53 protein-coding genes and 2 rRNA genes (1 of these 55 running past the window's edge) are annotated in these 57140 nt (G+C 60.9%); 39 read left to right on the forward strand and 16 right to left on the reverse strand.

Annotated elements, in window-relative coordinates:
• The 5 genes from EPO61_13080 to EPO61_13100 form a co-directional block, all read left to right on the forward strand.
• A 23S ribosomal RNA gene (locus tag EPO61_13080) occupies window positions 1-1160 on the forward strand; the annotation flags it as partial.
• 128 nt (window positions 1161-1288) lie between these two features.
• Window positions 1289-1405 (forward strand): 5S ribosomal RNA (rrf, locus tag EPO61_13085).
• Window positions 1406-1563: 158 nt separating this feature from the next.
• Window positions 1564-2250, forward strand: coding sequence for a nucleoside deaminase (locus EPO61_13090; GenBank protein ID TAJ06916.1), 687 nt, complete (start codon window positions 1564-1566; stop codon window positions 2248-2250).
• Between the two features lie 175 nt (window positions 2251-2425).
• Entirely contained in the window at window positions 2426-2821 is a 396-nt protein-coding gene (locus EPO61_13095) for a hypothetical protein (protein ID TAJ06917.1), read from the forward strand.
• Between the two features lie 53 nt (window positions 2822-2874).
• Entirely contained in the window at window positions 2875-3921 is a 1047-nt protein-coding gene (locus tag EPO61_13100) for a hypothetical protein (GenBank protein ID TAJ06918.1), read from the forward strand.
• A 29-nt stretch (window positions 3922-3950) separates the two neighbouring features.
• Here the strand turns inward: EPO61_13100 and EPO61_13105 are convergent, their stop codons facing one another.
• From EPO61_13105 to EPO61_13120, 4 genes are all read right to left on the reverse strand, one after another.
• Window positions 3951-4220, reverse strand: coding sequence for a hypothetical protein (locus EPO61_13105; protein TAJ06919.1), 270 nt, complete (start codon window positions 4218-4220; stop codon window positions 3951-3953).
• 66 nt (window positions 4221-4286) lie between these two features.
• Window positions 4287-4946 carry a protein-L-isoaspartate(D-aspartate) O-methyltransferase gene (locus tag EPO61_13110; protein ID TAJ06920.1) on the reverse strand — a complete coding sequence of 220 codons (660 nt, stop codon included), beginning with the start codon at window positions 4944-4946 and terminating at the stop codon, window positions 4287-4289.
• Between the two features lie 206 nt (window positions 4947-5152).
• A complete protein-coding gene (locus EPO61_13115) occupies window positions 5153-6439 on the reverse strand; it encodes a nicotinate phosphoribosyltransferase (GenBank protein TAJ07424.1) in 1287 nt (428 codons plus the stop codon).
• 56 nt (window positions 6440-6495) lie between these two features.
• On the reverse strand, window positions 6496-7074 hold the full coding sequence (locus tag EPO61_13120) for an isochorismatase family protein (GenBank protein TAJ06921.1): 579 nt from the start codon (window positions 7072-7074) through the stop codon (window positions 6496-6498).
• Window positions 7075-7352: 278 nt separating this feature from the next.
• Between EPO61_13120 and EPO61_13125 the strand changes: the two genes are divergently transcribed.
• Both EPO61_13125 and EPO61_13130 read left to right on the forward strand, forming a co-directional pair.
• Window positions 7353-7931 carry a hypothetical protein gene (locus tag EPO61_13125; GenBank protein TAJ06922.1) on the forward strand — a complete coding sequence of 193 codons (579 nt, stop codon included), beginning with the start codon at window positions 7353-7355 and terminating at the stop codon, window positions 7929-7931.
• Between the two features lie 17 nt (window positions 7932-7948).
• On the forward strand, window positions 7949-8326 hold the full coding sequence (locus tag EPO61_13130; protein ID TAJ06923.1) for a hypothetical protein: 378 nt from the start codon (window positions 7949-7951) through the stop codon (window positions 8324-8326).
• A gap of 37 nt (window positions 8327-8363) precedes the next feature.
• On the opposite strand, the gene EPO61_13135 is transcribed toward EPO61_13130, so the two are convergent.
• Window positions 8364-8750 (reverse strand): hypothetical protein, encoded by a 387-nt coding sequence (locus EPO61_13135; protein TAJ06924.1) that lies wholly within the window; start codon window positions 8748-8750, stop codon window positions 8364-8366.
• A 335-nt stretch (window positions 8751-9085) separates the two neighbouring features.
• On the opposite strand from EPO61_13135, the gene EPO61_13140 reads away from it, so the two are divergent.
• From EPO61_13140 to EPO61_13235, 20 genes are all read left to right on the forward strand, one after another.
• Window positions 9086-10531, forward strand: a complete 1446-nt coding sequence (locus EPO61_13140) for a sodium:solute symporter (GenBank protein ID TAJ06925.1) — start codon at window positions 9086-9088, stop codon at window positions 10529-10531.
• An 88-nt stretch (window positions 10532-10619) separates the two neighbouring features.
• Window positions 10620-10988, forward strand: a complete 369-nt coding sequence (locus tag EPO61_13145; GenBank protein TAJ06926.1) for an antibiotic biosynthesis monooxygenase — start codon at window positions 10620-10622, stop codon at window positions 10986-10988.
• Between the two features lie 266 nt (window positions 10989-11254).
• Window positions 11255-11593, forward strand: a complete 339-nt coding sequence (locus EPO61_13150; protein TAJ06927.1) for a hypothetical protein — start codon at window positions 11255-11257, stop codon at window positions 11591-11593.
• A 48-nt stretch (window positions 11594-11641) separates the two neighbouring features.
• On the forward strand, window positions 11642-11986 hold the full coding sequence (locus tag EPO61_13155; GenBank protein TAJ06928.1) for a hypothetical protein: 345 nt from the start codon (window positions 11642-11644) through the stop codon (window positions 11984-11986).
• Window positions 11987-12132: 146 nt separating this feature from the next.
• Complete coding sequence (locus EPO61_13160; GenBank protein ID TAJ06929.1) at window positions 12133-12993, forward strand: ABC transporter permease; 861 nt, start codon at window positions 12133-12135, stop codon at window positions 12991-12993.
• 2 nt (window positions 12994-12995) lie between these two features.
• The gene (locus EPO61_13165) at window positions 12996-13718 is read left to right on the forward strand and encodes an ATP-binding cassette domain-containing protein (GenBank protein ID TAJ06930.1); all 723 of its coding nucleotides are present in this window, start codon (window positions 12996-12998) and stop codon (window positions 13716-13718) included.
• A gap of 43 nt (window positions 13719-13761) precedes the next feature.
• Entirely contained in the window at window positions 13762-14763 is a 1002-nt protein-coding gene (locus tag EPO61_13170) for an MCE family protein (GenBank protein TAJ06931.1), read from the forward strand.
• A 2-nt stretch (window positions 14764-14765) separates the two neighbouring features.
• Window positions 14766-15719 carry a tetratricopeptide repeat protein gene (locus EPO61_13175; GenBank protein ID TAJ06932.1) on the forward strand — a complete coding sequence of 318 codons (954 nt, stop codon included), beginning with the start codon at window positions 14766-14768 and terminating at the stop codon, window positions 15717-15719.
• 173 nt (window positions 15720-15892) lie between these two features.
• Window positions 15893-16747: a DUF4384 domain-containing protein gene (locus EPO61_13180; protein TAJ06933.1), complete on the forward strand. Its 855-nt coding sequence runs from the start codon at window positions 15893-15895 to the stop codon at window positions 16745-16747.
• Entirely contained in the window at window positions 16731-17951 is a 1221-nt protein-coding gene (locus EPO61_13185; protein ID TAJ06934.1) for a DUF3393 domain-containing protein, read from the forward strand. The genes EPO61_13180 and EPO61_13185 overlap by 17 nt, the downstream gene beginning before the upstream one ends.
• Window positions 17952-17988: 37 nt before the next feature.
• Window positions 17989-18855 carry a hypothetical protein gene (locus EPO61_13190; GenBank protein ID TAJ06935.1) on the forward strand — a complete coding sequence of 289 codons (867 nt, stop codon included), beginning with the start codon at window positions 17989-17991 and terminating at the stop codon, window positions 18853-18855.
• A 30-nt stretch (window positions 18856-18885) separates the two neighbouring features.
• Complete coding sequence (locus EPO61_13195) at window positions 18886-20055, forward strand: hypothetical protein (GenBank protein TAJ06936.1); 1170 nt, start codon at window positions 18886-18888, stop codon at window positions 20053-20055.
• An 18-nt stretch (window positions 20056-20073) separates the two neighbouring features.
• Window positions 20074-21075 carry a hypothetical protein gene (locus tag EPO61_13200; GenBank protein ID TAJ06937.1) on the forward strand — a complete coding sequence of 334 codons (1002 nt, stop codon included), beginning with the start codon at window positions 20074-20076 and terminating at the stop codon, window positions 21073-21075.
• Window positions 21076-21088: 13 nt separating this feature from the next.
• Window positions 21089-21994, forward strand: coding sequence for a hypothetical protein (locus EPO61_13205; GenBank protein TAJ06938.1), 906 nt, complete (start codon window positions 21089-21091; stop codon window positions 21992-21994).
• Window positions 21987-24758, forward strand: a complete 2772-nt coding sequence (locus EPO61_13210) for a hypothetical protein (protein TAJ06939.1) — start codon at window positions 21987-21989, stop codon at window positions 24756-24758. The genes EPO61_13205 and EPO61_13210 overlap by 8 nt, the downstream gene beginning before the upstream one ends.
• Window positions 24759-24780: 22 nt before the next feature.
• On the forward strand, window positions 24781-26703 hold the full coding sequence (locus EPO61_13215; GenBank protein TAJ06940.1) for an adenylate/guanylate cyclase domain-containing protein: 1923 nt from the start codon (window positions 24781-24783) through the stop codon (window positions 26701-26703).
• On the forward strand, window positions 26531-27961 hold the full coding sequence (locus EPO61_13220; protein TAJ06941.1) for a hypothetical protein: 1431 nt from the start codon (window positions 26531-26533) through the stop codon (window positions 27959-27961). Before EPO61_13215 ends, EPO61_13220 begins: the two co-directional genes overlap by 173 nt.
• Window positions 27958-28815 (forward strand): hypothetical protein, encoded by an 858-nt coding sequence (locus tag EPO61_13225; GenBank protein TAJ06942.1) that lies wholly within the window; start codon window positions 27958-27960, stop codon window positions 28813-28815. The genes EPO61_13220 and EPO61_13225 overlap by 4 nt, the downstream gene beginning before the upstream one ends.
• Window positions 28812-29693 (forward strand): hypothetical protein, encoded by an 882-nt coding sequence (locus tag EPO61_13230; GenBank protein ID TAJ06943.1) that lies wholly within the window; start codon window positions 28812-28814, stop codon window positions 29691-29693. Before EPO61_13225 ends, EPO61_13230 begins: the two co-directional genes overlap by 4 nt.
• Window positions 29641-30690: a hypothetical protein gene (locus tag EPO61_13235; protein TAJ06944.1), complete on the forward strand. Its 1050-nt coding sequence runs from the start codon at window positions 29641-29643 to the stop codon at window positions 30688-30690. The genes EPO61_13230 and EPO61_13235 overlap by 53 nt, the downstream gene beginning before the upstream one ends.
• Before the next feature lie 79 nt (window positions 30691-30769).
• Here the strand turns inward: EPO61_13235 and EPO61_13240 are convergent, their stop codons facing one another.
• The 6 genes from EPO61_13240 to EPO61_13265 all read right to left on the reverse strand — a co-directional run bounded on the left by EPO61_13240 (window position 30770) and on the right by EPO61_13265 (window position 39416).
• Window positions 30770-33100, reverse strand: a complete 2331-nt coding sequence (locus EPO61_13240) for a GspE/PulE family protein (GenBank protein ID TAJ06945.1) — start codon at window positions 33098-33100, stop codon at window positions 30770-30772.
• Between the two features lie 171 nt (window positions 33101-33271).
• Window positions 33272-34993 carry a proline--tRNA ligase gene (locus EPO61_13245; protein TAJ06946.1) on the reverse strand — a complete coding sequence of 574 codons (1722 nt, stop codon included), beginning with the start codon at window positions 34991-34993 and terminating at the stop codon, window positions 33272-33274.
• Between the two features lie 100 nt (window positions 34994-35093).
• Entirely contained in the window at window positions 35094-36491 is a 1398-nt protein-coding gene (gene rseP, locus EPO61_13250) for an RIP metalloprotease RseP (protein TAJ06947.1), read from the reverse strand.
• Window positions 36492-36504: 13 nt separating this feature from the next.
• Complete coding sequence (locus EPO61_13255) at window positions 36505-37671, reverse strand: 1-deoxy-D-xylulose-5-phosphate reductoisomerase (protein ID TAJ06948.1); 1167 nt, start codon at window positions 37669-37671, stop codon at window positions 36505-36507.
• Window positions 37672-37748: 77 nt separating this feature from the next.
• The gene (locus tag EPO61_13260; protein ID TAJ06949.1) at window positions 37749-38609 is read right to left on the reverse strand and encodes a phosphatidate cytidylyltransferase; all 861 of its coding nucleotides are present in this window, start codon (window positions 38607-38609) and stop codon (window positions 37749-37751) included.
• Between the two features lie 12 nt (window positions 38610-38621).
• Window positions 38622-39416 (reverse strand): isoprenyl transferase, encoded by a 795-nt coding sequence (locus EPO61_13265; GenBank protein ID TAJ06950.1) that lies wholly within the window; start codon window positions 39414-39416, stop codon window positions 38622-38624.
• 162 nt (window positions 39417-39578) lie between these two features.
• Here EPO61_13265 and tldD point away from each other — a divergent pair, with 162 nt between their 5' ends.
• From tldD to EPO61_13290, 5 genes are all read left to right on the forward strand, one after another.
• Window positions 39579-41012 carry a metalloprotease TldD gene (gene tldD, locus EPO61_13270; GenBank protein TAJ06951.1) on the forward strand — a complete coding sequence of 478 codons (1434 nt, stop codon included), beginning with the start codon at window positions 39579-39581 and terminating at the stop codon, window positions 41010-41012.
• Window positions 41013-41038: 26 nt separating this feature from the next.
• On the forward strand, window positions 41039-42406 hold the full coding sequence (locus tag EPO61_13275; GenBank protein TAJ06952.1) for a TldD/PmbA family protein: 1368 nt from the start codon (window positions 41039-41041) through the stop codon (window positions 42404-42406).
• Between the two features lie 109 nt (window positions 42407-42515).
• Window positions 42516-42980, forward strand: coding sequence for a YbhB/YbcL family Raf kinase inhibitor-like protein (locus EPO61_13280; GenBank protein TAJ06953.1), 465 nt, complete (start codon window positions 42516-42518; stop codon window positions 42978-42980).
• A gap of 64 nt (window positions 42981-43044) precedes the next feature.
• Window positions 43045-43599: a YbhB/YbcL family Raf kinase inhibitor-like protein gene (locus EPO61_13285; protein TAJ06954.1), complete on the forward strand. Its 555-nt coding sequence runs from the start codon at window positions 43045-43047 to the stop codon at window positions 43597-43599.
• 27 nt (window positions 43600-43626) lie between these two features.
• Entirely contained in the window at window positions 43627-44109 is a 483-nt protein-coding gene (locus tag EPO61_13290) for a hypothetical protein (GenBank protein ID TAJ06955.1), read from the forward strand.
• A 36-nt stretch (window positions 44110-44145) separates the two neighbouring features.
• Here EPO61_13290 and EPO61_13295 read toward each other — a convergent pair whose 3' ends face one another.
• From EPO61_13295 to EPO61_13315, 5 genes are all read right to left on the reverse strand, one after another.
• A complete protein-coding gene (locus tag EPO61_13295; protein ID TAJ06956.1) occupies window positions 44146-45657 on the reverse strand; it encodes a hypothetical protein in 1512 nt (503 codons plus the stop codon).
• Window positions 45658-45678: 21 nt separating this feature from the next.
• Window positions 45679-46059, reverse strand: coding sequence for a hypothetical protein (locus tag EPO61_13300; protein TAJ06957.1), 381 nt, complete (start codon window positions 46057-46059; stop codon window positions 45679-45681).
• Window positions 46056-46415 (reverse strand): hypothetical protein, encoded by a 360-nt coding sequence (locus EPO61_13305; GenBank protein TAJ06958.1) that lies wholly within the window; start codon window positions 46413-46415, stop codon window positions 46056-46058. The genes EPO61_13300 and EPO61_13305 overlap by 4 nt, the downstream gene beginning before the upstream one ends.
• A 103-nt stretch (window positions 46416-46518) precedes the next feature.
• Window positions 46519-47148, reverse strand: coding sequence for a uracil-DNA glycosylase (locus EPO61_13310; GenBank protein TAJ06959.1), 630 nt, complete (start codon window positions 47146-47148; stop codon window positions 46519-46521).
• A 143-nt stretch (window positions 47149-47291) separates the two neighbouring features.
• Window positions 47292-48488, reverse strand: a complete 1197-nt coding sequence (locus EPO61_13315) for a PDZ domain-containing protein (GenBank protein ID TAJ06960.1) — start codon at window positions 48486-48488, stop codon at window positions 47292-47294.
• Window positions 48489-48705: 217 nt separating this feature from the next.
• Here EPO61_13315 and EPO61_13320 point away from each other — a divergent pair, with 217 nt between their 5' ends.
• The 7 genes from EPO61_13320 to EPO61_13350 form a co-directional block, all read left to right on the forward strand.
• Window positions 48706-49149, forward strand: coding sequence for a hypothetical protein (locus EPO61_13320; protein ID TAJ06961.1), 444 nt, complete (start codon window positions 48706-48708; stop codon window positions 49147-49149).
• Window positions 49150-49200: 51 nt separating this feature from the next.
• Window positions 49201-49962, forward strand: a complete 762-nt coding sequence (locus EPO61_13325; GenBank protein ID TAJ06962.1) for a tetratricopeptide repeat protein — start codon at window positions 49201-49203, stop codon at window positions 49960-49962.
• 150 nt (window positions 49963-50112) lie between these two features.
• On the forward strand, window positions 50113-50811 hold the full coding sequence (locus tag EPO61_13330) for a hypothetical protein (protein TAJ06963.1): 699 nt from the start codon (window positions 50113-50115) through the stop codon (window positions 50809-50811).
• A gap of 251 nt (window positions 50812-51062) precedes the next feature.
• Window positions 51063-51338, forward strand: a complete 276-nt coding sequence (locus EPO61_13335; GenBank protein ID TAJ06964.1) for a TMEM165/GDT1 family protein — start codon at window positions 51063-51065, stop codon at window positions 51336-51338.
• Between the two features lie 60 nt (window positions 51339-51398).
• Window positions 51399-52070, forward strand: a complete 672-nt coding sequence (locus EPO61_13340; protein TAJ06965.1) for an SOS response-associated peptidase — start codon at window positions 51399-51401, stop codon at window positions 52068-52070.
• Between the two features lie 288 nt (window positions 52071-52358).
• A complete protein-coding gene (locus EPO61_13345) occupies window positions 52359-53708 on the forward strand; it encodes a hypothetical protein (GenBank protein ID TAJ06966.1) in 1350 nt (449 codons plus the stop codon).
• Between the two features lie 20 nt (window positions 53709-53728).
• A protein-coding gene (locus EPO61_13350; protein ID TAJ06967.1) for a hypothetical protein crosses the window boundary here: on the forward strand, window positions 53729-57140 show its 5' portion. The gene runs 3275 nt beyond the window's last position; only the first 3412 of its 6687 coding nucleotides appear in the window; it begins with the start codon at window positions 53729-53731; its stop codon lies off the right edge, out of view.

A 57140-nucleotide genomic window follows, 5' to 3' on the forward strand; every position in this document is an offset into this window, starting at 1 on the left:
GAGGTTGCAATAAAGTGGCTCTAGCGACTGTTTACCAAAAACACAGGACTCTGCGAACACGCAAGTGGACGTATAGGGTCTGACGCCTGCCCGGTGCTGGAAGGTTAAATAGAGGGGTTAGCCGCAAGGCGAAGCTCTGAAATGAAGCCCCAGTAAACGGCGGCCGTAACTATAACGGTCCTAAGGTAGCGAAATTCCTTGTCGGGTAAGTTCCGACCTGCATGAATGGCGTAACGACTGGAGCGCTGTCTCGGGGAGTGACTCAGCGAATTTGTTGTTCCGGTGAAGAAGCCGGGTACCCGCAACTAGACGGAAAGACCCTGTGCACCTTTACTACACCTTGACATTGGGTGTTGGACGGGTATGTGTAGGATAGGTGGGAGGCTGTGAGGCGGGGGCGCTAGTTCCCGCGGAGCCAACGTTGAAATACCACCCTTACTTTTCTGATATTCTAACCCGGTCCTGTCATCCAGGACGGGGACAGTGTCTGGCGGGTAGTTTGACTGGGGCGGTCGCCTCCCAAAAAGTAACGGAGGCGCCCAAAGGTTCCCTCAGGCTGGTCGGTAATCAGCCGTCGAGTGCAAAGGCATAAGGGAGCTTGACTGCGAGACTGACAGGTCGAGCAGAGACGAAAGTCGGGCTTAGTGATCCGGTGGTTCTGTGTGGAAGGGCCATCGCTCAACGGATAAAAGGTACGCCGGGGATAACAGGCTGATCTCCCCCAAGAGTTCACATCGACGGGGAGGTTTGGCACCTCGATGTCGACTCATCGCATCCTGGGGCTGAAGCTGGTCCCAAGGGTTGGGCTGTTCGCCCATTAAAGCGGTACGAGAGTTGGGTTCAGAACGTCGTGAGACAGTTCGGTCCCTATCTGTTGTGGGCGGAGGAGATTTGAGAGGGGCTCTCACTAGTACGAGAGGACTGTGAGGGACGGACCTCTAGTGTGCCGGTTGTCGCGCCAGCGGCATTGCCGGGTAGCTATGTCCGGTAGGGATAACCGCTGAAAGCATCTAAGCGGGAAGCCTGCCTCAAGATGAGATCTCCCGGGGCGCAAGCCCCCTGAAGACCACTCGTAGACCACGAGTTTGATAGGCTGGGTGTGGAAGGGCTGTAAGGCCCGTAGCTAACCAGTACTAATCGGTCGTGCGGCTTAACGTTACGGTGCTCCTGACAGACGTGGTCTTAAAAGAATTGACGATTGAATCATTGTCGATTGTTGGATTGGGAAGGCCGAGACGGCAATTCTCATCAATCGACAATCACGCAATCATTCAATTTCTGAGAAGTTCCCGGTGGCCATGCCGGAGGGGTCACACCCGTTCCCATCCCGAACACGGAAGTTAAGCCCTCCAAGGCCGATGATACTGCTGCCGTGAGGCAGTGGGAAAGTAGGACGCTGCCGGGATTTTTACGAAAGCCCGCTGATCGAAAGGTCAGCGGGCTTTTTGTTTTTCGGCGGTAGGAGACTGCGGTGCGCCAGGGCTCACTCCCGAACCTCTCGGAGGACCCTTCCGCAAGCGGTGTCTTGTCGCCTCACCCTATCACCAGAGGAGCACTGCTGAAATGAACGATCTGGGTGAAGGTTTTTCTTCGGAACAGTCTGCGTCGTCGTCGACTCCCAACCCCTATGATATTCGTATAGTTTCTCGTCGTGATTTCCTACTGACGGGACTTGTGGCGAGCGCCGGGATCTATTTGGGTGCCGGCGAAGCGATCGCCAAGTCTGCGCCTGGTAGGACTCCTGCCGGAAGGTCGTCCGCGCCGGCTCAAGGCATGACCGAGCAGGATCGCGAGTACATGCGGCTTGCGATTCGTCAGATGCGTCAGGCCGGTGTGGTCGACAAAACCGGCGGCCCCTTTGGCGCCGTCATCGTTTGTGACGGCAAAGTCCTTGCCGTAGCCGGCAACAGTGTTGTGCGGGATCATGATCCGTCCGCCCATGCGGAAGTCAACGCGATCCGGGAGGCTTGCCGCCGACTGGGAACGATTGATCTCTCCGGATCGGTTCTCTACAGCAGTTGCGAATGTTGCCCGATGTGCTATGCGACCGCCTATTGGGCTCGAATCAGCAAGATCTACTATGCCGCTGCCTGGACCGACTTCGATGATCTCTTCGACGATGCGAATATCAGCCAGGACATGGCCAAGCCGTATCCTGAGCGTGCGCTCGCTCCGCAGCAAATTCTCCAAGGCGATGCGCAGAAAGTATGGCGGGAATTCAGAAAGATCCCCGATGGGGTGCGCTACTAACTGCGAGGGAAGTTTCGGGGGCGAGAGGGTTTTTGCCTTGTGAAGAGGCGACGGCGCAGGCTGTTAGGGGCGGGGAATCTAAGGCTGCCCAGTCATGAGTCGGCCGTGAGCGTCTTGACAAGAACGGAAGAGGAAGCTGATTCTAGGCACCCAAGGAAAGTCCTAACGCCAATCCATGCACCATCCAGGCTTGCACAAGTCCCACCATTCGTCGCAGGACGGCAAAACGGACTTCATGAAACGCTGCCACCCGATTCTCCGCCCGGGCGGCGTCTTTGTTGTCTTTGATCCCTATCCCGGCGATGGCGAAACTCGCGAAGCGTTTGTCCGACGCTGGTGGACCCACATCCAAGAGACCTGGAAGGACTTGTCTCCCGAGGAACTCACGCTCGTCCATGACCACATCATGGGTTGCGATTTTCCGGAAAGTCCCTCGACCCTGGATGACTTCGCGCACAAGGCTGGTTTGCGAGGGCGGAAACCTTCTGGGCATCGCCGGATGGTTTTTATGCCCTGCGCGCATTCCTTGCGTGATGATGGGGCCCCTGTCTGCGTTAGGCGTGCCGGCTGAAGTCATTGGGGGGAGCTTCTTGGCTGCCACAGATGAAACAGGGAGGTGAGCGTATGCGCCAACTAGCATTGAGTGTGTTGCTGTTTGTCTTGTGGGCGCCATCCGCGTTCGCCGGGCTGTGCAAGGCCGGCAATATCGAGAGTCGGCACAACCGGGAGGCGGAAAACCTCGAACTGGAAAACTTTGCGACCGCTGTGTCGCCGCTGGACGGCACGTCCGACTATATCGGGAGTCGGACCTATAACGCTCACGTCCTCGCCTGCAATCGCAAGCGCGACACCATGGGCAACGAGATTGAGAAAGGCATCAGTGTCGATCATGTCTTTGAGGCTAATCTTGCGCCACGATTGATCAAGGGTCACTACAATTATTTTGGCAATATCGTGACGCAGCAGCGGTATATGTATCGGCTCGAGCGGACGAACGGCAACTGGATCGTTACGATTCCCGCCGAGTTTCACTTTCCGGAGTTGAAGCTGACCAAGTTCCTCGACATTACAATGCCCTTGGCGGAACGTCTGGGAATTGCCGCCACCATTTGTGCGACCACGGTCAAGAGCGGCGGCAAAACGACGCGCGGCCTGGTCCCGAAAAGCGTGAGTAACGGCGTGTGGACTGATGACACATGCCGGGTCGGTCGCGGCGAGAGTTTTACTGCCAACGGCCAAACCAAAGACATCAAAGACTGGTACATGGACTTTTGGAAGGAACTGATTCAAGGCTACTGGAGCCGGCCCGGATTCGAGTTGCGCTTCCAGATCATCAACCGTGATGAGGTCGCCTCGGAAGACCTGGCCGCATATAAAAAAGAGGACGTCATCTGGCATGTGCGCTTGAACATGAACGCCAATGTCGCGCCGCGCTACAAATCCAATCCGCTCTTTTTGCATCCGATCTATTCCGGGATCGATCAGTCCGGCGTGGTCCACGAGTTTGGACATGTGTTGGGGCTCGACGACGAGTATCCCTCCACGGAGTGTGCCCCTCTGGGCGGCACGGACTACATCATGTGCGGTGCGTTCACGTTGGGCGGAGACAATCAGAAGGCGGTCTATCCCTGGATCGTGACCCGGCGATATGTGGCTGGGAAAGCTCTGTAAGGATTTCTGGGTGTGGCATCGGGGTGAGTCTACTTGTTCTGCTTGGCGGATTTGTCGTCCGACTGTTTGTCTGAGCCTTTGCCAGTGATCTTTTTGAACGTCTCTCCGATGGCCGGGCCGATTTTGGGGATCTCTTTCTCGATGTTCTGTTCGGCGCTTTTCAGGCCTCGCCCCAAATCATCCACGGTGATGCCTTTCTTTTCCTCTTTCTTCTTGGTGTCGCCTGAGTCTGAACTCGCCCCCACCGCCGCGCTGAATCCCACCGCTACGAAGAACGCCATAACTATTGCAGCCCTCATGGTTCGCCTCCCCTTGGCCTAATGGCATGTCAGTTGTTTTAATTGGCCGTCTGACCCGCGCGTCGGTCACGGCTTGCCCTCCCGCGACGCGCGGTCCTCACGAAGCATGGGCACGAAGCGCACGGGGATCAGTTCGGTCCGTTCGTACCCGTTTTGGGTGCGACGGTAGAGGGTCAGTTTCTGGAAGGAATCTCCGAGGGGAAGGATCAGACGTCCTCCAAGCGCCAGCTGGTCGAGGAGCGGCTGGGGAACGTGATCCGTGGCGGCCGTGACGATGATGGCGTCGAATGGCGCTTCTTCCGGCCAGCCTCGATAGCCGTCACCCGCTCGCACTGTGACGTTCACGTAGCCGAGTTCCGCCAGGCGCTGCGCCGCCTGCTTCGCCAGGGGCTCCACGAGCTCGATCGTGAAGACCCGTGAGGCGAGTTCGGCCAGCACGGCAGCCTGGTATCCAGAGCCGGTTCCGATCTCGAGCACCTTCTCCCGCCCCTGTAACGCGAGTGCTTCGGTCATGAACGCGACGACGGCGGGTTGCGAAATCGTCTGCCCGTGCCCGATCGGGAGGGGGCTGTCGGCGTAGGCGAACCGGGCATGCGAATCTGGAACGAAGCGATGCCGGGGGACATGGCGCATCGCGGCGATCACGCCGGGATCTCTGATACCGCGCGGGACGATCTGATCGGCAATCATATTATCCCGCTCGGTTTGGCGGGCGGGCTCCGTCATAAACACCTCATCCTGAGGTCTCGTGCAGCTGAGGAGCAAGAGCGCGAAGCCCGTCAGGGCGATTGTCAGGCACCGACATGCCATGATGCTGGCTCTCCAAGTCGGGCAGCCAGATCCCGTCTGGTGAGGCAGGTGACTGCCTCACCAGACGAGCCCGATCGGGAACTGTTCAAACGCGTGACGGGCGTCGGCGCGGCGGACTCGCGCTAACGGCCCTGGTCCACTGATCCGGCCAAGTCTTGCAGAGCCTGCGAGATGCGGACCGGGTAGGGCGCGCCGTCCTGCAGCGTCCGCAGCGGTTCCGGCATGCGCGATAGCTCGCCGGTGATCGCGGCCCGGATGTCGGCAAGCGGGCGCGGAGACGTCAGCCGTTTGCCTGCCTGCATGACCGGCTGGAGCAGCGCGGTGCCATTCTGTCTGTCGCCCTCCAGCGTGACGACGTCGCCGGCCATCCGGCCGTCCGTTCCATGCATCCGATAGACCTGTTTTCTTCCCGGCCAGGTGGCCTTCCCTTCCGACCGTTTCCGGCACGGTCGTCCTGCGTACTCCTGCAATTTGTAGGCGCAATCCATGTACGGCGCATCGGAGGACGTCGTGACGTGTGTGCCCACCGCGAAGGTGTCGATCGGCGCCTCCGCCTCGACGAGCCTTCGCAGCGCTGCTTCGTCGATGTTGCCGCTGGCGAGTATCTGCACGTGCCTCAAGCCACCGTCATCCAGGATGCGGCGGACTTGGCGCGCGTGGGCGGCGAGGTCGCCGCTGTCCAGGCGCACGCCCTTGATCGTGATGCCCTGTTGTCTCAGGCGAGGCGCCAGGGCCACGACTTTTTTTGCGGCGGCTTCGGTGTCGTAGGTGTCGAGCAGCAAGACGACGTTGTCGGGATGCGACCGGGCGAAGCGCTCGAACGCGTCGCTTTCGTCGGTGTGGGCTTGCACGAACGAATGGGCCATCGTGCCGTAAACGGGGATGTTGAATTGTGCGCCGGCCAGCACCGTCGCCGTGCCGGCGAAGCCGGCCAGATAGCTGGCCCGTGCGGCGAGCACTCCGGCCTCCGCGCCGTGGGCGCGACGCAGTCCGAAATCGATGAGCGGCCTGCCCCCCGCAAGCAACACGAGTCTGGCTGCTGTTGAGGCGATCATCGTCTGAAAATGCAGCAGGTTGATCAGGCGGGTTTCGACGAGTTGCGCCTGGGGCAGCGGCGCGATCAGGCGCAGGACCGGCTCGTTCGGGAAGAACACGGTGCCTTCCGGCATCGCCTGGACATCTCCCTCAAAGCGGAAGTGCGCCAGGTAATCCACGAACGAGGCGGACACCTTCCCGCTCGTCTTCAGCCAATCCAGTTCCCAGTCCGAGAAACGGAGCGTGTTGAGGTACTCGAGCACCTGCTCCAGGCCGGCCGCCAGCAAAAAGCTGCGGTGGGCCGGCAGCTTGCGGACGAAGAATTCAAAGACCGCCGGTTCCTCCATGCTCTGTTCGACGTAGGTCTGGAGCATGGTGAGTTGGTAGAGATCCGTCAGGAGGGCGCTCTGTGGGGGGGGCGGCGGGCCGGTCACGATGCCAAATCCTCGAAGCGAGCCGGTCTGGCGCCCAGGCGCAGCATCTCCGCTTCCGCGTTCGCGCCGTCGTCCGGATGGACGTTCACGGCCCGGATCGCGTCCATCAACAGGACGACCGCATAGCCGAGCGCCAGGGCATCCCTGACCGTATTCAGGACGCAATAGTCCGTGGCGATGCCGCCGATGAACAGGCGTCGCACTCCGCTGGTATGGAGCGCGGCATCCAGTGTGGTACCTTCAAAGGCGGAATAGGCCTCTGTATCGGCGGCGGTGGCCTTGTGCACGACGACCACGGACGGAGGCAGGGGAAAATCGGGAGGCGCGTCAGCGCCGATGGAGCCGGCGATGCAGTGCGGCGGCCAGATTCCTCCCTGGTCGAGGAACGAACAGTGGTTGGCCGGATGCCAGTCGCGGCCGGCGAAGATCGGCAGGGTATGCGACTGAAAAAGGGCGAGATAGCGGAGCAAGACCGGCACGAGTTCGTTTCCATGCGGAACCGCAAGGCTTCCGCCGGGCAGAAAATCGTTCTGGATGTCCGCGATGAAAAGCGCGTCGCCTCGCTCGAGTTTCACAGGGAACCTCTATTGCGTGTCAGCGTCCCCGCTGCAAGAACCGGCGGATCGTAGCCACCACGTCCTGGACTTCCGTATAGTTCAACGTGCAAATTGCAGGTGTCGAGAGTCTGTTCTAACGCTGGCCACCTCCCTTGGGCGCAAGTATAGCACGTCAGGACTGCCTGGCTTGCAAAGCGGACAGTCAACCAACTGGTGTGCTAGCATGGTGGCGCGGCTGAAGTGCCGGCTGGCATTCGCGGTGAGGTGATAAGGCGGTTGCTGAGGGAGGTCTGTGCGTGAAGACGGTTGCTCGATGGCCATTGGGATTTATCCTGTCTCTCTGTTGTTGGCAGGGGGCTCTTCGGGAGGCGGGGGCCGAGGTGGAGGTGCTGACGGGCACGTCGTTGACCATTGATGGCCAAGTTATTTCGGATCGTGCGGCCGTAGTCGGGCATCCCACCGTGAAGGAAGTGCTGGCCGCTTTCGGACGAGCGGAGGATGCCCTGCAGAAACAGGACCTTGAAGCCCTGATGCGCTTCTACGCCCTCGGCTACAATTACAACGGGTTGAAGCAGGCCGATGTCCGACGTGTGTGGGGCGAGGTCTTTGATCACTTTCGGACGATTGCGTCGACGCATCATTTTACGGAGGTGAGAGTGGTGCGGGTCGGTTCTCATCCCCGCGTGGAAGTGACCTGCACGGGTGGGCTCTATGCCGTGGAGAAGGCGAGCGGCAGGCGCGTCACGATCGATAGCTGGTTCCACGAGGTCCACTATCTGATCCACGAAGGGGGGACGTGGCATTTTCTGGGCAATGCGGGGAACGCGCCGACCGACGTGCCGGCCTGGTCCGCGCCCCATCATCCGTTGTTTTGACGGACCACGGTGCGGCTATGGCGAGACGCAGCAAAGCACGCAACGTCCTCGCCGGCTCCGTGCTGGCGCTTCTGATTTTCTTCCAGGCGGAGCCGCTACACGCGTTCACCGGCACGCTGGACGCGCTGTGGCTGGAGACGAATCCGGTGCCCCGCGGGGAGTGCCTCCATTTTCTCGTCAAAGCCTGGCCGTACAAACTCTACCGTGGTCGGATCTCGCCGCACGATTGTCTGGTCAACGCGATACGTGACTATCGCAAGGGCGATCACGAGGAAGCGATGGGGTGGCTGCAAGCGGCCTTCTGCCCCGATCGAGAAGCCCAGCAGAATCTGGTCCGCCAGGCTCCCGCCGTCCTGGACTATTTGCTCACGAAGTATGGCCCCGAGGTCGGGTAGGTGCGACAGGCGGAGCTGAGGGATCGGCGCGGCTCGGTTACCCCAGCACACGGATGGTCGCGGTGCGAGTGACGTTGCCTCGCAGGTCGTCGGTATCCAGCCAGACGTTGAACTGCACAGTGCCCGGCTTGGCGAAACAGAGGCTGGCCGACTGCTGCGGCGGGATCGTGACGAAATCCTGAAGCACGCCGAAAGAGCTGAAGCCATTTTGACAGGAGACTGCTTTCATCGGACTGCTCCCCAGGAAGCCAATGTGAACGGGCTTGGAGCGGAGATTGACCCATCGAATTTCATCGCCCATCGCCGCGAACAGTTCCCTCGGCGAAACCATCTCTTCGATCTTGATCTCACGGACAGCGCCGGTGCGGCTTGTTTCTGGAAGCACAGAGCAGCCGAGAGCCGTCACGAGCAGCCATGTGCCCAACTGGATCAATATCAGCCCTGGGCGAGTCCTTGCCTCCATATGCCCTCCGTAGCATCGTGATTGTCAGCAAGATGGATGCCCGGTCCACATGGTTCAGGAACGGGTATTGGTGTGATGAGATGAGCCGCCTTGGTCGGATTACGGAGATGACGAGCGCTTGCGCACGTGAGCGATCGTTCATTTTCGCACCGGAGCGATGGATGGAGCTGTATGGTATGGAACGTTCCATGATGTCGGCTTTTCGTAGTTTCAGGGAAAACCTTTTGCTAGGATAGGCCGCCGGAAGTTCTGTCCGATGTCCCGGATCTTACTCGACGCTCGGCGAGCTGTTTCCCATGATCGTCTGGTTCGTCATTCTCTATCTGCTCGTCTCGGTGGGCATCGGGCTTTATGCGGCGACCCGCGTCCATAACGCGAAGGATTTTGCGGTCGCGGGGCGCAGCCTGCCGTTGCCGATCGTTACGGCTACGGTGTTCGCCACTTGGTTCGGGGCCGAAACCGTGCTGGGCATTTCCGCCACCTTCGTCAAGGAGGGCCTGCGCGGCGTGGTGGCCGATCCCTTCGGGTCCAGTTTGTGTCTGATCCTCGCCGGATTGTTTTTCGCCCGCCGCCTCTACCGTATGAATCTGCTCACCATCGGCGACTACTACCGGTTGCGGTACAGCCGCCCGGTGGAGGTGTTGTGCACGTTGTGCATCGTCGCATCCTATCTGGGCTGGGTTTCGGCGCAGATCAAGGCCCTTGGGTTGGTTTTTAATGTCGTCTCGGGCGGCTCGGTTACGCCGTACTTGGGCATGATCATCGGCGCGGCGATCGTGCTCACCTATACGACCTTCGGCGGCATGTTTTCAGTGGCGATCCTCGACTTCGTCCAGATCACGGTCATCATGGGCGGGATGCTCTACATCGGCCACGTGATCAGCGGCCTGACCGGCGGGGTCGGGGCGGTGATCAGCCATGCGGCGGCGGCCGGCAAGCTGGAGTTGTTCCCCGAGGCGAGCCTCCACGCCTGGATTCCCTTCCTGGGGGCTTGGATGACCATGATGTTGGGCTCGATCCCGCAACAGGACGTCTTCCAACGCATCACCTCGGCCAAGGACGAGAAGACCGCCGTCCGCGGCTCGGTGCTGGGCGGCACGCTCTACTTTCTGTTCGCCTTCGTGCCGATGTTTCTGGCCTACTCGGCCACGTTGGTGGATCCGAAAATGTCCGGGGCCCTGCTGGAGGCGGATCCACAACTGGTGCTGCCGACTCTGATCTTGCAGCATACGCCGGTCCCGGCCCAGATCATCTTCTTCGGCGCGGTCCTCTCGGCCATCATGAGCTGTTCGAGCGCCACCTTGCTGGCGCCGTCGGTGGCCTTCAGCGAGAACATCGTCAAGGGCTTGCGTCCTCGCATGAACGACCGGACATTCCTGCGCACGATGCGGATTGTGCTGGTGTGTTTCACCGCGGTGGTGCTGGCCTTCGCGCTCAACACCCAGGCGAGCATCTTCAAGATGGTCGAAAACGCCTATAAGGTGACGTTGGTGGCCGCGTTCATCCCTCTGTTCGCCGGATTGTACTGGCCGCGGGCGAACAACCAAGGGGCCCTGTGCGCCATCGCGGCCGGCCTTGCCACGTGGATTGCGCTCGAACTGGTCGGGTCACAAGATGCCGTGTGGCCGCCCCAGTTGGTGGGGTTCCTCATGGCCGGGGGGGGCATGGTTGCCGGTTCGCTGTTGCCTCCGTCTTGGGTGTCGAGGGGGCGGACGTATCGCTCGCCGGCTTCCGCGCCGTAGGACGTTCCTCTTTTCTCTTCCCGGGAGGATCGTTACAATAATTGCCTTGCGGCTTGTCCGTCGGTTGTCAGTGAAGGAGGCTGAGTCCATGGTTAAGATGGTCGAAATGGATGCCAGGGTCACGCTGTTCACGCAGATGGAAGAGAAGGGCGGGCCGGTGATCCTGATCAACAAGTTCACCGTTGAGCCCGAGGATGTCGTGCAACTCCTCGAAGCCTGGAAGTTCGACGCCGCCTTGCTCAAGCAGAAGCCGGGATTTATTTCCACCCAGCTGCATCGGGGCATCGGGGGCAGCTGCGTTTTCATCAACTATGCGGTGTGGGAATCGGTGGAACTGTTCAAACAAGCGTTCAAAGACCCCGAGTTCATCGCATCATTGGCCAAGTATCCGTCCAGCGCCTCAGCCTCTCCGCATCTGTTTAGGAAGGTGGCGGTCGCCGGTATTTGCGGGGAGTAGTCGGCATGAGGACAAGGGTCGCAAAATGAATTTCCATCGATGGTGTTTGACCGGGCCTTTTGCATCGCGTAGTATGGTAGTATGTAGCCAGGCTTGTTGAACGACGCTGACTGTCCTATCCCTCGCGCTTCTCCGTCCTCCGTACGCGATCGATTCTCCAGTCTTCGCGGTTCTTTCGGTCGGGCTTGCCGCGACCCGGCCGTCCATCTGTGACGGAAAGAGATTGGCCATCTCCAGCGTGGCACCGTAAGAAGGAGTACACCATCATGAGTGACAGCAAACTGGACAAGGGGGAGCAGCGGAAACATTGGGTCCGGATTCCTGATGGGACATTGGTCCGGCATCGTCAGGAGGGCCATGAAGGCTATATTGACGGTTTGACGGAAATTGTCGACGGTCTGGATCGGAATCCGGACGGGCGCACCCAATACCGCATCAAGGTGGGAGATACCAGCCGAAAGCTGGCCGTGGAGGACGATCTCTTGATCGTGACGGATGCCGAGGGGCTGGTGCTGATTTTGAAGCAGAAAGTGGAGTATCGAGGCGTGGTCAGCACGCAGTTGCACGGTGCATTTGGGGCCGACCGGTTTGTTAAATCGAAATAAGGCGATACCGCCGGCCACCTGTTCCCGCCATTGGAAGGAGTTCGCACCATGCCGCACATCGTCATTAACAAGAGTCACGGGGAGTTCTGTCTCAGCCATCAGGCGTTCTTGCGGTTGCGTGAGCTGGGCCAGCAGGATGCGCTGAAAGAATCGGATCCCGCCGTCTATTGGCCCCAATCGGCTTCGCCGCAGGATCCGGATTTCAATCAATGCGGCCGGTTGATCCCGCGGGACGACCTGAAGCTGGTGCAAGTGGTCACCGAGCTTGGCGGAAAGGCCAACGGCTACTGTGCGGAGCTCAAGGTGGTGGATGTGCCGACCGATGTGCGGTGGGAAATTGAGAAGACTCGCGGGGGCGAGCACGTGAGCGAAACCCATCGTATCTGGGACTAAGTAAGGATTGGACCAAGCCCGCGCCTGTCACTGCTCCGTCTCTCTCGATCCGAGAACGACCGTGATCCGCTACAAGCTCGCAGCTTGACCGGGCCATTCCTCGCCTTTCATTGCAATCACTCCTTGATTCTCCTAGAATTCACGCGATGCCTGTGTCTTCAACCGTGAAGGTGAAACCCTTGGGGGAGGCTACGGAAGTCGTCACGGTCGATCGGGGGCCCGGGGCTGTCATCGCCTGGGTGGGCCGTAAGGTCATGGCCTGGTACGCCTATGTCGTCGATCTGATGGCGCTGGTATACCTCTCCTTGCGCGAGTTGGCCAATCCCGTCGAGCGGGTGCGCCGGACGGCCTCCGGGGTGATCCTGCGTCAGATTTTGTTTACCGGCGTCGATGCACTGCCCGTGATGAGCGCCATCGCCTTGATGGTGGGCATCATCATCATCACCCAGGCCGGGACCCAGTTGCCGAAAGTCGGCGCCGGGGATCAGATCGGCAACATCATCGTGGTGACGGTGATCCGGGAGTTGGGGCCTCTGTTGACGATGTTTATCGTCGTCGGGCGATCCGGCTCCGCGATCACGACCGAGTTGGGGTACATGCGGGTCGGGCAGGAAATCACCGCGCTGGAACTCATGGGCGTGCAAGTGACCCGGTTCATCGTGATGCCGCGGATGATGGGCATGATCCTCTCCATGATCTGCCTGACCCTGTATTTCGATACGGTCGCCGTGCTGGGCGGATTCGTCGTGGCCAAGCTGAAGCTCACGGTTCCTTTTGCCGCCTTTGCCAAAGCCGTGACCCAGTCACTCTCGGTGACGGACCTCGTGGTAACGGCCACCAAGGGGGTGTTGTTCGGCATGGCCGTGGCCGCGATTTGCTGCCACCATGGGCTCTCCGTCCGTTCATCGTTTACGGAAGTGCCCCAGCAGACGACCCGAGCCATGATCAACTCCCTCAAGATTTGCCTGGTGTTGGATATCGTGGTGACCGTCACGGCATATTTTTGACCATGCCTGTCTTGGAGCTGTCCGGCGCGGCGGTCGAGATGGACGGTCACGGACGGTGGTCCGACCTGACCCTGTCTCTCAATGAAGGCGAGGCCTGCGCCTTGATCGGGCCGAACCGAGGCGGTAAAAGTCTGGCATTGAAACTCTGCGCCGGGCTGGTCACGCCGGAACGGGGTGTGGCGCGGCTGTTCGAACGGGATCTGCGCGATCTGGACGAAGAGGATTGGGCAGCGTTGCGCCAGCGGGTGGGCACGGTCCTGCAAGCGCCAGGCTTACTGAGCAATATGACGGTGTTCAACAACGTGGCGCTGCCACTGCGTTACCACCGGGGCCTCTCCGATGAGGAGTTGGAGCCGCTGGTCATGGTCCGTCTGGAGGCGTTGGGTGTGGCGGATCTGCGCCACCGATTTCCCGCCGAGCTGAATCAGGGGGAGGCCCGTTGCGTGGCGATCGCCCGTGCCCTGTCGTTGGATCAGGAAGTGTTGCTGCTGGACGATCCGCTGGAAGGGCTGGATGCGCTGACCAGTAGACGTTTGGGCGAGTGGTTGCAGGCGCAGCGCCGGAGCCGGGCGCTCACGATTCTGGCAACGACCCGCCGAGCCTCGTCCCTGCTGGCCATGGTGGATCGGTTCGTCTATGTGCGGGACGGGCAGGTACAGGCTCAAGGACGGTATGAAGAGCTGTTGGCCTCGGCCGACGACGCGATGAAGGACTATTTGCAGTAGGCATCGTTCGAGCCGGGATTACCATCGGGAAGAGAGGTCGTCTATGCCAATGCACTATTCTCACAAATTGTCCGGGCCGCGCATGGCGCAGTTGGTGGGCGCCTTCGTGCTGGTTCCCGTGCTGGGGTTGATCGCCGTCGGCATCTTCATGTTGAAAGCCGAGCATATCTTCGACGAGAAGTATCAGCTCCATGCCACGCTGAGCAATGCCTACGGGTTGGCCCCCGGCGATCCAGTTGTAATCTCCGGCCTGCCGATCGGCCGGGTCAGGACCGTCGAGTTTGCGGACGGCGGCACGGTGGCCGTGACCTTCCAGCTCCTGAGCCGGTACCAGGAGATGGTGCGGGAGAATTCCGTGGCCAGCATCACCAAGAGCGGTGTAGTCATGGGCCAGAGCCAGGTGGAGGTCGCCATGGGCGACCAGCGCAAGCCGGTCCTGACCGATGGCTCGACGATTCGCGTGCAGCCTCCCACCGACTATGCGGCGATGCTGAACGAGGTTCGGTCGGAGGTGAAGCCGGTCCTGGAGTCCGTGCAGCGGACGGTGCTGCGCGTGGAAGAAATTACCAAGGATGTCCAGCAGGCCGTGCAGACCGGCGGCCGGACGTTGGCCCATGTGGAGCAGGCGACGCGCGAACTGCCGGCGGTGATGGCGTCGGTGCAGCACAGCGTCACCGCGGTGGAGCAGACGACGGCCACGTTGCCGGAACTGACCGGGTCGGTCAAGAAGACTCTCGGGAAGGTGGACGGCATCGTGACCGATGTGAAGGCGACCACCGCCAAGTTGCCGCCTCTTGTGGCGGCTGCTCAGGATGCCGTCAATAACATCAAGGCCTCCACCGAGTCCATCAAGGCGGTGAGCAAGGATATGCCGCCTCTTGTCCGTACGGCCCATGCCACTCTGGATGACGTGAATACCATCATCAAAGGCGCCAAGCGGACATTTCCGGTCAGCACCATGGTCCGGAATGCGGAACAGATGGAATCGGTCGGCCGGGCCGGGAATGGCCTGACCAGCCTCAGGGGAGACCAGTTGCCGCGGTGAAGATGGCGCGGCCGACAGCCGGTCCAGTACTGATCTGGGCCCTGTGCCTGCTGATGGGCTGCGCCGCCGGGGCTCCGCCGGATCCGTCTCCCGAATGGGGGGGCAAGATCCGTGACCTCCATGCCCGCGGGCAGCGGCTCATGGAGCAGGGAGAGCTGGAGCGGGCCAGGGACGCGTACGAGGAATCCAGGTTGTTAACGGAAAGCCTGGACGATCTGCCAGGCTTGACCATGGCGCTGAACGGGCTTGGCTCCGTGGCGGTCGCGGAAGGGCAGGTGGGCGAGGCCCTGGCATTGCACCAGCGGGCTCTGGCGTTGGCCAAGTCCTCGGGCCGAACCGACTTGCTCATCGATACGCAGGCCCATTTAGGCGCGGCCTTCCAGCTGGCCGGTGAGTCCCAGAAGGCTGTGTCCTTGTATGAACAGGCTTTGGGTTCGGCCCGAGTGACCGGGAATCGGCATAGCGAGGCGGTCCTGCTCAATAATATTGGGTTGCTGGATCTCAAGGCTGGCGAGCGGGCGAAGGCGGAAGCCTCATTGAAGGAAGCCCTGGCGATCAACCAGGACTTGCAAGACCGACCCGCTCAGGCAGCGAACCTGGCCAACCTGGGTTTGCTGGCCGAGCAAGCTGCGCAATGGGGCGAGGCGCAGAGCCGCTTCGAAGCGGCCCTGGAACTGGACAAAGCGAGCGAGCATCGCGCCGCCATTGCCGGAGACTTGGCGGGGTTGGCGCGTGTCATGCAGCAACAGCACCGGCAAGATGCGGCGCTGGACTTCGCGCAACGGGCCTATTGGAGCTATCGCGCCATCGGGGATATCCCCCGGGCGATGACTGAATTGACCCGGGCGGCGACGCTTCTCCGTGAACAGGGGCGGCAGCAGGAGGCCTCCCAGTTCGAGGCGGAACTCAAAAGTTTACACGAGTCTTCCAAACCGGCAGATGCCCCCCACCCGTAGCCGTCAACCGGCTTGTGCGGATGTGTCTAAGTCTTCGTACAATTGACTTTTCTTGAGATTGCTCCTATCCTGACATCCCTACCTTTTTCGATGCGCAGGACGCGCAAAATTACTCAACGCCACGGGTGTTGCATGGTGAAATTGCCGCCGATGATGAGAAAGCCGGAACGTTTATGAGCCGGAGCCTCCTGCTTGGTCTCCTCCTGACGCTTGTTGCAGTGCCGGGGGGAGTGGCCTGGGCTGAGCCGGCGGCCGGTGTCTGGGTCACGGCCGAGGGGATGGCTCCATTCGTCAGTGAAATGTCTTTGGAGGAGGTGCGGGGCAAGGCGCGTGATGAAGCCAGACGGAATGCCATCGAGCAGGCCGTGGGGCTGTTCGTACGCGGTACCACCGTTCTCCACAATTCGATGATCACGGATGAGCTGGTTTCCTCCGTGGCGCGAGGGGTGATTGAGGAAGAGCAGTGGCTCGAAGAGCACATCGAGGAGGTCTCCAACAAGCGGCCAGGCCCGAAGCTGGCGGTGTGGCACAGCAAGGTGAAAGCGCGTGTCCGCCCGGTCCGGGTGGAGCGACGGGCCGGATTCAGCCTGCGCGCCTCTCTGAACAAGACCGTCTTTCAGGAAGGCGAGGAGGCGTTGATCAAGGTGCAATCCAGCCAGCCGGCCTACCTTCATGTCTTTAGCGTGACGCAGGATGGCTCGGTGACGCTGTTGCTGCCCAATCGTTTCCGTGCCGATAATCTGTTTCAAGCCGACCAGGACTATATTGTGCCGGACGAGCGACTTCGGGCTCTCGGCATTAAGCTGCGAGTGCTGTTGCCCAAGAACGCCAAGAAGGCGATGGAATATATCAAGGTGATCGCGACGAGAAAGGCGATCAACTTGGTGTCCGATAAGACGCCGGACGGAGTGTTCCATACCTTTGAGGGAGCGGACGTGGGCATGATTCGGGACGTCGTGAAGCGGCTGGCCGAACTCGAGGACGAAGACTGGACTGAGACGACGTTACCCTATGAAGTGCGCCAATAAGGGACGCGCGATGGAACGAAGGCTGAGGCTGGTTACTTTGGGTGTGGCGCTGACGGCCGGGTTTGGCTTCCTGGGCGGGTTCGTGTACGCCCAGTCCGCCGATCCCTTTGAGCAGATCAACAAGCGGTTTCAAGAGCGCAAAAGTGCCGGCGAGGACTCGCTGCAAAGCCTCCAGGATCAGTTCCAGGCCAAGCGGGCGGCGATGGAGGAGCAGTGGCGGAAACGGGAAATGGAGATCGAGCAGCGCTGGCAAGAACGGAAACGGGAGATCGAGAAGAAGTGGGCCCAGGCCCAACGCTCGACCCAGCGGGAATGGGTGGATTATTCGCCCGGCAACGATTCGCGCAGCATCGTCAACTTCGAAGACGGGACGGTGGAAATCGCGACGCTGGTTCCGGCTGCAAAGCCGGGCCGCCTGTCGCCGGAGCAGTTGGCCTCGGCCCAGGCGGAGATTACCAGGCAGTTGGAACAGATCCTGTCCGAGAAGGCAGATGCCAAACGGGCGATCCTGGCCGGCCAAATGGCGACCAGCAAGGGCAAGCTTGTAGAGCCCAAAACCGCCAAGGCCTTTGTCCAGCAGGAGGTGCTTCCGAATTTGGTCGTGGACGATAAGCCGACCGAGTCGCGCGACGGGGTGTCGCGGGTCAAGATGACGGCCACGCTGAAGATGACGCCCGACCATCTGAAGAAACGGGCCCAGCAGTACCTGGAGACCGTGCAAGCCGAGTCCCGTCGCCGACAGCTCGATCCCCGGCTGGTCTTGGCGGTGATTCAGACCGAATCCTATTTCAATCCAAAGGCCGAATCCCATATCCCGGCCTACGGCCTCATGCAGTTGGTGCCGCGTTCGGGAGCCAGGGACGCCTACAACTTCGTCTACAACGACGACAAGGTGCTGGATGACGAGTACTTGTTCCAGCCGGGCCAGAACGTGGAGCTGGGGGCCGCCTATCTTCACCTGCTCATGAACAAGAGTTTTTCGGACGTGCAACCGGGAGACAAGAAAAACTATCTGGTCATTTGCGCCTATAATTGGGGGCCCGGCAATGTGCGCAAGAGAATCATGGGACCGTATCGGATCCAAGAGTTGAGCGACAGCCAGGTGTTTGCGCTGTTGTCGGAGAAGGCGCCGGAGGAAACCAGGAACTATCTCAAACGGGTCACGGAACGCATGAGTCTCTATGAAGACCTCGTCGGACGTTGAAGAGTCAAAGAAAGGGAGGATGCCAATGAATCATCGAATGACACATCGAGGAGCGATGTTGTTCTTGGCCGGGCTGGTGCTCTTCGTCAATGCAGCATCGGCCCAGGTGGGCGGCCGAGTGGGCGACGTCATTGAATCGATGGGCAACGGCGGAGTGGATTGGACGACGGGCATGATTACGGCCAGCGGGTTGGGGGCGCCGCCTGAGAATGCGGTGAACCGGGCCCAGGCCAGGGCCATGGCCGAGCGGGCCGCGTTCATCGTCGCCACGCGCAACTTGCTTGAGGTCGTCAAGGGCATTCGCGTGGACTCCGCCACGTTGGTGGAGAATTTCATCGTGAGCAGCGACATCATCAAGACGGAGGTCAGCGGCTTCGTCCAAGGCGCGCAGATTCTCAAGAAACAGGTAAATCCGGACGGGTCGGTCGAAGTGCTGGTCGGGGTCAAGCTGCAAGGCGATCTCCTGAATACCATGATCCCGAAGCAGACCGGCGGCGGTGTGCCTGTGCCGCCGGCGCAAGCCCCGGCTTCGCCGATGCCTGTTCCACAAGCATCCAGCGACACGGCGTACACCGGCTTGATTGTGGATGCCCGCGGTACCGGCGTCAGGCCGGCTATGGTGCCCAAGATTCGGAATCAGGAGGGCCGGGAGGTCTACGGATCCTCGTTCGTCAACCGGCAATATGCGGTCGAGCAGGGGATGGTGGGATACTTGAAGGATGTGACCGCGGCGCAAACCAATGCGAGGGTGACGGATCGTCCCTTGGTCGTTAAGGCGATCAAGACCGACGGGCCGAACAAGACGGATCTCGTCATCAGCAATGCCGACGCGCAAACGTTGCACGGCATGAAAGAAAATCTCTCCTTTTTGGAGAAGGCCCGCGTGATGGTGGTGTTGGACTAGCCGCTGCGTCGCGTGAAAAGGAGACCATCGATGAATACGATCAACAAGACATGCAGCAGAACCTGGCAGGGATGGGCGTGCGTGTTGGCGGCGCTGTGTATTCTTGGATTGGCGGCCTGCGCAGAGGAGGGGGTCAAGCCTGAGGCGGCGCTGGACACGCCGGAACATCACTATTCGACGGGCCTCAGGCTGTTTGACAGGGCCGATTACGACGGGGCCATGAAAGAGTTCGCGCGGGCCGTGGCCCTCGACCAGGATTTTGCTCCGGGTCACGCGGGGGTCGGGCTCGTCTACGGGCAGAAGCGTGCGTTCGGTCAGGCCTATGAGTCGCTCGACAAAGCGCGAAGGCTGCAGAAGCCGCCGATGGTCGTGGCGCAGATTATGAAAATCCGCGTCCTGACGATGGAGCGTGGCGACGACTGGCTTAAGGACGCCGAGTCCGAGTATAAGCACGGCTCCAAGATTGATCCGCAGAATGCGGCCCTGCATTACTACATGGGCCGGGCCTACCGGATGGGCTTCGAATTCGACAAGGCCGGAGACCATTTCAAGGCGGTGCTGGATTTGAATAAAGATCTGGTCGGAGACGCGGATCGGGAGTGGAAGCTGGTGCAGAAGATTCAGCGCGCCGCGCCGGGCACGAAGATCGGCAAGGAGATCGCGCTCATCGACCAGATCAGCCGCGCCGACGTAGCGGCCCTGTTCATCGAGGAATTGGGGCTGGATCGCCTCTATGAGAAGCGAGGCAAGACGTTCGATTCGTCTTTCAAGGCGCCGGGGCAATCGTTTCAGGCGGACAAGATCGTCGCCATGGAGCCAGCGACGGACATCGCAACCCATCCTCTCAAGGCCGACATTGACACGGTCGTGAAGCTGGGCGTGCGGGGGCTGGAGCCGTCGCCGGACCACAAATTCGAGCCGAGCAAGCCGATCACCAAGGCGGAATATGCCACGATGCTTGAAGACATCATGGTCCGGATTACCAACGACGACAAGCTGGCGACGCAGTTCTTCGGGCAGAAGTCCCCGTTCCCGGATGTGCGGCCGGATCTCTACTACTTCAATGCCGCGATGATCATGACCAGCAGGGGGATTCTTGAAGCGGACAAGGTCACCGGGGAGTTCGGCGCCGTCCAGCCGATCAGCGGCGCGGATGCCCTCCTGGCGATCCGGATGTTCAAGGAGTCCCTTAAAATCTAAGCGACCGACGCGGGAGGAATGGCTGTGAAGAGACGCATGCGGATGAGGATCGCCGGCCTGATCCTGGTGGCATGGGCCTGTCTCCTGGGGCTGTCCGGGAAGGCCTTGGCGCAGGGCGTGGCGCTGGATACGGTCGAACGGAGCGGCTCCGGGATGGTCAACTGGACCGAGGGCTGGATTCAATCCACGGGCTTGGGCGCACCGCCCGAGAAGTCTTCGGGCCCCGGTCAGGCCAGGGCCATGGCTCAGCGGGCCGCCTATACCGTGGCGGTCAGGAATCTTCTGGAGGCCGTCAAGGGGGTGCGCGTGGATTCCGCGACCCTGGTCGAGAATTACATCGTCACCAACGATGTGATCAAGACGCAGGTCAGCGGGTTTGTGCGGGGCGCCCAGGTCGTGAAGACCGATGTGCAATCGGATGGGGGCGTGGAAGTCACGGTGCGGGTTCCCCTCTGGGGGGCGGATTCGTTGCTCAATGCCTTTGTGGCGGAAAAGGGGCTGCAGTCGAAGGACCTGCCGCCGGAATCCCCGGCCGGAGAAGGGGCCACGGGTCTCGTGATCGATGCCCGTGGATTGGGCGTCAAGCCCGCATGCTTTCCCTCCGTTCTGGATGACAAGGGCCAGGTGGTGTACGGGCCGGAGATCGTCGACAAGGCCGAGGCGGAGAAAAACGGGATGGTCCAGTATCGCACGCTTCCCAAAGATGCCAAGATCTCATCGTTGTTCGGGGAGGATGCCTATGTGATCCGGCCGGTCCAATTGTCTCCGATGCCCAGAGAGGGGCGTCGACCGCTGAAGATCAAGGGCGCCGGCAAGGCGGGATCGCTGAAAGCCAATATCATGATCAGCAGCGAGGATGCGCAGAAGATCAGGGGGGACGGGCAGATGAAGGGGGCGTTGGGCCGCTCCCGAGTCGTTGTCGTCACGGACCCCTTGATCGGAGGGATGGAGGGCCGTGCGCCGGATGCCTCGCCGGAGGCGGAGCGCCTGCTGGCCGCGTTGCCGGGTGAATCCCGATAATGAGGGAGTGCCTATGCTGAGGCCGATTCGACTCCTGAGTCTTCTCCTCCTGGTGAGTGGGGCGCTGTGTGTGCCGATCATGGCTCGGGCCGATAATGACGGCGCGGCCGTCGAGACGGTGGGGCCGGGGACGGTGAACTGGACGAAGGGGCTTGTCACGGCGGTAGGGATCGGGGCACCGCCCGAGAAGGCGTCGAGTCCTGGGCAGGCCAGGGCCATGGCGGATCGGGCTGCGTTCGCCGTGGCGATCCGGAATCTGCTCGAGGCCGTCAAGGGGATTCGGGTGGATTCGCTCACGTTGGTGGAGAATTACGTCGTCAAAGACGATGTGATCAAGACCCGCGTGACCGGCTTGGTCAAAGGAGCGCAAGTCATCAAGAAAGAGGTGCAGCCGGATGGCGGCGTTGAGATCACAGTCGGGGTATCCCTCGCCGGCGAACTGTTCGATGCCGTGGTGTCCAAAGGATTCGGGCGGAAGGTTCCGGCAGCCGAACTAGCTAAGCCGGTGCCCAAGACCCCTGAACCAGCGCCTATACCCAAAGCTCCAGCCGAACCGCCGCCGACTGTGGTTGCCGTGGAGGCCTACACGGGGCTGCTGGTGGATGCTCGGGGGCTTGGCCTCAGGCCGGCTTTGGCGCCGAAGCTCCTGGACGAACAAGGGAAAGAGCTCTACGCCAGTGAAGTGCTCGATCGGGCCAAGGCCGTCGAAGCCGGGGTGGCTGGCTATGCCAAGGACATGGTGGCCGGGAGCCGCCAAGCCCGGGTGACGGACAACCCCCTGATCGTAAAGGGCGTGAAAGCCAGCGGGGATAAGGCGACGGACATCACGATCGGAGGAGAAGGCGTGAGGGCGATCCGGCAGTCGGAACCGATGTCCCATTTCCTCCAGCAGGGGCGTGTGGTGGTGGTCTATGACTAACCTGGAGACAGAAGGCGGAAAGCGGCAGGCAGTACGCAGCGTCAAGAAACCAGCCAGGCTCCATGCCCGATTCGTTGCCGCCTGCTTACTGCTTTCTGCCGGTTGCTTCACGATAGCCGGCTGCGTGGCGTCCACCGAACAAGGCGCCATCGGGGTGGCCCAAGGGGTCAAGCAGGCCGTCAGCTCAAAGTACAAGGTTGGCGGACGTCTCAAGGATCAGCCGCCGCGCCTCGTGGCGGTGATCCCCTTCGTCAATAAGTCAGGGCACCAGGCCGAGGAGGAAGAAAAGGGAGCCGAATACGTCGTCCGCACGGCGTTTGTAAATCACTTTACGACACGTCGCTATGAAACCCAGCGTACGATCGTGACGGACCGGCTGCTCCAGGAAAAAGGCCTGGTCAAGCCGGAGGACATCGCCAAACTCTCGCCGGCCAAGCTCGGGGAGATCACCAAGGCCGATGCGATCATCTATGGGGACATCACGCACTTCAGCAAGGTGTACGCCGGCCTCTATGCGCAGATTGCGGTGGGAGCTCAGGTGCGCATGGTGGATGCGAAGAACGGGGAGGTGCTGTGGGAAGCCTCGGACGTATCGCGATCCCATTCGGGCGGGTGGGCCACCGATCCGCTCGGCCTCATCATCGTCCTGGCCTCCAATGCCTATGCGCTCCGGCACATCGAAGTCGTGCGGGCCGCGGAGGAGTTGTTTAGGGATTTGGTGGAAACCTTGCCCAGGGCCAGCGTCGGCGAAGCGGTGCGTCCCCCCCTCGTCACGATGTTCGTGAACGATTCGGCCACGTTGATGCGCAAGGCCGGCGACCAGATCAAAGTCGGGCTGAAAGGCGATCCGAACATGCTGGCCACCTTCGACTTGGGCCAGGTCAGGACCGGGCTGGTCATGCAAGAGGTGCAGCCGGGGATCTATACGGGTGCCTACACGGTCAAGCCAGGCGACAACGGCGAGCAACTCCTGGTCGTGGGCCATCTGTCGGATCGGAAGGGATTGACCACCGATTGGGAAGATGCTTTGGGCCCGGTGACCCTCGATACGACGCCGCCGGCGGTTCCGGCTGGGGCGACGGCGGTCGGGCGGGACAAGGCCGTGAGCCTGCGGTGGAAAGCCAACGGGGAGTCGGACCTGGCCGGCTACAAGCTCTATCGCAGCGCGACCGCCTTGACCGGGTTCGAGCCGTTGGCTACGAATGAGACGCCGGCGTTCGTGGATGCCAAGGAACTGGCCAATTTCAAACCGGTCTATTATCGGATCGCGGCGTTCGACAAGGCCGGCAATGAGAGCGCTCAGTCCGAAGCGTTGATCGGGGTGCCGGTAGCCCCCGGCCCCACATCGGTGAGCGGGACGATCAGCTTGAATGCGACCTGGTATGCCGGGGCCAGCCCCTATGTGTTGGACGGTGACGTGACGGTGGCCCAGGGGGCCGTGCTCACGATTGAGCCGGGGACTCTGGTGCAGTCCAAAGGCGGCGGGTTGCTGGTGCGCGGGGGGGTCCTCGCGAAGGGGTTGCCTGACGCCATGATCGTCTTTGCCGCGGACAAGGGGCAACCGGAGAAGCAATGGAAGGGTATTGTTTTCGATCAGACGGGGACCCAGGCCAGCGTTTTGGAGCGGGTGCGGGTGAGCGGGGCTGCGGTCGGCGTGAGTTGCCTGGCCTCGTCGCCCACCATCCTGGCGAGCGAGATCACGGAGAACCAGGTGGGGGTGTTGGTGCGTCATGTCACTGCCCGTCCGGTCCTCGAGGGGAATCAGATCGTGTTGAACCTGGAAGATGGGGTGTCCGTGCAGGACGCGGCCGCGCCGGCGCTGGCAGCGAACCGCATTGCCCAGAATAAACGGTATGGCGTGGCTTTGAGCAAGGCTCCTGGCCTGTCGATCCGGGGCAACGAGATCCTGGACAATGGGTCGGTCCAAGGCTGGAATGCCAGCCAGACCGACAGCGTCGACTTCAGCGGAAACTGGTGGGGAACCACCGAAGGCGCGGCCGTCTTGACCAAGGTGGACGGGGCCGTGTTGCTCAAGGACTATCTGGATGGACCGCTGCCGGGCGGGAAGGCGGTGACGCTGCCGGCCCTGGACTCGGAACTCGGGGGACCTCTGGCCACGTCGGCATTCCTGCTGGCCGCCAAGAGTCCCTATCTGGTCACACGGCCGTTGATCATCGACAAGGGCGCCACCTTGACCATCCAGGCCGGCGTAGTCATACGATTCAAGCCAGGGGAGAACAGCCTGGTCCTGCGTGATGGGGCGATCCAAGCCTTGGGAACCGCGGCTCGCCCGATCGCGCTGACCTCCGCCAATGCTTCGCCGCGCCCGGGCGACTATGCCAGCGCGGTCCGGTTTGAGGGTGTGGGACAGCAGCCGAGCTTCCTGAAGCACGTGCGGGTCGAGTATGCCTCGACCGCGGTCCATGTGAAGGAAGGCAATCCGGAGATTTCCCACGCCTACATTGCAAACAATCTTCAGAGTGCGATCGAGTGTGCGGGCAAGTCTTCCCCCAAGATTGCCTATTCCACCCTCACGGGCCACTCGAACAACGCCGCCGTCATCTGCAGCGGGCGTGCGCAGCCGACCCTCTACCACAACAACATCGTGAACAACGCCTGGGGCGTCATCAACCATTCGTCCCTGCCCCTGGAGGCACGCGAGAATTGGTGGGGAGCTTCCCCGCCGGACGAGGGTCTCTTCCTGGGGGCCGTGGAGTTCAACCCATCGCTGAAGAGCCCAGAACCAGACGCAGCCGGGAAATAACCAGCGGGAGCCTGGGCCAAGCATGGGCAAGCTGAACCTTGAGTGGTTCAAGGGAGAACAGGTTCTCCGGGTTCTCTGGGGCGGCGGGTTGACGTTGGCGATCATCCTGCTCTACCTGACCGGCACCTTCGAGTGGGTCGAGCTTCGATCCTACGATCTCCGGTATACGCTCTTCGAACACTTGCCGAAGACCCCCCTGACGACCCCCGTGCTCCTGCTCAGGATCGACGAGGAAACCGAAGACCGCCTCAATCTCCGGGCGAACGACATTCCCCGCGCCATGTATGCGGATGCCATCCGGCATCTGTCGGAACAGGGCGCCTCCCTGATCGCGTTCGATATCATCTTTTCCAAACCCAAGGATCCCGTCCAAGACCGGGCGTTTGCCGAGGCCATCCAGAAGGCCGGAAATGTCGTGCTGGCCCGCTATATTGGGGAGAAGGGCCACCGACTGCCGTTGCCGATATTCCGCGATGCGGAACTCAGTGAAGCCCTGATCAACGTGGAGCTGGAAAAAGACCGGTGCCTGCGGGGCATGCCGCTGCTGGCACTGGATTTTTCCGTGGAGGGGCCGGAGCCAGAGCCGGTCCTGGCCATGAGTCTGGAGCTGGCCCGTCTCTATCAACTGCCTCAGGGCGAACAGGAGTTGGACCTCTCCAATAACGATGAGCTGGGGATGGGACAGCTCCGGATTCCCTACCCCGATGGTCGGATGCGGATCCATTTTTACGGTCCGCCCGCGACCTTTCCCCGGATGCCTTTTTGGAAGGCGGTGAAGGGGGAGTTGGACCGCGACGCGGTGAAGGGGAAAATCGTGCTGATCGGTCCCTCGACCCCGGCCCTCCATGATTATTACTGCACCCCCTACCTCCAAAAGCGGACGACAACCTTGAAGTTCGACGACAAGGAGCAGGAGGAAAAGGTTCGCGGCGCCATGATGGACGGGTTCGAGATTCACGCGAATGCGATCCAGACGATTCTGGACCGGCGTTTTGTGACCCGCAGCAAAGACCAGTGGGGCGTCATGCCGATGGTCCTGTTGATGCAAGGAATCCTGGGCACGGCGCTTCTGATCCAGAGCCAGCGCGGATCCATCGTCACCACGATGTTCAAGTGGGTGCTGTTCATCGGGATCGGCGGCGCGGGGTTGTTCCTCTTGTGGCGGTATGACTATTGGCTGGACATCATGCCCATGTATTCCCTGCTGGGCGCCCAATATGGCGCGGCGGTGTCCTACCAACGGTACTTCGAGCGGCAGAAACGCCGGCAGGTGCAGGCCATGTTCGGCCGGTACGTGTCTTCGCGGGTCGTCGACCAGTTGGTCAAGAATCCGGATATGGCCAACCCCAGCGGGCGGAAGGAGCGGCTGACGATGTTTTTCTCCGACATCCGGGGCTTCACGAGCATGTCGGAAAAGATGGTGCCGGAGGAGGTCCAGCGGCTGCTGAGCGAATACTTCACCGAGATGACGCGGATTTTGTTCCAGCACGGGGGGACCCTGGACAAGTTCATGGGGGACGCCGTGATGGCCTTCTTCGGCAACCCCGAGCCCCAGCCGGATCATGCCTTGCGTGCCGTGCTGATGGCGCTGGATATGCAGGAGGCGATCGTCCAGCTCAATAAGAAGCTGGAAGCGGAGGGCCGCAAAACGATCGGTGTCGGGATGGGGATCAACACCGGCGATGTGACGGTGGGCAACCTGGGGTCGAAGGATTTTCTGGACTACACGGTCATCGGGGACGCGGTGAATCTGGCCTGCCGGCTGGAGCAGAATGCCAAGGCCGGGGAGATCATCATCACGCAGGCCACTTACGATGAAGTCAAACATGCGGTGGAGGTGGAACAGATGGAACCGATCAAGGTCAAAGGCAAGGCCGAGCCCATTCCGATTTACCGGGTGCTGCGCCGTATCCCGTCGTCTGCCGTTCAAACCGGCCATGCATAAGGAGATCACTATGCTGTATCTGTGCGCGAATCGACTCATGCGCCTGGTGACGATCCTGGCGCTGTTGTTTTTTGGGGTGGGGGGGAGCGGGGCTGCGTTGGCCCAGAGCCAGAGCGTCACCGCCGAGGGGACCGCGGGCATTCTAGGAGGGGATCAAGGCATTGCCCGCGACAATGCGATCCGGGATGCCCAACGGAAGGCGGTGGAGCAGGCCGTCGGGACGATGATCGCCTCCGAGACGTTGGTCGAAAATTTTCAGGTGCTCCGCGACAGCGTCTATTCCAAAAGTCAGGGCTATATTCAGAAGTACGATGTGGTCAAGGAAGGGGCCCAGAAGGACCTCTACAGCGTCACCATCTCGGCCACCGTCTCGACCGGGACGTTGAAAAACGACTTGGGCGCGCTGGGCTTGTTGATGGCTCGAGTGGGGAAGCCCCGCACCCTGTTCATGATCGCCGAACAGAACATCGGCCAGGAGATCTATGTCTTCTGGTGGAGCTGGTGGGGCAAGGGCGGCCAGTCCTTCACGGGGCAGACCGTGGACATGGCGGTCTCCGAAACGATCCTGAAGGAGGAGTTCCTGAGCAAGGGATTCAACGTTATCGACATCTCGGCCGTGACCGGAAAATTTGAAATTTCCAATGCCTACCGAATGGCGGATCTCACCGATACGGGCGCGCGGGAGATCGGGAAAAAGATGGGGGCCGAGATCATCGTCAAAGGCAAGGCCCTGGCCAAGGAAGGGCCGAGGAACCCCGGCAGCAGCGTCGGCTCCTACCTGGCGGATATCACCGTCAGCGCGGTCCGCGTGGACAACGGACAGGTCCTGGCCTCGGCGCGTGAGTCGGCGCCGGCCCGCCATGTGTCCCAGCATGTGGGCGGGAACCAGGCCATTGAAAATGCGGCCAAGAAGGTGGCCGAAAAACTGATCGATCAGATCACGGCCAAGTGGACGGGAGAAACGTCGGGCGGCCAGTTGGTGCAAATCACCATCCGCGGCCTTGCCGGGATGAAGGATCTGGTCAAGGTGAAGGAGTTCTTGCAGTCCCAGGTCCGTGGGGTCCAGGCTGTCATTCAGCGTAGTTTCGAGGGGGGCGTGGCGGTCCTGGAGGTGGATGCCAAAGCGTCGGCGCAGCAAATCGGGGACGAACTGGCCAAAAAGGACTTCGGTGCCTTGGATCTTGACGTGACCGGTGCGACGGCCAACACGCTGGAGGTTGTCGCAACCAGGAAGGGGGCCGTGGCACCTACTAAATGATGGTGACGTGGGGGGGAATGACCGTCAGTATGAACCGTATCTTTGCCTGGGTGGCTTGGCTGGCGTGTCTATCCGGTACCGCCTGCCTGCCGCTCCCGATGGTTCCACCCAATCCGGCGAACCCCATCCGCACCGTCGCGGTCCTGCCGTTCATGAACAACAGCAACGACGTCGAGGCTCCGGCGTATGTGCGAGAACAGTTCACCAAGGAGCTCATACGGCACCAGTATGTGATCAAGCCGCTTGCTGAAGTCGACCAGGTGTTGAAGGATCAGATGGGGGTGACGCTGGGAGTCCAGCTTGATCTGACGACCCCGCAGGAAATCGGGAAGGTTCTGGGGGTGGATGGCGTCTTCTATGCCTCGTTGGATGAGTTCACCCACAAGATCACCGGGGTCTACAACGTTAAGCGCGTGCGGGTCAGGGTTAAACTCGTGAACTGCAAGACGGGCGCGACGGTGTGGAGAAACGGCATTGGCGTCAAGAGCGTGTTGAGCGCCGGCACGGCCGGCGCGGCCGCCTCCGTGGCCGGGACGTTGCAGGATACGAAAGAAACGGGCGTGGAACTGCCGCCGTTACTTGGTGAAACCATCCTGGCCCCCTGGTTCGAACTTCCCAAGGTCGGTACGGTGAAGAATACCGGGGAAGAGGCCGGCGTAGCCTTGGCGGCGGCGCTTGGCGAGAGGATTCTCACCAAAGCGATGAAGGTTCCGTTGCCAATCGAGACCCAGGCGATGATTGACATTCTCCTCAACGGATCCTATACGTACTATGACAACAACTATTACCAGCACCGATTGAATGCCGGGCAGGGGGCTGTTCCGGCCGGTCCGGGCGGGTCGGCACTGAAATGATGGAAGCGTTTCCTCAATCGAAAAGGAGAATCCCAATGAAACTTGCCTGGCCAGTGGCCGCAGGGCTTATGCTGTTGTTCGTGACGGCTTGCGTACCGACCTTTCCCCAGATCGTGCCGAACCAGAACAGTCCGATCCGGACCGTCGCAGTGCTGCCTCTCGTGAACAATTCCAACGATGTGGAGGCCCCGGCCTATGTGCGAGACATTTTTGTGGCCGAGTTGGGGCAGTTCTTCTACGCGATCAAGCCGGTGAGCGAGGTGAATCAGGTTTTAAAGGACAAGATGGGGGTCACGCTGGGCTCCCAGCTCGATATGGCGACCCCGAAGCAGTTGGGGGAGGCGCTGGGCGTGGACGGGGTCTTCTATGGGTCCCTGGATGAGTTCAGTGAGAAAATCACCGGAATCTATAACGTGAAACGTGTACGGCTTCGGAGTAAGCTCGTCAATTGCAAGACCGGGGAAACGGTGTGGAAAAACGGGATCGGCATCAAGCAGGGGACGCAGGCGTCCGGAGGAAGTTTCACGGGAAGCGTGCCCTTTCTGAGCCAAGCCATCGGGATAGTCGGCTCACTCTCTGCGATGGCTTCGAGCATGTCGGACAAGGAGGATGTGGCATTGCCGAAGCTGTTTGGCGAGGACGTCCCCGCGCCTTGGCAAGAGCTTCCGGAGCAGGCCGGGACGATCGAAGCGAATATTGTGACAGGCCTGGGCGGAAAGGTTTTGGAGAAAGCCATGAACAGTCCGCTGAGAACGGAGACGGTCGTGGCGGTCGGGGTCGTGTTGAAGGGCTACTACTATCCCGGTGGCGCGGAACTGCTTCCGTATGGGGCCATGCTGGTCACCGGTCCGGAACTCGTGCAGCCGAAGGGGCAATGAGAGGCTCAGTCCAATGAAGCGAATAGAACGAGGAGGCATTATGAACCGACGCGGAGCTAGCGCAATTGCAGCAGTGGGGATGGTGAGCCTGATGACCCTGACGGGCTGTCAGGCCACGATGACAGGGCAGGTGAAAGACGATGTCAGCGTGACGGGGCAGACGCAGCGGATGGAGGCGGCGGGCGCGAAGTATTCCGGGCCGCAGTATACGGTGGCCATCATCAAGTTTGCGAACAAGACGCCGTCGAAGGTGTTGGGGCTCGGCGAATCCGCCACGGATATCCTGCGGACGCTGGTCAAGAACGCGGGGCTGGAGCCGATCGATGTGAGCCAGGAGGGGATGCAGCAGCAGGAGGAGATGATCAAGTTGCAGCAGACCGGCGCCGTCAAGACCGGCAAAAAGAATGCGGCGGAGGGCTTCGAGTCCATCGACTACCGTATCCAGGGAGCCATCACCGCCTATTCCGAAGTGGAAGAGGGCTCGGATGTGGTTGTCTATCAGAAAAAGGTCCAGATCGCGCGGGTGCAGGTGGACTATTCGTTGGTGGACGTGGCTTCGGGCAAGAGTCTGCTGGCCGAATCCGGGATGGGCGAATATCGCAAGGAGACGGGCGGCGCACTCGGATTCGGCTCGAAATCCTCGGCGGATGTCGGATTGCGAGACGGGGCGCTGCGGGATGCGTTCTCGAAGGTGATGGAGAAGATGATCAACAAGCTGAACACCCAACCCTTTACCAGCCGCGTCCTCGCGATGGATGGGCCGACCGTCATCATCCGGGCCGGGGAGAAGTCAAAACTGACGCCTGGCGCCAAGTTGGGCGTCTATCGAGCCGGTCAGGATCTGATCGACCCGGAGACTGGACGGTCGCTCGGCAAGAGGGAAAAGCTGATCGGCGAGATTGCCCTGATGAGCCATACAAACGATCGAGTGTCCGAAGCCAAGGTCTCGTCGGGGACTGGATTTCAGACCGGCGACATCATCCGTGAATTGAAGTAACGGAGCCGGCCGGTTCGAAAATGAAAAGGGCGGGGAGGGTTTGCCCTCCTCGCCCTTTTTGTTGAATCGGCCGGCGGGGCTACTTCATGGCCACGGCTTTGACTTCCTTGAAGGTCGTGAGCCCTTGCAGCGCTTTTTCGATCCCATCCTGCAGCAGAGTGGTCATGCCCTCTTCCATCGCCATGTGCAGCATGTCCTCGGTCTTGGCCTTGGTCTGGATCATCTTTTTCATCGTGTCCGTACCCAGGAGGAGTTCGTGCAGGCCGACCCGGCCTTTGAATCCGCTCTTGGCGCAGGTCTCGCAGCCTTTGCCGCGAAACAGCTTGAAATTGTCGTCGTAGGACTTCTTGATGTATTTGTCCCACCAGGTCTGGCCGTAGGCCGCGACCAGTTCGGTATACTCTTCCTTGGAGGCCTTGTACTCCTCCTTGCAGTCCTTGCAGATGCGTTTGCAGAGCCGTTGCGCGAGTACGCCGAGCATGGCGTCGGCAAAGCTGAACGGGTCGCACCCCATGTCCAGCAGCCGGGTCACGGTCTCGACCGCGCTGTTGGTGTGCAGGGTGCTGAAGACCTGGTGGCCGGTCAGCGAGGCCTCGATGCCGGTCTCGGCCGTTTCTTTGTCCCGCATTTCGCCGACCATGATGACGTCCGGATCGGCGCGCAAGAAGGCCCGCATGGCCATGGCGAACGTGAACCCAATTTTGGGTTGCACTTGGACTTGACGCAAGCCGTATTGCGTGATTTCGACCGGATCCTCGGCGGTCCAGATCTTCATGTCCGGCGTGTTGATGTAGCCGAGCACCGAGTGCAGCGTGGTGGTCTTGCCGGAGCCGGTGGGTCCGACGCAAAGGATGATCCCGTACGGTTTGTCGGCGATGGCCTTGAGCTCGCGAAGGTTGCGCTCAGAGAAACCCATCTTCTCCAGGGGCAGGGGCTCGCTGGCCGCCAGGATACGCATGACGACGTCTTCGTTGCCGACCCCCGAGGTGGGAATGGTGGCGACGCGGAGCTCGATTTCCTTGCCTTCACCCATCCGAAATTTGATCTTGCCGTCCTGCGGCTTGCGGCGCTCCGCGATGTCCAGGTTGGCCATGATCTTCAAGCGGGAGACGATCGCGCGGCGGTAGCTGGCCGGAACCTTCATGTACTCGAAGCAGCTGCCGTCCACCCGGAACCGAACGACCGTCTCTTTTTTCTCGCCGTACGGCTCGACGTGGATGTCCGAGGTGTTCATGCGGTAGGCGTCCATGATGATCTGGTTGGCCAGTCGCACGACGGCGCTGTCGTTTTCGTCGACCGCTTGGGTGGCCGATTCCTCGGTCTTGGCCTCTTTTTCCTCGTCGACCAATTCCCCGAGGATCTCGGACAGGTTTGCGGCCGATGCCGACGCCGATCCGCTCGCGGTTTCCAGTTCGCCGGTCGCGGCGCGCAGGAACTGCACGATGTCTCGGCGCAGGCCGACAGAAAACTTGATGCTCTGCCCGGGGAATATCCGTTTGATATCCTGGATCTTGTCCAGATCGTTGGGGTCGTCGATGAGGATATCAACCACATTCTTGTCGCGCTTGAGCGGCGTCCAGTGGTTTTTCTTCAGGTAGTCGATGTTGAGGGTTTTCAGCAATTCCGGATCGATGAGCAATCGCTCGGAGAACTCGACGTTGGGGCATTTGTAGAACTGGCTGAGAGACTTGCCGATGTCCTCCTTCGGGACTTTGAATTTCTCGATGAGGAGCGTTTCCATGTCCGTCTGGCCCTTGCGGGACTCGGCAATGGCCGTATCGAGTTCGGCTTGGGTGATCTTGTTGTTCGCCACCAGGTAGTCGAACTTGGTCGGGGTCTTTTTGGCCAGCTTTTTGAGGTTGGAAAACGCGATGCCGAGGCTTTTGGCGATCTCGGCAACCGACTCCTCGTCCTTCTTGGTGAATCGGCCGCCGCTCTTCTTGTTGAGGAGCTGAATGACCCCCATGAGATATTTGTTGTCGGCGACGATGGGATAGGTCAGCACCTGCTTGGTCTGAAAGCCGGTTTTCTTGTCCCACGACTGGTCGAAGCTCAGGGAGGGGTGGATGGCGGTCAGTTCGGTCTTGGTGTACGCATCGGCGATATTGATCGGGCGCAGGAACTTGGCGGTAAAGCCGGCGATGCTATGCTCGCTGATGGGAACCCGGATTTCATGGATTGTGTCAAGTTGGAGCTTTCTGGAGAGGATCTCTCGCTTTTCCAGGTCGGCTGCGTAGAGGGTGATCTCTTCCGCATCGAAGAGGCTCAGGATGTCCTTGTGGAGGTCGACGAGAATTTGGTCCAGATCCTTGGCCGCGTGGATCTGATTGGTGATGCGCTTGACCTGTTCTGCGTAGGCGACTTTCTGCTGGAGCTCCTGCAGATTGTCCGGCAGAACTTTCGCCTCCATCGTGCGGCTCCATGTGGGGAGTGGTGAGCCCCTGCGATCGGTCTCGGGAGGTCCTTGACGAGCGTGTTAGCTTAGCATTGAAAATCGAGGATAATCAAGCGCTTCACTGTTTTTCGTAAGAGTTCGTAAGAGATGGATCAAAATTGCCGGTAAGGGTGCCCTTGGCGAAGCTCACTCGGCCGCCCGCTGGCTGTCGCTGATCCAGGCTCTGACCGTGGCGAGCACCTCACTCGGGGGGAGTTTGGAGACCACACCGGTCTTGCGGGTTTTCAGTTCGACTTGGCCCTGGGCCAACCCTTTCTCGCCGATCACAAGATGAAACGGCGCGCCGATCAGGTCCGCGTCGTTGAACTTGACCCCGGCCCGTTCATCCCGATCGTCCCACAGCACCTCGATGCCGGCCTGGCCGAGTTGGTCGTACAGGGCCCTGGCTTGTTCCTGCACCGTCTCCGATTGGCTGAGGGGCAGGAGGTGGACGTGGAACGGAGCGATGGGGACGGGCCAGATGATGCCCTTGGCATCGTGATTCTGTTCGATGGCGGCGGCGGCCGTGCGGCTCACGCCGATGCCGTAACAGCCCATGACAGCCAGGCGCTCCTGACCCTGGGGGTCCAGAAAAACCGTGCCCATGGCCTTGCTGTACTTGGTGCCCAGCATAAACACGTGGCCCACTTCGATGCCCTTGGCGACTTTCAGCCGGCCGTCGCCTCGCGGAGAGGCGTCTCCGACCAGGGCGTTGCGCAGGTCCGCGACCTGGGCGATGGAAAAGTCACGGTCCTTGTTGGCATCGACGTAATGGTGATCCGCTTCGTTCCCTCCCACGACGACGTTCCGCATGGCGGCGACGGCTTGGTCGGCCAGGATGCGGACGTTCTTGAGTCCGACCGGACCGGCGAACCCCACCACGGGGGCGCCGGTGGTCTTGGCAACGGTGTCCGGATCGGCCAATTCCAGGTCGGTCACGCCGAGCAGCTTTTTCAGCTTGACCTCGTTGGCTTCGTGGTCGCCCCGAATCAGCACAGCGACGATTTCTTTGGGGGTCTTGTACAGGAGCGTTTTGACGAGCTGCTGGGGAGTGACTTTCAAAAAGGCGCAGACTTCCGCGACTGTCCGCGCGCCGGGGGTCGGCACCTTGCGCAAGGGGCGAAGGGCTTCCGTAACGGTCTCGGCCGGCGGGAGCACCTCGGCCCGTTCCACGTTGGCCGCATAGGTGCCTCCGTCCGCATAGACGATCGTTTCCTCGCCGGTCTCGGCCAGGACCATGAACTCATGCGAGGAACTGCCGCCGATCAAGCCCGTATCCGCCTCTACAGCCCGGAAGGTCAAACCGCAACGCGTGAAGATACGCTGGTAGGCGTCGTACATCTTTTGATAGCTGAGCTTGGCTCCCTCTTCGTCTTTGTCGAAGCTGTAGGCGTCCTTCATGATGAATTCGCGGCCGCGCATGAGCCCGAAGCGGGGCCGGATTTCATCCCGGAATTTCGTCTGAATCTGATAACAGTTCAGCGGTAGTTGCCGGTAGGACCGGACTTCGCGCCGGATCAAGTCCGTGATGACTTCTTCATGAGTCGGGCCGAGGCAGAAGTCCCGCTCGTGCCGGTCTTTGAAGCGGAAGAGTTCCTTCCCGTAGAAGTCCCAGCGGCCCGTTTCGCGCCAGAGTTCGGCCGGTGAGGCGATGGGCATGAGCAGTTCCTGTGCGCCGGCCCGGTTCATCTCTTCCCGGACGATTCCCTCGACCTTGCGGAGCACCCGCAAGCCCAGAGGGAGGTAGGTGTACACGCCGGCCGCGACTTTCCTGATCATGCCGGCCCGCAGCATGAGGCGGTGGCTGACGGTCTCCGCCTCGCCCGGATCGTCGCGGAGTGTCGGAATCAACATTTGGGATGTGCGCATGAAACCTCTAGAAGCGTTGAAAAGTCTGAAAGTCGTCAAGTCTGAAAGTTTTCGAGATCGGGACTTTACAACTTTCCGACTTTGTGACTTTTGGACAGGGTTAGTGTGAAATCAGCCGTTCAATGTCGTTCCAGAAGGCGAAGACCATGATGCTGACGAGCAGGAGCAGGCCCACCTGCTGAGCGATCTCCCGCTGCCGATCTCCCAGCGGCTTGCGCAGGATCGCCTCGATCGCAAAAAAGAGCAGATGGCCGCCGTCCAGGATGGGGATAGGCAGCAAGTTCAGGACGCCGAGGTTGATGCTCAGGATGGCGATCAGGAAGGCCACACTGGACATGCCTTGCGCCGCGGCTTCGCCCGACATGTTGGCGATCGTCAGGGGGCCGCCGATGTTTTTGCTGGAGATCTCCCCGGCGACCATTTTGTAAATGCCGATCGCCGTCAGTTCGGTCCAGCCCCAGGTTGCCTGCAGTCCATATAGAGCGGCCGTCAGTGGGTTCGAAGCCCGGATGATCGCGCGCCCCGGTCCCGAAATGCCGATCTTGCCCACCTCGACGGGTTTGCCGTCTACGGTGCTTTTATCGGCTGCGGGGGTCACGACCAGGGGCACGATCAGGCCCTCACGCTGAACCTGGAAGTGGAGGGGGCGGTTGGGGTTGTCCTTGACGAAGCCGGTCATCTGCGACCAGGTCTGAATCTCTTGTCCCTCGATGGTCAGGACGCGGTCGCCGTCATGAAAGCCGGCGGCCATGGCAGGGGAGCCGTTCATGACGGCGGTGATGACGGGAGCGGTTTCTTCGATGCCGAGGCGGTAGGTGACCACGTTCTTCCCGTTGTCCTGGACGGTCAAGGGCGTTGGTGTGACCACCAGAGTCTTGACCTGGTTCCCGCGGCGCACATCGAGGGTCAGGGCTTGGCCGTTGCTCTTGGCCACCGCGTCGAACAGTTCGCTTCGGCTGGAAATGTCCTTGTCGTTGACGCGGATGACGCGGTCGCCGGCCTTCATGCCGGCCAGATCGGCCGGGGAGCCGGGCTTGAGCGCATCCACGTCCGGGGTGAGGTCATGGAACGTGGGGACGAACAGCGGCGCGCCGGTGGCCAGCCAGCCGGAGAAAATCAGATAGGCCAGCAGGAAGTTGAATCCTGGCCCGGCCGCTACGATGGCCATTTTGCTGAGCAGGGGCTGGTGTACGAAGGACCGCTTTTGCTCTTCCGGCGTGATGGCGTCGGTTTCCTCCTCGCCGAACAGCTTGACGTAGCCGCCCAGCGGGACGGCCGAGAGCAGGTACTCGGTCTCACCGACCTGGCGTCCCAACAGCTTGGGGCCGAAGCCGATCGAATACTTGAGCACCTTCACACCGATCCAACGGGCCGCCAGGAAGTGGCCCAACTCATGGAAGGATACCAGCACGCCCAACACGAGCAGGAACCACCAGGTTTTTTGCACGAGCACCCAGATGGTGTCCGGCGACCAGGCTAATAATGAGGACAGCACGATAGGTACTCCTTGCTCAGATCAATATTGTGCGGCTGCGGACCAACTCGCCGGCCTTCTCCCGTGCCCAGCGGTCCGCTTCCAGCGCGTCGTCCAAGGTGGTTACTTCGCGCCGCTGATGGGCATCCATCGTGCCCCGGATCACGGCGGCAATGTCCAAAAATCCGATGCGCTCGCCCAGGTACGCGGCGACCGCCACTTCGTTGGCGGCGTTCAAGGTGGCGGGCATCGTGCCGCCGATCTTGAGCGCTTCGTAGCCCAGGCCCAAACAGGGAAAACGGTCATGGTCCGGGCGGTAGAACGTGAACTTGCCGATGGCGGCCAGATCCATGGGCGGTTGGCCCAAGGGGAGCCGCTCCGGGTACGTCATCGCGTAGGCAATCGGCGTACGCATGTCGGGCAGGCCGAGTTGGGCGATCACCGACCCGTCCCGGTATTCGACCAGCGAGTGGATGATGCTTTCGCGGTGCACGATCACATCGACCTGCGAGGCGGGGATGTCGAAGAGCCAGCGGGCTTCTACCACCTCCAGGCCCTTGTTCATGAGAGTAGCGGAGTCGATGGTGATCTTCGCGCCCATCTTCCAGTTCGGGTGCTTGAGCGCTTGCTGGGGTTTCACGTGCTGCATCTGCTCCAGCGGCATCTCCCAGAGGGGGCCTCCGGAGGCCGTGAGGATCAGGCGCTGGATATCTTCCCGCCGGTGCCCTTCCATGGATTGGAAGATGGCGCTGTGTTCGCTGTCCACGGGGAAAATCTTCACGCCCCGTTTCTTGGCTTCCTCCTGCATGAGCCGCCCGGCCATGACCATCGGTTCTTTGTTGGCCAGGGCGACCGGCTTGCCGGCTTGAATCGCCGCCAGGGTCGGGACGAGGCCCGCCCCGCCGACGATGGCCGAGATCACCAGGTCGGCCTTGGGGAGGCGGGCGACTTCCGACAGCCCCTCCACTCCGGAGAGGATGCGGACGGACTGGCCTTTGCAACGGGCGCGCAGTGCCTCCGCCGCTTTCGGGTCGGCGAGCGCCACCGCCTCCGGTTTGAACGTGCGAATCTGCTCTTCGAGTTTATCGACGTTGCTCCCGGCCGTCAGGCCCGCGATTCGGAACCGGTCGGGGAACTTGGCGACGATGTCCAGCGTGTTGGTGCCGATGGAGCCGGTTGAGCCCAGAATCACGATGTATTTCATAACGTCTCCGTTGGGCGTGAGGCGTCAGACGAGAAATGAGCAGAGGCTCGTTCGGTTGTTCCCTTGCCCCTCACGCCTCATGAGCCCTTGACGAGTGTCACGTAGTAGTAAAACGCCGGCGCGGCGAACAGCAGGCTGTCCAGCCGGTCCAGCATGCCCCCGTGCGCGGGAATGATTCCGCCGGAGTCCTTGACCCCCGCACTCCGTTTCAGCACCGATTCGGTCAAGTCTCCCACAACCCCCGCCCCAGTCAAGAGCAAGCCGGTCGCCAGGCAGTCGAGCGGGCCGAACGAGGGAAGGAACCAGGTCCTGGCGAGGAATGCGACCAACACAGCCAGGAGCAAGCCTCCGATCAATCCCTCGATGGTCTTGTTCGGACTGACGATCGGGGCCAGTTTGTGCCGTCCCAGGGTCATGCCCGCATAGTAGGCGCCGGCATCCCCGGCCCAGGTGACGAGGAACAAGAAAAAGATCAGCCACTCGCCCTCAGGCAACGACCGGGTCGACAAGAGGGTGCCGAGCGTGAGGCCGACGTACAGGACCCCGAATAGCAGCACCGCCGAATCGACGAGCCCGTGCCTCATCTCGCGGGGCGTCATCAGCCGTGACGCGAGCACCGCCACCAGCGCGGCCAGGCAAGCCGTACGGACCGAGACCGGCCCGGGCCACTGGAGGCTCGCCAGTAGAACGGCCAAGAGGCCCAAGCCGAGGCCGACGTCCACCGGCGCGCACGCATCCCGAAAATACAGTTTGTAGAATTCCGCCAAGGCGCACAGCGATGCGCCGGCTACCAACGCAAAGAACAAGATCGGGGGTCCGTACCGAACCAGAGCGTAGAAGAGGGGGATGAAGACCAGGGCCGGGTAGATTCTCCGGCTGTCCAACCGCCGGCTCTTGGGGAGGTCTGCCGGCTCGCTCGTCGTCTGTGCGGCGCCCAACGGATCTCCGAATCACCGCCCGCCCTGCGAGACAGCGTCCGGGACCTGGCCGAAGCGCCGTTCGCGTTTCTGGTAGTCCAGGAGAGCCAGCAGCGCCTCGCGCCGGCGGAAGTCAGGCCAGAGCGTGGGGGTGAAGAACATTTCAGTGTAGGCCAACTGCCAGAGCAGGAAATTGCTGATTCTGGTTTCCCCGCTGGTCCGGATCAGCAGGTCTGGGTCCGGCAGCCCGTGCGTGGAAAGATAGCCTTCTAAAAAGGCCTCGTCGATGGATTCCGGCTGAACCGTGCCCGCTTGGACATCTTCCGCCAGGCGCCGGACCGCATCCACGATCTCGGACCGTCCGCCGTAGCTGAGCGCCACGTTGAGCATCAACTTGTCCAAGTGGGCCGTCTCCCGTTCGACACGGCGCACCCAGCTCAACGCTCCGGAGGGCAGCGTATCGACGCGGCCGATGGCCCGGAACCTCGCTCCCTTGCGGATCAACTCGTTCATCTCGGTCTGGAGGTAATTCTCCAACAGCATCATCAGCGCGTTGATCTCGTTCGCCGGCCGCTTCCAGTTTTCCTGCGAAAAGGCATAGATGGTGAGGGCGCTGATGTCCAGATCGCGGCAGAGGGTGATGATCTCGCGCACCGATTTGATGCCCTCGGCATGGCCGGCGATCCGGGGCAGCCCGCGGAGCTCGGCCCAGCGGCCGTTTCCGTCCATGATGATGGCAATGTGCCTGGGCAGCAGTTCCGGGTCCAGCAGGGCGAGGAGTTCGTCCTCAGACAGGTGGTCGCGGCTGGTATCAGGGTCTTTGGTCATGCGAGGCGCGAGGGTCCTTTTTCCACAATAGAACTTCTTAGGCGTTCGGTGTCGTCGGGCGGGTGAGCGTAGTCTACCGGCCAAGGGCCCAAAAGTCAAACGGTTGCGGGGGGAAAAAGCAATCAGCTATACTCACTTGCGGATCACGAAGGAGCACCGATTATGTCATTGACACAGGACGTGGAACTCGCCCAGTTCGGGTTCAGCGAACCGGATATCCACCGGGCGCTGGGGACCATCAAGGTGCGGGACGTGGACTATGCCGACCTCTATTTCGAGTCCCGGGTCTCCGAGTCGGTATCTATGGAGGAGGGGATCGTCAAGCGAGCCGCCAAGAGCGTCTCGCAAGGGGTGGGTGTGCGCGCCACGGCCGGTGAGAAAACAGGGTTTGCCTATTCCGATGAACTGTCCTCAAAAGACTTGGCCTTGGCCGCCGAGACGGCCCGCTATATTGCGAACTCGCCGCAAGGCGCCCAGCCCGTGCCTGTCGCCAGCCGGGCCAAACCTGCCAGGGACCTTTATCCGGCGGACCGGCCGGTGACCGATATTGCCACGGCGGAACGGGTGCATCTGTTGAATCTGATCGATGCCGAGGCCCGGCGCTACGATCCGCGGATCGTCAACGTCATGGCCTCCTTCAACATGGAATATAAGCGGGTGCTCGTGGCCACGACCGACGGGCTGCTCATCGGAGACGTGCAACCGCTGACCCGCTTGCAGGTGACCTGCATCGCGGAAGAGAAGGGCAACCGGCAAATCGGTTCCTTCGGCGGGGGCGGGCGGGTCGGGTTCGCCTACTACCAGGAGAAGAATCGCTACGCCGACTATGCCAGGGAGGCGGCGCGGCAGGCGATTCTCAATCTGAGCGCCGTCGAGGCGCCGGCCGGCGTGATGCCCGTGGTCCTGGCCGGGGGCTGGCCGGGCATCCTGCTGCATGAAGCGATCGGCCACGGACTGGAGGCGGATTTCAACCGCCGCAAGACCTCCGTCTTTTCCAACCTGCTCGGGAAGCGGGTGGCGTCGGACGTGTGCACGATCGTGGACGACGGCACGATCCCCTTCCGGCGCGGCTCGTTGAATATGGACGACGAGGGTACCCCGACCAGCAAAACGGTGCTCATCGAGAAGGGCATTCTGCGCGGCTACATCACGGACCGGCTCAATGCGCGGCTGATGGGGATTCCGCTCACCGGCAATGGGCGGCGCGAAAGTTTTCAAAGCGTGCCGCTGCCCCGGATGACCAACACGTTCATGCTGGCCGGAGAGTCGGAGCCTCAGGACATTCTCCGGTCCGTGAAGAGGGGTCTCTATGCCGTATCGTTCGGAGGCGGGCAGGTGGATATCACGAACGGCAAGTTTGTCTTCTCCGCCAGCGAGGCCTATCTGATCGAAGACGGGCAGGTGACCAAGCCGGTCAAGGGGGCGACACTCATCGGCAGCGGTCCGGATATTCTCACCAAGGTCTCCATGGTCGGGCATGACCTGAAGCTGGACGAAGGTATCGGGACTTGCGGGAAGGACGGGCAATCGGTGCCGGTGGGGGTCGGGCTGCCGACGATCAGAATCGACGAGATCACGGTCGGCGGGACGCAATAAAGAGTTCAGAAGATAAGGAATCAAAGATGTCCGGAGCACTCCAGACGACGCAGGATTTAACGCAGTTGGCCTCGGATCTCCTGGCGCGCGCCAAGAAGCGGGGCGCAACTCAGGCCGATGTCGTGGTGGCGGACGGCGACACCTTCTCCGTGCAGGTGCGGCTGTCGGCGGTGGATCGGCTGACCAAGGCCAGAGAGAAGCGGTTGGGGCTCCGTGTCTTCATCGGCCACCGCTCGGCTACGGCCTCCACTTCCGATTTCTCGACCGAATCATTGGAGCGGCTGGTGGCCGATACCTGTGCTTTGGCGTCAGCGGTGGCGGCGGACGATGTCTCCGGCCTGCCGGATGCATCGGCCATGGCCAAGGAACTGCCCGACTTGGGCCTCTACGACGCCACGACCTTGTCCACCGACATGCAAATCGAACTGGCGCGGCGTGCGGAAGCCTCGGCGCTGGCCATGGATACCCGCATCACGAACTCCGAGGGGGCGGATTTCAATTCCGCTTCGGGCCGGGTGGTTTTGGGGAACAGTCACGGGTTCCTGGGGGACTATCGGAGTTCGACGTTTTCGGTGTCCGTCTCCCCGGTGGCGACCGACGCAGGCTCCGGCGGGATGCAGCGGGACTCCTGGTATGCCGTCCAGCGCAAGTATGCCAAGCTGGACAGTCCCGAGTCGGTCGGGCAGGAAGCGGCCCGGCGGACCATCCGGCGACTCGGCGCGCGGAAGGTGCCGACCACCAAGGGCCCGGTGGTCTTCGATCCGGAGATGGCGGGAAGTCTCCTGGGCCATCTCTGCAGCGCGGCCTCCGGGTATGCCCTGTATAAAGGGACCTCATTTTTGATCGGGCAATTGGGGCAGAAGCTGGCCCCGGACTTCGTGACGGTGTATGACGACGGCCTGATGCCGGGTGGGTTGGGGTCGCGTCCCTTCGACGGCGAGGGGCTGCCGACCAGGAAAACGACGGTGATGGAGCGTGGCCGCTTGGCCAGCTACCTGCTGGACAGTTATTCCGGCCGGAAGCTTGGCCTGGTCTCCACCGGCAACGCGTCCCGCGGGGTCGGGGAGAGCCCTTCTGTGGGGCCCACCAATTTCTACTTGGTCCCTGGTGCGAAGTCTCCGTCAGACATCATTGGATCGGTGAAGAATGGACTTTATGTCACTGAATTGATTGGTTTTGGTGTGAACATGGTGACGGGTGATTATTCGCGGGGGGCGGCCGGGTTCTGGATCGAAAACGGGGAGCTGGCCTATCCGGTGGAAGAGATCACCATCGCCGGCAATCTCAAACGGATGTTTGCCGATATCGAGTTAATCGGAAGCGACCTGGAGTTCCGTGGCCGGATTGCCAGCCCCACCGTCAAGATCGGCGAAATGACGATTGCGGGCAATTGAATAGAGAAGCGTATGGCTGATGGCATATAGCTGATAGCAAGAATCTGAGTCTTCGTTCGTGTCATCGGCCATATGCCATACGCTCTTGGTTTCTCGCGAGGAGGACAACATGCGTATCAGCTCGACGGCGTTCAGCAACCAGGGCGCGATTCCGGCCTTGTATACCTGCGAGGGCAAGGACATTTCGCCGCCGCTGGCGTGGTCGGACCTTCCGGCGGGCACCAAGAGTCTGGCGTTGATTGCCGATGACCCGGACGCTCCGGACCCGGCCGCGCCGAAAATGACCTGGGTGCATTGGGTGCTCTATAACCTGCCGGCTATGCATGGTGGGCTGCCGGAAGGCGTGAGGGCGCTGCCCGCCGGCACGAAGGAAGGCTTGAACGACTGGAAGCGAACCGGCTACGGCGGACCGTGCCCACCGATCGGCCGTCACCGCTACTTCCATAAGCTTTACGCGCTGGACATCGTGCTGCCGGACCTGAACCGGCCGACCAAGGCAAAGCTCGAGGGGGCCATGAAGGGCCACGTCATCGGCGAAGCGCAGTTGATGGGGACGTATCAGAAGAGCAGGTGAAATTCAGCCAAGATCGCCGTGGTGGCGATTGCGGGGAATTCAGACGATAAGGAGGGGGCACGCTATGCGACGTGCATGGAGCTGGGTTCTTCTGGCGATGCTGGCATTGCCTGACGTGAGCGTCGCAGCCGATTTCCGGCTCACTAGCCCCACGATCAAGGATCAAGGCACCATCGGCAATGAGCACGTCTACAACGGTTTCGGATGCAGCGGCCGCAATGTGTCGCCGGAGCTGCAGTGGGAGCGGGCGCCCAAGGAGACCAAAAGTTTTGCCGTGACGGTTTACGATCCTGATGCGCCGACCGGAAGCGGCTGGTGGCACTGGATCATCTTTAACATTCCTCCGAGCGTCACCTCGTTGCCGGCGGGTGCCGGCAAGCGGGACAGTGCGGGCGCGCCTTCGGGCAGCATACAGAGCATGACCGATTTCGGCCAGCCCGGTTACGGCGGTCCTTGCCCTCCAGCAGGCGATAAGCCCCACCGATATGTCTTCACCGTGTACGCGCTGAAGGTGGATCAGCTTCCTTTAACGAAGGAGGCGTCGGGTGCGATGGCCGGTTTCTATCTGAATCAGAATACGTTGGGGAAGGCGTCTTTCACGGCCAAGTACGGCCGGTGAGAGCCTCGGGAGGCTTAGGGGGAGACCATGCCGTTAGACCATGAAGCAGGCAAGCGTATGTTGCAGCTCATCACGTCCCGCTATGACCAGCGGGAGTGGAGGAAAAAAATCGAAAAGACCCTCAGTCTGCCCGTGTCCGGCGTGGGAGATGAGACCCAGCGCGCGATCTTTTTCTATCTCAAGCACGGGCTCAAGGCTTATAAGTCCCGGCGCGCCGATCCGGACTCCTGGATCGTGGGCGGCTTTGCCACCAAGGAAGTCATCGAGCGGGCCAAGTTCAATCCCGCGGCGGTAGGTCCGTCGCTGACCAAAGAGGACGTCGGCTTCCTGGGGCAGGACCCGGGCCAGGACGTGGACCAGGTCTGGTGGGACGACATGCTGGTGACCTGGTTCGAGGAGCCGGAGGAGGAAGGGCAGAGCGGTCAAGAGGGCGGCGAAGAGGCTGCGGATTCCTCGGCCGAAGAAACGGCGCCCGCTGTCGAAGCCGGCAAGAAAAAAGGCGACGCCTGATGGCGTCGCCCCGATCGATCCTCTGGCTGCGACCGCTCAGGGTTGCAGCTTGATCACGTTGGTTTTCGAGCGATCTCCGATCAGATCCGTGCCGGGCAGCAGTTGCGGCGACTGCTCGGTGTGCATGCGCCGCGCCACTGTTTCGACCTGCTCCTTGACGTACTCGTAGAGTTCTTCCACGTTGACGGCCTTGTCCTTGTTCGCGTCCGCCTGTCCCTGCAGCCCTTTCAAGAAAAAGTAAGTGAAGAGCCCGTGTCGTTTTTCCGGGTAGGCGGAGCTGATCTGATTGCCGGCCGCGGCGGAGAGCACGACCAGATTCTGAGTGGCCATGAGCGGGTCTTCGACCGTAATCAGCATCGGCCTGGCGCCTTTGGCGATGACCGACCGGCCGCCCGCGCCGGAAAAACAGGAGTCCATGACCACGGTTACATTGTGGGCCGGCAGCTTGCCCAGCGTGTCATACAGGCGTTTCAACGGATAGGCGGTCGTCTCCAGATAGGCCGGGTCGCCGTCGTAGGGAACCAGGAAGGCCTGGTTCGTGTTGGGGTCCGGCGCCCCATGTCCGCCGTAGTAAATGAAGACCTCGGCGTCCTTGTTTTGTCCCACCTGTTTGGGCAGCCACTTTTCAAAGCGGGCTTCGAGCTGGCTGCGGGTCACCCGGTCGTTCAATAGCGTGACGATGTTCGATTCCCGGTACCCCAGCGACTTGATGAGGTACTGTTTGACCATCTCCGCGTCCCGCTTGGCATAGTCCACCTTCGGCAGGTCGCGATAGTCCTCGATGCCAACCACCACGGCATAGGCATGGTCCTTATAAGGCACCTTGGTCTGCGGCGGGGCCAGATCGGCGTCGATCTTGGCCAGCTCGGCGCCGCCGAAGACTTCGGAGGATTCGGCCACGGCCCCCTTGGCCGGCGACTTGAGACTTGCCAGGTACTCGGTTTGCACGTATTCGACCATGGGGGGGAGAATGCCGGCGGCGACCGGCGGCATCGCCACGTAGCGGGTGATGATATCCAGCGATTCCGGTTTCTTGAAGCCGGACCCGTCCTTGATCACGTGCGCCTTGTCCGTTTTTTTCCAGACCAACGCGCCGTTGTGGACGTTATAGAGCTTGGCCTGGACCGTCATGCGGACTTCGTACCGGGACCCGAAGATGGAGGGCACGTCCGCGCTGTATTCCTTCACCTCGCCGATGAGCAGCAGATCGGCGTTCTGTGTCCGGGCCGCGGAGAGGATTTTCTCCGCGTCGTTGGTTTTGTCCGTCAATTTGAGGACCGCGACCTCCTTGAAGACCTGCGTTCGTGCCAAATTGTTTTTGAGCGCCTCCTGCAAGCTCTGATCCATATTTTCGCCGACGATCGCGCCTTCGAAGACGACCTTCGTCGTGTCGATCGGGCCGATCGCCAGCACGGCGGGCACCTCCTGCTCCTTGACCGGAAAGGTGAGCGTTGGCGGGGAAATATCCGGCACGCAGGCCGCGGCGGCGAAGGTGATCAGCAGCAGCCACGGGAGCCGGCGCGGCCGCAACGAACGTCGGGGATCCATACCTACCTCCCTGACCCTCCGTTAGCGGGCGAACTTCACGACTTTGCCGCGAACTTCGATGCACGATTGGGTAAAGACGAGCGCGGTGAAAAAAGAGGAGCGGGACGAGACTTCGATCAGCGCATCCCCGCCCTTTTCCTTCACCATGTCGTCGATGAGTTCGGCCAGCGGCTTGGGATGTTTGACGGGCACGACCAGAATCATCGCGCCGCAGGAGGAGGCGGTTTCGATTCCCCCCAGGGCCACATATTTTCCCGGGACGGGAATCGTCGAAGGAGCGATCGCGCCGGGCGAGGTGCAGGCCGCCGGCACCAGCAGCGCCAGACCTAAGCCGACGGCGCGCACCAGGCGATTCCGCAGGAGCCCCCCGCCGTGCTGCGCTCTGGTGACGCGCTCATTCATTTGGTGTTCTTGACCGCGATGCCTTTGACGATCGTGCAGTCCCGTCCGAAAAGGGGGAGGGGGAACGCCCACAAGCGCTCTTCCGCCGTCACGCCGATCAGAGCATCCGCGCCTTTCTCTTTGACCAAGCGATCGATGATTTCATCGATCGGATCCTTGCCGCCCAGGGGGATGACGAACACCCAGGACGCGCAGTCGGTTTCTTCCACCGGGCCAAGCACCGTGTAGGTTGGGGTAACGGGGGAGGAGGAACTGGCAATGCCGGCCGGGTGCCGGGCGACGCAGGAACAGAAGGCCAGGCCGCACAGGAAGAGGCCGCCGATGCGGCAAACCGTTGAGAACCGCGGAAGCTCCATGGCACCCTCTCGCGACCAGCGGGGGGACAGTAGCAAAACGGCTTAGTTGTGTCAATACGGACTTGGCCCGTTCTGGCTCGGCATGCAGGCCGAAGAAAGAGGCTCAGAACAGGTTCATTTGGGCCGGAGGGCCTGGGGGCGTCGAGGCGGCCGGCGTAGCGGGGGCAGGAGGGGGAGGGGCATCCAGCTGATCCAGATAGGCCTTGAGCTTCTTGAAATCTTCCTCCAGCGATCCGCGCAAATTACCCTGATGCAGCGCGGCGGCTGGGTGCAGAAGCGGGAACAGGGTGAAGTGTTCGAGGCGGATGGCCTGCCCGCGCATTTTCATGATGCTGACGGGCCGATTCAGCAACGTCTGGGCCGCCCACTTCCCCAGCGTGCAGACCAGTTTGGGTTTGATCAGTTCGATTTGCTGGAGCAGGAACGGCTTGCAGGTGTCCACCTCGTCCGGCTCCGGGTCCCGGTTGTCGGGCGGCCGGCATTTCACCACGTTGGCAATATAGATATCGGGCCGGGACAGGCCGATGGACTTGAGCAGGTCGTTCAGCAGCTTGCCTGCGGCCCCGACGAAGGGCTCGCCCTGCTTGTCCTCGTAAAAGCCAGGCCCTTCTCCCACGAACATGATGGCGGCCTGGGGGTTGCCGACGCCGAAGACCACCTGAGTGCGTCCCAGCTTGGCCAGCTTGCACCGTTGGCAATTATGGAGCGAGTCCTTGAGTTCGACCAGTGTCATAGTGGGTTGGAACGTTGCCGGCCTGTGTCTGAAACCGGCCGCATCTTAGGGGGCCGGGACGGCGATGTCAACGAGGAAGCGAACGGGAGAGAAAGGCGCCGCAAGATCGGCAAGGGGCAAGCAAGGAGCAAGGGCCAGAGGCTTCAGAAAATCGTCTCGGGTCCTGCCAGCCGGAGGGGAAGGCCGCGCCAGTCCAGCGGACGAAACTCGACCTTTTCCGGGCCGCGCGCCGGCGCAGTGGGGTCCGGTTGGGAGGGCCGTTCCTCCAGTGTGGCGGTCACGGTGCGGTAGGTGCCGTCCCGCAGAATCTTCATCGAAATGGTCTGGCCGACCTTGAGGCTGCGGAACACGGTCGCATACTGTTCCGGCGTGCGCAGGTCCTGCCCGTTGACGGCGAGCAGAATGTCGCCTCCCAGCACCAGGGGGTCCCCTTTCACCACGATGGGCAGATCCCCGGCGCGCAACCCCACTTTCTCGGCCGGGCTGCCCTTGGCGACTCCGGCGATCAAGACCCCCTTGGCAAGGGGCAGGGCGAACAGGTCGATGATGTCGTCGGAGAGGAGCTTGCCGGTAATGCCCAGCCAGGGACGGACCACCCGGCCGCGGGCTTGCAATTCGCCCACCACGCCTTTCACCAGACTGATCGGGATCGCAAAGCCGATGTTCTGCGCGCCGGCCAGGATCGTCGTGTTGATCCCGATCACGCGGCCCTCTTGATCCACCAGGGGGCCGCCGCTGTTGCCGGGGTTGATCGGGGCGCTGGTCTGGATCACCGGGTCGTGAATCAGGGTGGCGCTCTCGGGGCCGGCGCCCATCCCGCTGATAATGCCGGTGGTCAGGGCATAGCCGAGCCCGAAGGGATGGCCGATGGCCAGGACCTTCTGCCCGATCTCCAGATGGTCGGAGTCGCCCAAGATGGCCGCAGCCCGGTGCTCCTTAGGCAGGACGACCCGAAGCAGCGCCAGGTCCGTCGCCGCATCGCTGCCGACGACTTCGGCAGGCAAGCGCGTGCCGCCATAGAGATGCACCAGAATGCGGCTCGCGCCCTCCACCACGTGCGCGTTCGTCAGGATCAGGCCTTGCTCGCTCCAGACCAACCCGGCGCCGATGGACGAGCCGGGCGGCCCGGCCGCAGGATTCGCGCTGGCAAACGCGGCGGTAATGAACACGGTGGTCGGCGCCACCTTCTTATAGATGCGGATCGTATTGTCTTGGTCGGTCTCGCGCGGCGACGCGGCGGCCTGCCCCACCGAAGGAGCCCAGAGCATACAGGCCAGCGACATCGACAGGCCCAAACTCAACAGGAGCCGTTGGAACCCGTTCGTGGCGGTTGGTGTCATGAGCGAGAACGTCCTTGTGCAAACGACTGCTGCGTTGGTTCCGTCTTATCGTCCGAATCGGGCCGGGACTTGAATGGCCCATGCAGCCGGACGGGCAGACAGCCGGCGCTCGACATCTCAGGCCCGGTGCCCGTTCGTCGACGAACTTGAGCGGGCGTCCCGGCATGCCGATCATTTGAATTGGCAAGCCTCGCATTTGGCGCTACAATTTCCACCCGTGGTTCTCACGCGTGGTGCGCATCCCGGGCGACTGCGCCCGATCGGACGACTGGAGGCGATCGTGGGTCCCGAGTTGATGCTGGTGGCGGCGGTCTACTTCTGTTCGGAGAGTAATACTTTCCTCGATCATTTTGAAGAAGGCTGCTCCCCCTTGTCGGCGGAAGATTCCAAGGGCGGGTTTGGAGCGGTCGAGCCCTCCTCGGCCCGTAAGTCGAGGGCGGCATCACGCCAAGGCATGGCATCGGTCGCAGAACCGGCTCGGCCGGAACAAGATATCGTCCTGCAACAGCGAGAGGCGCAGCGGCAACGCTGCCTGGACTATGCCGAATGGATCGCGTTGGGCAAGCAGGTGCATGGAAAAGCGGGCGTGACGAGGCAAGAAATCGAGCGGCACGAGGAACTCAGCCGGAGCTTCGCGAGAGTGCCGGCTCCCAAGTGCTGACCCCGGCGGCCTCGATGAATGCGATAGGCGGGAGAACGAGCCGACGTGCGTATGAGTGACCAGTCTTCCGGCATCGCCAGCGGCCTGCTCGCGGTCGCATGCCTGCTGATCGGTACGGTCTCACCGGTTCCGGCCCAGCAAGCCTCCCCAATCTCCCAAGGCTCTGATGACATCATGGATCTCACCAAAGCGATGATCGGGCTTCAGCAAGCCGGCAAACATGCAGAGGCCCTACCTCTGGCGGAGCGCGCCGCAGCCCTGTCGGAGCAGAGCCTGGGTCCCGATCATCAGACCGTGGCCGTCTACCTTGATCAATTGGCCTGGCTCCATCATCTGGTGGGCAATCGGGCCAAGGCTGAGCCTCTGTTCAAGCGGGCCCTGGCGATTCAAAGCCAAATCAAGAACGGCGAGCATGTCGCGGCGGCCGCCACCAGCTACAAGCTCGCTTTGCTCTATCGGGCCATGGGGAGGGATCGGGAGGCGGAGAAGCTCATGAGGCAAGCGGCGGCCGTCCGGGTCAAGACCTTGGGGCCCAAGCACTCAGGCGTGGCGACGGTCGTCGGCTCGCTGGCGGTGCTCTACCAGGACCAAGGCCGATATCAGAAGGCCGAGCCGCTCTTTGTCCAGGCCCTGGCCATTGAAGAAAACCAGCAAGGCGTCCTCCATCCAGCCCTCAAGGCGACGCTCGAACGATACGCCAAGCTGCTGCGGGATACGAACCGCCCCGAGCAAGCCACCCAAGTTGAAACCCGCGCCAAGGCCATCAGCGGAACATCCCCTTCGGAAGCCTCCAAGGAGTTGTCCTCTCGGTAGCCATCGCCTCTGGACGAGAGCGATGTCCTGGTTCGCCGACTCTTGATCGGCGAGCTTGCTACATTCATGGGACGCTGCTACCCTTTGGCACCTGTTTGCGAACATTTCGTATGCATACGGTTATATCTGAGGGCGAGAGCAGGAGGGTGCATGACACTTCGGACGTTGCCGCTCCCTTTCAAAATCCTGGCGACGTGTGTGCTCCTGACCATCGGCGTGGGATATTTGTTTGCCCTCGTCTATCTCTACCTCATGGATCTCGAGCCTCATGCCAAGCATGGCGTCGGCTTGGTTCAATCGGTCATCGTCAAATATTACGGCGATCGGGCAGGAAGCGCCTTGGAGGCTGCGCTCGAAGGGAGCATGGGCCGGCAGGTGACGCCGATTGAAAAGCAGCAGATCATCCAATGGCTCAGACACGGTGCGCTCGAAGCGGAGTTCGTCAACGTTCAGCCGATCCTCAAACAGTCCTGTGCGCGCTGCCATCGTTCGGAATCCGGCTCGTCAATTCCGCCGCTCACGACTTATGCCGAAGTCTCCGCCTATGCGACCATGGACGTGGGGCAATCCATCAAAAGTCTCGCCCGCGTTTCCCATATTCATCTCTTCGGGGTGAGTTTCCTGTTCGCGCTTACCAGCCTCGTATTTGCCTTCAGCGAGACGTCACGGGTCTTTCGGTCGGTATTGATCGCCATGCCCTTTCTGGCAATCTGGCTCGATATCGGCTCCTGGTGGATTACGAAATTTGATCCGGTGTTCGCCTATACCGTGATTGGTGGAGGGGTGTTAATGGGACTTTCGCTCGCGGGACAGATCAGCATCGCGCTCTATGAGATGTGGGTCAAATAGAGACGGCGGAGACGTCTGTCTAAATGATTACGGCCGGCGGTTCCAGAGGCCATCGAGCTGCGTCAGTCGGCAGATGGGACTTTGTCGAGATCGGTTTGATTGAGGGGGCGGGAGTTTTTGCTGCCATGGCGAACGATTTTGCGGGGAGGATGCTGAGGGTAGGCCGTGTCGCACCTTTATGGTACGTGTGAACCTCGTCGCAATGCTGCCCTCATGCTCCCGGACCTCTTGAACTGGAAGGAGCCCTCTTGATGATGACGGTGTGGCCTATTTTCGTGACCGTGTTTCTGGCCGAACTCGGGGATAAAACCCAACTCGCCACGCTCTTGTTCGCGGCGGATCAGCACGTCAGCAAGGTCGGCGTGTTTGCTGCCTCGTCCGCGGCGCTCGTGCTGTCCAGTCTGATCGCCGTCCTGGTGGGCTCGCAACTCTCGCTCTACGTTTCGCCGCGTGTGCTGAAGCTCGTGGCTGGGGCGGGATTCGTCGCCATCGGCATCTGGGTCTTGCTCGATGCCCGCGCCAGCTAACGCGGCTCGTAGTCTTTCCTTCTATGATTCCTGGCACTGACTCCTAGTCACTGGATAACCATGTGCGGGCGCTTTTCTCAAACATCATCCCCGGAAGTCGTCGCTGAGCAGTTCGGATTTGTCGGCGTGCCGCTTTTCCTCACGCCCCGCTACAACATCGCCCCGTCTCAACCGGTGGCGGTTGTCCGTACCCACCATGAATCCGGCATGCGGGAGTGCGTGCTCCTTCGGTGGGGGCTCATTCCTTCGTGGGCCAAGGACCAAGCCATCGGCTACAAGATGATCAACGCCAGGGCCGAGACTGCTTCAGAGAAGCCGGCCTTTCGCGGGCCGTTTCGAAGCAGGCGATGCCTTATCCTGGCCGACGGATTCTATGAGTGGCAGCGGGAGGGGAGGCGGAAGCAGCCGTTCTATATCCGACTCAAAGATCGTCGCCCCTTCGCCTTCGCCGGGCTTTGGGACAAGTGGGAGCCGCAAGGAGGGGAAGCGGTCGAATCCTGCACCATCCTAACGACAGGTCCCAATGACGTCTTGAAGCCGATTCACGAGCGGATGCCGGTCATCGTGGCTCCCCAGGCCTATAGCCTCTGGCTCGATCCGACCGTCCAACAGGTGGAAGCCATCCGGCCGATCCTTCAGCCCTATTCAGCAGACCGGATGGAAGTCTACCCCGTCAGCCTCCTCGTCAATAATTCCCGACACAACGCTCCGACCTGTCTGGAGCCGGCTTAACCCACAGTAGAACGAGGCCGGCGTCGCTTCTTACTTAGCCCGATGCCGGCGGCGAGGGACATAGACTGCTTGTTGCTACCACATGAAGTAACCTCAGCCTGCCACATGTCTCTCGTCATCTAGCCGCTTCTTTTTCAAGCAGCTCTCATGCTTTGAGCTTATACCAACTATCTTTCCTGAGTGATTTTCGTTGTGCAAAAGAGGATTTGTACGGATTGACAGAGGTAGGAGTGGAGGGTAAGTAGGGTGCCGAAAATGTCCTCGAAGGAGCGAGAAAAGGATGGCGGCATGAATAGGAAGTTAGTTGCCTTGTTCTTGTTGCTTGTGCTGAGCGGGGCCGCAATGGCAACAGCGTCAGAAACGCAGCCATCGGCCCAGCCGACGCAAGGGCCGCCAGAAGACCCGCTGTTCCCGCAGGACATCAGCGCGTGGACATATACGCCGGAGTTTGCGGAGCGATTTAAGCGGATCAAATTGAAAGAATCGGGCCCGGTCGGGGCTTACGCGGTGAATTTTCAGGTGCAACAGATCGAGGAACTGGATCGGTGCGTCTTCAATATCTTTCTGGATAATACATTGTCCATTGATTATCCCGAAGGGCCGGTTGGATTTCTCTCTTTCACTTACCCAATGTCCTGGGCCTTTTTAAAGCTCTCGCCAACCGATCGGCAAGCAGTCGATGCGGCGTATCACGCGGAGTATCGAGAGCCGCGAGCTTTCCTTGCTCATGGTGGAGATGAGGAACCGTTAACTTATTTTCAGAACCGGGCCAATTTGTACCAGGGTGTAGCGGTGGTGACGCTCACGTTCCGATGCGATCAGGTTGTGCACTGGAATGGTCCCCTACGACTGTGGCTCAGAACCACAAGCAATTCGTTTCACGAAGTCGGTTTACCTGACCACTTCCTGAACTGGATGCAGGCCACGCTCCTTAAATGGCGACGATCGGAGGCCAAGCTTGATCCAGAAGATTTGCCCGACCGTAATGTGTGGTCCTATACGTCAGAGTTTGGGGTACGGTTTGGATTGCCTCCTCTCAATGAACCGAGTCCGACTGGCGCTCAGGCTATAGCGTGGCGGGTGGAGCAATACAATCGGGAAGAACAATCCTGCTTTCTCGACGTATATCTTGACGAGACCATACCTCTTGTTTGGCCTGAGGCTGAGTATGGCTTTTCGGGTTCTCGCCCGCAGCTAGGGTATTTCCTTGGCCTCAAAGACAGGGCAGATGTAATTGGATGGTTTGAGCCGTATGCGGCCTATCGAAATGCAGAATGGTTTGTGGTTCGGAAGATTCCCGAAAAAGAGCAACCTATGGTTCCGCGTAAGGAACACATAGGGGGAAACTTATTTCGTGTCATTGGAGGCGGGTTTCGATTTGAGCAGCATCGTAAACATGCTTTCCCAGGGCTCTCGTACATCGCCATTCCTGTCGGTTGTATGGCACCGCCTACCGGCAAGCCTGGACCAGTGGGTCTTGCTTTGATGAAGACGGATGGTGCCAAGCACGAAGTGATTCTTCCGTCTCCTTTTCTGGAGCGCGTCCTTCAGAGGTGGCGAGTTCAAGTTGAACTGCCGTTGAAGTGTAAAACTCCTAAATTGTACCCGCACGAGCATTGTGAAAATCGTCAGAACTGATCAGAGCCAGGGAGGCCATCATGCCAAAGCTTGAAGATTTTGTGAATCTTGGCTCTGCTGTTTATGGAGCTCCACCGCCAGCTGAAGTGACATTGCCGTCAACTGAACCGGGGGTTAACGAAACGTGGACCTTTCTCTTCGACTCAGGGCCAAGCGACCAGCCTGGATATTACGGTGCGGTATACTTTAACGACCGGACGAAAGAGGTTGTCCTCGTTAACCGTGGGACAAACGATCTGGCTGACCTTGTCACTGATATGCAGATGGTACTCGATAAGGTACCTGATCAACTTGTTCGCGCCCAGCTGTTCTATGCCGATGTGAGAGATGCGGCGGTAGAAAGACAAGCAACCCTCTCGATTACAGGACATTCCCTCGGTGGTTCTCTCACTCAACTCTTGATTGCAACTCATGCTGGAGAAACCTTTAATGGCATCCCTGTTTATGGCCAAACATTCAACGCCTTTGGGGTGAAAGGGCTATTGAATGATCTGAATCTTCCAGAAGCCGATTATGCCATTACAAACTGGGTGACTCCCACGGATGTCGTGGGTCATCTGGCGGAACACATCGGCTCGACTGCTTCTTTGGCCAGCCTTCCGTTTTCCTTCACTTACCTCGCCGGTCCTCCGGGTGCCCTATCCTTTCTCTATGAGAGTCACAAGATTGATGAGGTTCGGGACACCTTCATCGCGGATAACCGCCACCCGCTCTTGGCCGAGACACGCGAGTTTCTGGTCAATACCTATGCGACGCAGCTAGGTTTTGCAGCTACGGTCGATGGCGATGTGATTGTGGGCGGAAACAATCGTATCAATGTTGGGAACGAACTGAACGGAAGTACCCAGAACGATCTGCTCTTCGGCGGTCTGCCCGATGACCGCATTCATGGCGGCGAGGGGCGAGATATTATTTATGCCGGAGGCGGCAATGATCTTCTCGACGGGGGTACGGGAGCTGACATCCTCCTGGGTGAAGACGGCAACGACACGTACGTTGTCGATGACGTTGATGACCGGGTAATCGAAGCAGCACTTGGCGGGACTGACACTGTGACCAGTTCGGTCAACTATACCCTCAGCCGCAATGTCGAACAGTTGGTTTTGCAGGGAGCGGATGCAATCAACGGCACCGGCAATGAACTGGATAATGTGCTGATCGGCAACAACGCAGGCAATGTGCTCGACGGCGCGTTCGGAGCCGATTCGATGGCGGGCGGAGATGGTGGCGACATCTATGTCGTCGATAATTTGGGCGATGTCGTGAATGAGGCTTTGGGCGAAGGTGCTGATACCGTCAACAGCTCCGTCACCTACTCGCTCGCCGCCAACGTCGAAAACCTCACCCTGACCGGCGCCGAGGCGATCGACGGGACCGGCAACGAACTCGACAACATTCTCACCGGCAACAACATGGCGAACACCCTAACGGGCGGTGGAGGCAATGATTTGTTACGCGGCGGCGAGGGCGTCGATCGCTACGTCTATAATCCAGGAGACGGGGCCGATATCATCGAGGATGCCGACGGTCAGGGCCTCATTCTCTATGACGGGCATCTTCTTCTCGGTGGCTTTCGACCCTCGGGCAGCACCGGGGCCTATACGAGTCCCGATGGCCGCTTCGCCTACGTCCAACGCGGCAACGATGTCATCGTCAACGACACCCTGACGATCCGCAATGCCGTCACGGGGCAGATGGGATTGCAATTCGTCGAGCTCCCGACGCCGCCGGTCCCCGGTGCGCCGACCCGTGCCACGTTTGTCCAAGAAACTGCGCCCGGCTCCGGCCTGTACGAACCGGTGTTTACCGAGGCGGTCAACACCTATGGCCCCGGCAGCAACGTGACGCCCACGTATTCGGACACCGACAACCATTTCATCCATGCGCTGGGCGGCGCCGATACGGTGATCACGGGAAGCGGGAGCGACCAGATCTTCGGCGATGCCGGGGATGATACCCTGGCCGGCGGAAGCGGCACGGACCTTGTCGATGGGGGCGACGGCAACGATGTGCTGCAAGGTGGGGCGGGAGAGGATTATGTCCTGGGCGGCTTCGGTAACGATAACCTGAACGGCGACGAACCATCGGCGGACAACCTCGGCACGAATAACGACTGGCTGGATGGGGGCGACGGCAACGACGAACTGCATGGTGCCGCCGGGGCCGATGTGCTCTATGGCGGTACGGGCGATGATCTCTTGATCGGGGATACCACGCCATTTCAAGGGGGGACTCCCGAGGCCGGCGACCGGGACCTGCTCTTCGGCGGGGAGGGAAATGACACGTTGTACGGCCTCTATGGGGACGATGTGCTGGACGGTGGAGCCGGCGCGGATGTGTTGGCCGGACAGGATGGGGCCGACATTCTCACCGGAGGAGACGGGAACGACGGGCTCTCCGGGGATTTGCGGGTACAGTCGAATGGCCTGCTGGATACGCGGGAATATCGCGGGGCGGGCGGGAACGACGTGTTGGACGGCGGGCTGGGTCATGATTACTTACAAGGCGGGGAGGGGAACGATGTGCTGGTCGGGGGCGAGGGCGATGACACCCTGTTTGGCGAGTATAACCCCAATGCCCTCCCAAGCCTTGATCCCTTGACGCCCACGCTGGCTGCTCTCAGCGGGGACGACTATCTGACGGGCGGGGCTGGCAACGACCAGTTGTTCGGCAACGGCGGGAACGATTTATTGTATGGCGACGAGGGCAACGACCTTCTCGACGGCGGAGCCGGCAACGACGTTCTCGACGCCGGTACGGGCGACAACATCCTCCGGGGAGGCGCCGGAGATGACATCCTGCAAGGGCACGAAGGCAACGACTATCTGGAGGCCGGCGAGGGTTCTGACGTGCTTCACGGTGGGGATGGCGACGATATTTTGGTGGGAGGGAACGAGTACTTCGAAACCGGCGATTCGTTTCTGGACGGCGGGCGAGGCAACGACTACTACATCATCGACCGGCCGGGCGATATCGTGTTCGAATTGGCCGATCATGGCACCGATACGGTGGAAAGCTTTATCAGCTATGCCCTGCCGGATGATGTCGAAAACTTGACGCTGTTTCGCAGCGGCGACCTGCATGGGATTGGCAATGCACATGACAACATCCTGCAAGGCGGCACTTGGCTGGAGGGCGGCGACGGCGATGACACGTTGATCGGCAGCGCACTGATGCACAGTGTTCGCCTAGACGGAGGGGCAGGGAACGACATTCTCCACGGCGAGGCCGCTACCCTCGTGAACGACAACACCTATGTCTTTGGGCGTGGATACGGTCAGGATACGGTCATTGAGTACAACTCGGGCGCAGATTTCGATAGAAGTCAGATTGATGCAGTCGAGATGAGAGCGGATGTGAGCCCGACCGATGTCGCCTGGCATCGCGACAACAACGATCTCGTGCTCGCCATCCAGGGCACTTCCGATCAGC

The sequence above is a fragment of the Nitrospirota bacterium genome (assembly GCA_004296885.1).
GTDB lineage: Bacteria > Nitrospirota > Nitrospiria > Nitrospirales > Nitrospiraceae > SYGV01.

What these genes read in the sequence shown, in the direction of transcription:
- EPO61_13090 (TAJ06916.1), top strand. Translation starts at nt 1,564, where the DNA reads ATGAACGATCTGGGTGAAGGTTTTTCTTCGGAACAGTCTGCGTCGTCG.
- EPO61_13095 (TAJ06917.1), top strand. Translation starts at nt 2,426, where the DNA reads ATGCACCATCCAGGCTTGCACAAGTCCCACCATTCGTCGCAGGACGGC.
- EPO61_13100 (TAJ06918.1), top strand. Translation starts at nt 2,875, where the DNA reads ATGCGCCAACTAGCATTGAGTGTGTTGCTGTTTGTCTTGTGGGCGCCA.
- EPO61_13105 (TAJ06919.1), bottom strand. Translation starts at nt 4,220, where the DNA reads ATGAGGGCTGCAATAGTTATGGCGTTCTTCGTAGCGGTGGGATTCAGC.
- EPO61_13110 (TAJ06920.1), bottom strand. Translation starts at nt 4,946, where the DNA reads ATGACGGAGCCCGCCCGCCAAACCGAGCGGGATAATATGATTGCCGAT.
- EPO61_13115 (TAJ07424.1), bottom strand. Translation starts at nt 6,439, where the DNA reads ATGCTCCAGACCTACGTCGAACAGAGCATGGAGGAACCGGCGGTCTTT.
- EPO61_13130 (TAJ06923.1), top strand. Translation starts at nt 7,949, where the DNA reads ATGGCGAGACGCAGCAAAGCACGCAACGTCCTCGCCGGCTCCGTGCTG.
- EPO61_13140 (TAJ06925.1), top strand. Translation starts at nt 9,086, where the DNA reads ATGATCGTCTGGTTCGTCATTCTCTATCTGCTCGTCTCGGTGGGCATC.
- EPO61_13145 (TAJ06926.1), top strand. Translation starts at nt 10,620, where the DNA reads ATGGTTAAGATGGTCGAAATGGATGCCAGGGTCACGCTGTTCACGCAG.
- EPO61_13150 (TAJ06927.1), top strand. Translation starts at nt 11,255, where the DNA reads ATGAGTGACAGCAAACTGGACAAGGGGGAGCAGCGGAAACATTGGGTC.
- EPO61_13155 (TAJ06928.1), top strand. Translation starts at nt 11,642, where the DNA reads ATGCCGCACATCGTCATTAACAAGAGTCACGGGGAGTTCTGTCTCAGC.
- EPO61_13160 (TAJ06929.1), top strand. Translation starts at nt 12,133, where the DNA reads ATGCCTGTGTCTTCAACCGTGAAGGTGAAACCCTTGGGGGAGGCTACG.
- EPO61_13165 (TAJ06930.1), top strand. Translation starts at nt 12,996, where the DNA reads ATGCCTGTCTTGGAGCTGTCCGGCGCGGCGGTCGAGATGGACGGTCAC.
- EPO61_13170 (TAJ06931.1), top strand. Translation starts at nt 13,762, where the DNA reads ATGCCAATGCACTATTCTCACAAATTGTCCGGGCCGCGCATGGCGCAG.
- EPO61_13175 (TAJ06932.1), top strand. Translation starts at nt 14,766, where the DNA reads ATGGCGCGGCCGACAGCCGGTCCAGTACTGATCTGGGCCCTGTGCCTG.
- EPO61_13180 (TAJ06933.1), top strand. Translation starts at nt 15,893, where the DNA reads ATGAGCCGGAGCCTCCTGCTTGGTCTCCTCCTGACGCTTGTTGCAGTG.
- EPO61_13185 (TAJ06934.1), top strand. Translation starts at nt 16,731, where the DNA reads ATGAAGTGCGCCAATAAGGGACGCGCGATGGAACGAAGGCTGAGGCTG.
- EPO61_13190 (TAJ06935.1), top strand. Translation starts at nt 17,989, where the DNA reads ATGACACATCGAGGAGCGATGTTGTTCTTGGCCGGGCTGGTGCTCTTC.
- EPO61_13195 (TAJ06936.1), top strand. Translation starts at nt 18,886, where the DNA reads ATGAATACGATCAACAAGACATGCAGCAGAACCTGGCAGGGATGGGCG.
- EPO61_13200 (TAJ06937.1), top strand. Translation starts at nt 20,074, where the DNA reads ATGGCTGTGAAGAGACGCATGCGGATGAGGATCGCCGGCCTGATCCTG.
- EPO61_13205 (TAJ06938.1), top strand. Translation starts at nt 21,089, where the DNA reads ATGCTGAGGCCGATTCGACTCCTGAGTCTTCTCCTCCTGGTGAGTGGG.
- EPO61_13210 (TAJ06939.1), top strand. Translation starts at nt 21,987, where the DNA reads ATGACTAACCTGGAGACAGAAGGCGGAAAGCGGCAGGCAGTACGCAGC.
- EPO61_13215 (TAJ06940.1), top strand. Translation starts at nt 24,781, where the DNA reads ATGGGCAAGCTGAACCTTGAGTGGTTCAAGGGAGAACAGGTTCTCCGG.
- EPO61_13220 (TAJ06941.1), top strand. Translation starts at nt 26,531, where the DNA reads ATGCCAAGGCCGGGGAGATCATCATCACGCAGGCCACTTACGATGAAG.
- EPO61_13225 (TAJ06942.1), top strand. Translation starts at nt 27,958, where the DNA reads ATGATGGTGACGTGGGGGGGAATGACCGTCAGTATGAACCGTATCTTT.
- EPO61_13230 (TAJ06943.1), top strand. Translation starts at nt 28,812, where the DNA reads ATGATGGAAGCGTTTCCTCAATCGAAAAGGAGAATCCCAATGAAACTT.
- EPO61_13235 (TAJ06944.1), top strand. Translation starts at nt 29,641, where the DNA reads ATGGGGCCATGCTGGTCACCGGTCCGGAACTCGTGCAGCCGAAGGGGC.
- EPO61_13240 (TAJ06945.1), bottom strand. Translation starts at nt 33,100, where the DNA reads ATGGAGGCGAAAGTTCTGCCGGACAATCTGCAGGAGCTCCAGCAGAAA.
- EPO61_13245 (TAJ06946.1), bottom strand. Translation starts at nt 34,993, where the DNA reads ATGCGCACATCCCAAATGTTGATTCCGACACTCCGCGACGATCCGGGC.
- EPO61_13255 (TAJ06948.1), bottom strand. Translation starts at nt 37,671, where the DNA reads ATGAAATACATCGTGATTCTGGGCTCAACCGGCTCCATCGGCACCAAC.
- EPO61_13265 (TAJ06950.1), bottom strand. Translation starts at nt 39,416, where the DNA reads ATGACCAAAGACCCTGATACCAGCCGCGACCACCTGTCTGAGGACGAA.
- tldD (TAJ06951.1), top strand. Translation starts at nt 39,579, where the DNA reads ATGTCATTGACACAGGACGTGGAACTCGCCCAGTTCGGGTTCAGCGAA.
- EPO61_13275 (TAJ06952.1), top strand. Translation starts at nt 41,039, where the DNA reads ATGTCCGGAGCACTCCAGACGACGCAGGATTTAACGCAGTTGGCCTCG.
- EPO61_13280 (TAJ06953.1), top strand. Translation starts at nt 42,516, where the DNA reads ATGCGTATCAGCTCGACGGCGTTCAGCAACCAGGGCGCGATTCCGGCC.
- EPO61_13285 (TAJ06954.1), top strand. Translation starts at nt 43,045, where the DNA reads ATGCGACGTGCATGGAGCTGGGTTCTTCTGGCGATGCTGGCATTGCCT.
- EPO61_13290 (TAJ06955.1), top strand. Translation starts at nt 43,627, where the DNA reads ATGCCGTTAGACCATGAAGCAGGCAAGCGTATGTTGCAGCTCATCACG.
- EPO61_13295 (TAJ06956.1), bottom strand. Translation starts at nt 45,657, where the DNA reads ATGGATCCCCGACGTTCGTTGCGGCCGCGCCGGCTCCCGTGGCTGCTG.
- EPO61_13300 (TAJ06957.1), bottom strand. Translation starts at nt 46,059, where the DNA reads ATGAATGAGCGCGTCACCAGAGCGCAGCACGGCGGGGGGCTCCTGCGG.
- EPO61_13305 (TAJ06958.1), bottom strand. Translation starts at nt 46,415, where the DNA reads ATGGAGCTTCCGCGGTTCTCAACGGTTTGCCGCATCGGCGGCCTCTTC.
- EPO61_13310 (TAJ06959.1), bottom strand. Translation starts at nt 47,148, where the DNA reads ATGACACTGGTCGAACTCAAGGACTCGCTCCATAATTGCCAACGGTGC.
- EPO61_13315 (TAJ06960.1), bottom strand. Translation starts at nt 48,488, where the DNA reads ATGACACCAACCGCCACGAACGGGTTCCAACGGCTCCTGTTGAGTTTG.
- EPO61_13325 (TAJ06962.1), top strand. Translation starts at nt 49,201, where the DNA reads ATGAGTGACCAGTCTTCCGGCATCGCCAGCGGCCTGCTCGCGGTCGCA.
- EPO61_13330 (TAJ06963.1), top strand. Translation starts at nt 50,113, where the DNA reads ATGACACTTCGGACGTTGCCGCTCCCTTTCAAAATCCTGGCGACGTGT.
- EPO61_13335 (TAJ06964.1), top strand. Translation starts at nt 51,063, where the DNA reads ATGATGACGGTGTGGCCTATTTTCGTGACCGTGTTTCTGGCCGAACTC.
- EPO61_13340 (TAJ06965.1), top strand. Translation starts at nt 51,399, where the DNA reads ATGTGCGGGCGCTTTTCTCAAACATCATCCCCGGAAGTCGTCGCTGAG.
- EPO61_13345 (TAJ06966.1), top strand. Translation starts at nt 52,359, where the DNA reads ATGAATAGGAAGTTAGTTGCCTTGTTCTTGTTGCTTGTGCTGAGCGGG.